The organism is Streptomyces sp. DH12, from assembly GCF_020873895.1.
In the GTDB taxonomy this organism is placed as follows: Bacteria; Actinomycetota; Actinomycetes; order Streptomycetales; family Streptomycetaceae; genus Streptomyces.
On the sequence record NZ_JAHWGT010000008.1, the window covers coordinates 1 to 56,951 of the forward strand.

The 56,951-nt window shown below is 75.3% G+C and carries 44 protein-coding genes, 1 pseudogene and 1 riboswitch; of the genes and pseudogenes, 25 read left to right on the top strand and 20 right to left on the bottom strand.

The features are described 5' to 3' along the window. Positions 1 to 180: 180 nt before the first annotated feature. A complete protein-coding gene (locus LPA54_RS09135) occupies positions 181 to 3,255 on the bottom strand; it encodes a glycoside hydrolase family 3 N-terminal domain-containing protein (RefSeq protein ID WP_228975621.1) in 3,075 nt (1,024 codons plus the stop codon). Between the two features lie 158 nt (positions 3,256 to 3,413). Beyond that, positions 3,414 to 3,770: a ricin-type beta-trefoil lectin domain protein gene (locus tag LPA54_RS09140; protein ID WP_306806484.1), complete on the bottom strand. Its 357-nt coding sequence runs from the start codon at positions 3,768 to 3,770 to the stop codon at positions 3,414 to 3,416. Positions 3,771 to 4,335: 565 nt separating this feature from the next. Between LPA54_RS09140 and LPA54_RS09145 the strand changes: the two genes are divergently transcribed. Then, a complete protein-coding gene (locus LPA54_RS09145; RefSeq protein ID WP_228975622.1) occupies positions 4,336 to 4,740 on the top strand; it encodes a hypothetical protein in 405 nt (134 codons plus the stop codon). A 153-nt stretch (positions 4,741 to 4,893) separates the two neighbouring features. Here the strand turns inward: LPA54_RS09145 and LPA54_RS09150 are convergent, their stop codons facing one another. Continuing rightward, the gene (locus tag LPA54_RS09150; RefSeq protein ID WP_228975623.1) at positions 4,894 to 5,679 is read right to left on the bottom strand and encodes a DUF72 domain-containing protein; all 786 of its coding nucleotides are present in this window, start codon (positions 5,677 to 5,679) and stop codon (positions 4,894 to 4,896) included. Positions 5,680 to 5,744: 65 nt separating this feature from the next. After that, positions 5,745 to 6,539 (bottom strand): LysR family transcriptional regulator substrate-binding protein, encoded by a 795-nt coding sequence (locus tag LPA54_RS09155; RefSeq protein ID WP_228975625.1) that lies wholly within the window; start codon positions 6,537 to 6,539, stop codon positions 5,745 to 5,747. A gap of 57 nt (positions 6,540 to 6,596) precedes the next feature. On the opposite strand from LPA54_RS09155, the gene LPA54_RS09160 reads away from it, so the two are divergent. Continuing rightward, a complete protein-coding gene (locus tag LPA54_RS09160) occupies positions 6,597 to 6,989 on the top strand; it encodes a DUF5997 family protein (RefSeq protein ID WP_228975627.1) in 393 nt (130 codons plus the stop codon). Between the two features lie 115 nt (positions 6,990 to 7,104). Here LPA54_RS09160 and LPA54_RS09165 read toward each other — a convergent pair whose 3' ends face one another. Then, positions 7,105 to 8,403, bottom strand: a complete 1,299-nt coding sequence (locus LPA54_RS09165; RefSeq protein WP_228975628.1) for an epoxide hydrolase family protein — start codon at positions 8,401 to 8,403, stop codon at positions 7,105 to 7,107. A gap of 158 nt (positions 8,404 to 8,561) precedes the next feature. Here LPA54_RS09165 and LPA54_RS09170 point away from each other — a divergent pair, with 158 nt between their 5' ends. Then, a complete protein-coding gene (locus tag LPA54_RS09170) occupies positions 8,562 to 9,590 on the top strand; it encodes a YafY family protein (RefSeq protein ID WP_228975629.1) in 1,029 nt (342 codons plus the stop codon). On the opposite strand, the gene LPA54_RS09175 is transcribed toward LPA54_RS09170, so the two are convergent. Next, positions 9,587 to 10,942: a helix-turn-helix transcriptional regulator gene (locus tag LPA54_RS09175; RefSeq protein WP_228975632.1), complete on the bottom strand. Its 1,356-nt coding sequence runs from the start codon at positions 10,940 to 10,942 to the stop codon at positions 9,587 to 9,589. The two genes, LPA54_RS09170 and LPA54_RS09175, sit on opposite strands and share 4 nt — an antisense overlap. 138 nt (positions 10,943 to 11,080) lie before the next feature. Here LPA54_RS09175 and LPA54_RS09180 point away from each other — a divergent pair, with 138 nt between their 5' ends. Continuing rightward, on the top strand, positions 11,081 to 12,481 hold the full coding sequence (locus tag LPA54_RS09180) for a M64 family metallopeptidase (RefSeq protein WP_228975633.1): 1,401 nt from the start codon (positions 11,081 to 11,083) through the stop codon (positions 12,479 to 12,481). Positions 12,482 to 12,543: 62 nt separating this feature from the next. Here LPA54_RS09180 and LPA54_RS09185 read toward each other — a convergent pair whose 3' ends face one another. Then, positions 12,544 to 13,158, bottom strand: a complete 615-nt coding sequence (locus LPA54_RS09185) for a hypothetical protein (protein ID WP_228975635.1) — start codon at positions 13,156 to 13,158, stop codon at positions 12,544 to 12,546. A gap of 203 nt (positions 13,159 to 13,361) precedes the next feature. Then, complete coding sequence (locus LPA54_RS09190; protein WP_228975637.1) at positions 13,362 to 17,429, bottom strand: DNA-binding protein; 4,068 nt, start codon at positions 17,427 to 17,429, stop codon at positions 13,362 to 13,364. Between the two features lie 252 nt (positions 17,430 to 17,681). Here LPA54_RS09190 and LPA54_RS09195 point away from each other — a divergent pair, with 252 nt between their 5' ends. The 3 genes from LPA54_RS09195 (at position 17,682) to LPA54_RS09205 (ending at position 21,970) form a co-directional block, all read left to right on the top strand. Further along, on the top strand, positions 17,682 to 18,320 hold the full coding sequence (locus LPA54_RS09195) for a L,D-transpeptidase family protein (RefSeq protein ID WP_228975640.1): 639 nt from the start codon (positions 17,682 to 17,684) through the stop codon (positions 18,318 to 18,320). 221 nt (positions 18,321 to 18,541) lie between these two features. Further along, positions 18,542 to 20,296: a serine/threonine-protein kinase gene (locus LPA54_RS09200; protein WP_228975641.1), complete on the top strand. Its 1,755-nt coding sequence runs from the start codon at positions 18,542 to 18,544 to the stop codon at positions 20,294 to 20,296. Positions 20,297 to 20,467: 171 nt separating this feature from the next. After that, positions 20,468 to 21,970, top strand: coding sequence for an alpha/beta fold hydrolase (locus LPA54_RS09205; RefSeq protein WP_228975643.1), 1,503 nt, complete (start codon positions 20,468 to 20,470; stop codon positions 21,968 to 21,970). 53 nt (positions 21,971 to 22,023) lie between these two features. Here LPA54_RS09205 and LPA54_RS09210 read toward each other — a convergent pair whose 3' ends face one another. After that, the gene (locus tag LPA54_RS09210) at positions 22,024 to 23,013 is read right to left on the bottom strand and encodes a GNAT family N-acetyltransferase (protein WP_228975645.1); all 990 of its coding nucleotides are present in this window, start codon (positions 23,011 to 23,013) and stop codon (positions 22,024 to 22,026) included. 100 nt (positions 23,014 to 23,113) lie between these two features. Between LPA54_RS09210 and LPA54_RS09215 the strand changes: the two genes are divergently transcribed. Next, positions 23,114 to 23,764 (top strand): TetR/AcrR family transcriptional regulator, encoded by a 651-nt coding sequence (locus tag LPA54_RS09215; RefSeq protein ID WP_228975647.1) that lies wholly within the window; start codon positions 23,114 to 23,116, stop codon positions 23,762 to 23,764. A 270-nt stretch (positions 23,765 to 24,034) separates the two neighbouring features. On the opposite strand, the gene LPA54_RS09220 is transcribed toward LPA54_RS09215, so the two are convergent. Then, positions 24,035 to 25,336 (bottom strand): hypothetical protein, encoded by a 1,302-nt coding sequence (locus tag LPA54_RS09220; protein ID WP_228975649.1) that lies wholly within the window; start codon positions 25,334 to 25,336, stop codon positions 24,035 to 24,037. A gap of 882 nt (positions 25,337 to 26,218) precedes the next feature. Between LPA54_RS09220 and LPA54_RS09225 the strand changes: the two genes are divergently transcribed. Both LPA54_RS09225 and LPA54_RS09230 read left to right on the top strand, forming a co-directional pair. Continuing rightward, on the top strand, positions 26,219 to 27,454 hold the full coding sequence (locus LPA54_RS09225; RefSeq protein WP_228975651.1) for a DNA/RNA non-specific endonuclease: 1,236 nt from the start codon (positions 26,219 to 26,221) through the stop codon (positions 27,452 to 27,454). A 31-nt stretch (positions 27,455 to 27,485) separates the two neighbouring features. After that, the gene (locus tag LPA54_RS09230) at positions 27,486 to 28,535 is read left to right on the top strand and encodes a hypothetical protein (protein ID WP_228975652.1); all 1,050 of its coding nucleotides are present in this window, start codon (positions 27,486 to 27,488) and stop codon (positions 28,533 to 28,535) included. Between the two features lie 208 nt (positions 28,536 to 28,743). Here the strand turns inward: LPA54_RS09230 and LPA54_RS09235 are convergent, their stop codons facing one another. Next, positions 28,744 to 29,358, bottom strand: a complete 615-nt coding sequence (locus LPA54_RS09235; protein WP_228975654.1) for a TetR/AcrR family transcriptional regulator — start codon at positions 29,356 to 29,358, stop codon at positions 28,744 to 28,746. 110 nt (positions 29,359 to 29,468) lie between these two features. On the opposite strand from LPA54_RS09235, the gene LPA54_RS09240 reads away from it, so the two are divergent. Both LPA54_RS09240 and LPA54_RS09245 read left to right on the top strand, forming a co-directional pair. Continuing rightward, positions 29,469 to 29,729 carry a hypothetical protein gene (locus tag LPA54_RS09240; protein ID WP_228975656.1) on the top strand — a complete coding sequence of 87 codons (261 nt, stop codon included), beginning with the start codon at positions 29,469 to 29,471 and terminating at the stop codon, positions 29,727 to 29,729. Positions 29,730 to 29,769: 40 nt separating this feature from the next. Further along, positions 29,770 to 29,942, top strand: a pseudogene (locus LPA54_RS09245) (IS5/IS1182 family transposase); the annotation flags it as partial. Between the two features lie 71 nt (positions 29,943 to 30,013). Here the strand turns inward: LPA54_RS09245 and LPA54_RS09250 are convergent. After that, on the bottom strand, positions 30,014 to 30,757 hold the full coding sequence (locus LPA54_RS09250) for a spermidine synthase (RefSeq protein WP_228975658.1): 744 nt from the start codon (positions 30,755 to 30,757) through the stop codon (positions 30,014 to 30,016). A 126-nt stretch (positions 30,758 to 30,883) separates the two neighbouring features. Between LPA54_RS09250 and LPA54_RS09255 the strand changes: the two genes are divergently transcribed. Next, on the top strand, positions 30,884 to 31,900 hold the full coding sequence (locus LPA54_RS09255; RefSeq protein WP_228975660.1) for a Gmad2 immunoglobulin-like domain-containing protein: 1,017 nt from the start codon (positions 30,884 to 30,886) through the stop codon (positions 31,898 to 31,900). A 219-nt stretch (positions 31,901 to 32,119) separates the two neighbouring features. On the opposite strand, the gene LPA54_RS09260 is transcribed toward LPA54_RS09255, so the two are convergent. Both LPA54_RS09260 and LPA54_RS09265 read right to left on the bottom strand, forming a co-directional pair. Continuing rightward, positions 32,120 to 33,337, bottom strand: coding sequence for a S8 family peptidase (locus tag LPA54_RS09260; protein ID WP_228975662.1), 1,218 nt, complete (start codon positions 33,335 to 33,337; stop codon positions 32,120 to 32,122). Positions 33,338 to 33,722: 385 nt separating this feature from the next. Continuing rightward, positions 33,723 to 34,403: a type III effector protein gene (locus tag LPA54_RS09265; RefSeq protein WP_228975665.1), complete on the bottom strand. Its 681-nt coding sequence runs from the start codon at positions 34,401 to 34,403 to the stop codon at positions 33,723 to 33,725. Positions 34,404 to 34,548: 145 nt separating this feature from the next. Between LPA54_RS09265 and LPA54_RS09270 the strand changes: the two genes are divergently transcribed. From LPA54_RS09270 to LPA54_RS09285, 4 genes are all read left to right on the top strand, one after another. Beyond that, positions 34,549 to 34,986, top strand: a complete 438-nt coding sequence (locus tag LPA54_RS09270; protein ID WP_228975667.1) for an Hsp20/alpha crystallin family protein — start codon at positions 34,549 to 34,551, stop codon at positions 34,984 to 34,986. Between the two features lie 68 nt (positions 34,987 to 35,054). Continuing rightward, positions 35,055 to 35,450 (top strand): DUF2267 domain-containing protein, encoded by a 396-nt coding sequence (locus LPA54_RS09275; RefSeq protein WP_228975669.1) that lies wholly within the window; start codon positions 35,055 to 35,057, stop codon positions 35,448 to 35,450. A gap of 172 nt (positions 35,451 to 35,622) precedes the next feature. After that, entirely contained in the window at positions 35,623 to 36,045 is a 423-nt protein-coding gene (locus LPA54_RS09280) for a DUF2267 domain-containing protein (protein ID WP_228975671.1), read from the top strand. Positions 36,046 to 36,179: 134 nt separating this feature from the next. Then, the gene (locus LPA54_RS09285; protein ID WP_228975672.1) at positions 36,180 to 36,914 is read left to right on the top strand and encodes a TOPRIM nucleotidyl transferase/hydrolase domain-containing protein; all 735 of its coding nucleotides are present in this window, start codon (positions 36,180 to 36,182) and stop codon (positions 36,912 to 36,914) included. Here LPA54_RS09285 and LPA54_RS09290 read toward each other — a convergent pair. Both LPA54_RS09290 and LPA54_RS09295 read right to left on the bottom strand, forming a co-directional pair. Next, on the bottom strand, positions 36,862 to 38,667 hold the full coding sequence (locus LPA54_RS09290; RefSeq protein WP_228975972.1) for a rhamnogalacturonan lyase: 1,806 nt from the start codon (positions 38,665 to 38,667) through the stop codon (positions 36,862 to 36,864). The genes LPA54_RS09285 and LPA54_RS09290 overlap by 53 nt on opposite strands. A gap of 371 nt (positions 38,668 to 39,038) precedes the next feature. Next, positions 39,039 to 40,310, bottom strand: a complete 1,272-nt coding sequence (locus tag LPA54_RS09295) for a vanadium-dependent haloperoxidase (RefSeq protein ID WP_228975674.1) — start codon at positions 40,308 to 40,310, stop codon at positions 39,039 to 39,041. A 439-nt stretch (positions 40,311 to 40,749) separates the two neighbouring features. Then, positions 40,750 to 40,907: riboswitch (cyclic di-AMP (ydaO/yuaA leader) on the top strand. Positions 40,908 to 40,910: 3 nt separating this feature from the next. On the opposite strand from LPA54_RS09295, the gene LPA54_RS09300 reads away from it, so the two are divergent. Then, a complete protein-coding gene (locus LPA54_RS09300; protein ID WP_228975676.1) occupies positions 40,911 to 41,672 on the top strand; it encodes a LysM peptidoglycan-binding domain-containing protein in 762 nt (253 codons plus the stop codon). Here the strand turns inward: LPA54_RS09300 and LPA54_RS09305 are convergent. The 3 genes from LPA54_RS09305 to LPA54_RS09315 all read right to left on the bottom strand — a co-directional run bounded on the left by LPA54_RS09305 (position 41,656) and on the right by LPA54_RS09315 (position 44,241). Continuing rightward, positions 41,656 to 41,994 (bottom strand): chaplin family protein, encoded by a 339-nt coding sequence (locus tag LPA54_RS09305; RefSeq protein ID WP_228975678.1) that lies wholly within the window; start codon positions 41,992 to 41,994, stop codon positions 41,656 to 41,658. The two genes, LPA54_RS09300 and LPA54_RS09305, sit on opposite strands and share 17 nt — an antisense overlap. 257 nt (positions 41,995 to 42,251) lie before the next feature. Further along, positions 42,252 to 43,271 (bottom strand): Gfo/Idh/MocA family protein, encoded by a 1,020-nt coding sequence (locus LPA54_RS09310; protein WP_228975680.1) that lies wholly within the window; start codon positions 43,269 to 43,271, stop codon positions 42,252 to 42,254. A gap of 34 nt (positions 43,272 to 43,305) precedes the next feature. After that, the gene (locus LPA54_RS09315; protein WP_228975682.1) at positions 43,306 to 44,241 is read right to left on the bottom strand and encodes a sugar phosphate isomerase/epimerase; all 936 of its coding nucleotides are present in this window, start codon (positions 44,239 to 44,241) and stop codon (positions 43,306 to 43,308) included. Between the two features lie 294 nt (positions 44,242 to 44,535). On the opposite strand from LPA54_RS09315, the gene iolC reads away from it, so the two are divergent. The 3 genes from iolC to iolD all read left to right on the top strand — a co-directional run bounded on the left by iolC (position 44,536) and on the right by iolD (position 48,442). Beyond that, positions 44,536 to 45,531, top strand: a complete 996-nt coding sequence (gene iolC, locus LPA54_RS09320; protein ID WP_228975684.1) for a 5-dehydro-2-deoxygluconokinase — start codon at positions 44,536 to 44,538, stop codon at positions 45,529 to 45,531. A gap of 141 nt (positions 45,532 to 45,672) precedes the next feature. Continuing rightward, on the top strand, positions 45,673 to 46,557 hold the full coding sequence (gene iolB / locus LPA54_RS09325) for a 5-deoxy-glucuronate isomerase (RefSeq protein ID WP_228975685.1): 885 nt from the start codon (positions 45,673 to 45,675) through the stop codon (positions 46,555 to 46,557). Between the two features lie 7 nt (positions 46,558 to 46,564). Further along, the gene (gene iolD / locus LPA54_RS09330) at positions 46,565 to 48,442 is read left to right on the top strand and encodes a 3D-(3,5/4)-trihydroxycyclohexane-1,2-dione acylhydrolase (decyclizing) (protein ID WP_228975686.1); all 1,878 of its coding nucleotides are present in this window, start codon (positions 46,565 to 46,567) and stop codon (positions 48,440 to 48,442) included. 67 nt (positions 48,443 to 48,509) lie between these two features. Here iolD and LPA54_RS09335 read toward each other — a convergent pair whose 3' ends face one another. Next, entirely contained in the window at positions 48,510 to 51,221 is a 2,712-nt protein-coding gene (locus LPA54_RS09335) for a SpoIIE family protein phosphatase/ATP-binding protein (RefSeq protein WP_228975687.1), read from the bottom strand. Between the two features lie 221 nt (positions 51,222 to 51,442). On the opposite strand from LPA54_RS09335, the gene LPA54_RS09340 reads away from it, so the two are divergent. From LPA54_RS09340 to LPA54_RS09360, 4 genes are all read left to right on the top strand, one after another. After that, complete coding sequence (locus tag LPA54_RS09340; RefSeq protein ID WP_228975688.1) at positions 51,443 to 53,167, top strand: serine/threonine-protein kinase; 1,725 nt, start codon at positions 51,443 to 51,445, stop codon at positions 53,165 to 53,167. Then, the gene (locus LPA54_RS09345; protein ID WP_228975689.1) at positions 53,164 to 53,910 is read left to right on the top strand and encodes a hypothetical protein; all 747 of its coding nucleotides are present in this window, start codon (positions 53,164 to 53,166) and stop codon (positions 53,908 to 53,910) included. Before LPA54_RS09340 ends, LPA54_RS09345 begins: the two co-directional genes overlap by 4 nt. A gap of 95 nt (positions 53,911 to 54,005) precedes the next feature. Continuing rightward, complete coding sequence (locus LPA54_RS09350; protein ID WP_228975691.1) at positions 54,006 to 55,562, top strand: MFS transporter; 1,557 nt, start codon at positions 54,006 to 54,008, stop codon at positions 55,560 to 55,562. 179 nt (positions 55,563 to 55,741) lie between these two features. Continuing rightward, positions 55,742 to 56,950, top strand: coding sequence for an ABC transporter substrate-binding protein (locus tag LPA54_RS09360; RefSeq protein ID WP_267486935.1), 1,209 nt, complete (start codon positions 55,742 to 55,744; stop codon positions 56,948 to 56,950). Position 56,951: the final 1 nt, after the last annotated feature.

Sequence of the window (56,951 nt, forward strand, 5' to 3'; positions counted from 1 at the left end):
GGAAACGTCCTCGCGGCCCTCCCCGACACCCCTGCCGCGCCCCTCCCGGCCCCCGGCACAGGAGCGCCGCACGCCCCCGCCGTGGAGGTGACAGAGGCCGCCCGTCCGGCGCCCGAGCAGCACCCCCGCCCCACCCCCCCCCCCCCCCCCGCCCCCGCCCCCCCCCCCCGCGGCCGCCGGTCAGGCGGCCCGGTACGCCGTCGTGAGCCGTGCCATCGCGGCCGACGGCTTCCCGCTCAGCAGCAGGTGCTCCGCCTCGGCGAAGGGCTTGGCGGACGCCGCCGACACCCCGGCGCCCATCTTCGCCTGGACGATCAGCCGTGCCCTGCCGACCAGCTCCTCGGCCGCCGGGGCGCGGCCCTTCCCGACCGCCTCCAGCGACCGGACGGCCGCCGACAGCGCCTTCAGCTCGCGCTCGCCGCCGGGTGACGGCTTCCCCAGGGTGGTCAGCCCCCAGCCGTACGGGAACTGCGGGTCGTACACCGCGTCGCCGACGTTCACCGGCAGCTGCTCCACGGACTTCGGCCACGTCACGGGGAGCCGCCCGGTGAAGGGACGCTCGCCGTAGAGCACGTCGGCGACACCGTCGCCCTCCGTCCCCGGCAGCCACGACGCGACCAGCGCGTCGACCGCGCCGAGCCGGTCACCGACGAGCTGCGGCCGCCCGGAGACCACCAGGACCGCGCAGCGCATCGCCGCGCACACCCGGTCGACGGCCGCCTTGTCGGCGTCGGACAACTCCAGGTCGTGGCCGTTGCCGACGTCGCCGACCCCTTCCGCGTACGGGGTCTCGCCGACGACCACGACACCGACGTCATGGCCCGCGGTGGGCGCCGAGGCGTCCTTCGAGTACGTGATCGCGGCGTCCGGGGCGGCCCTGCGCATACCCTCCAGGATGGTCGTGCCGGTGGTGGTCCGGCCCGAAGCGCCCTGCCAGCTGATCGTCCAACCGCCGGCCTGGTTGCCGAGGTCGTCGGCGTTGGAACCGGCGACGTAGACCTTCTGCGACCGCTTCAGCGGCAGCACGGAGCCGTCGTTCTTCAGCAGCACCTGCGACTTCGCCGCCGCTTCCCGCGCGACGGCGCGGTGGGCCGGCGAACCGACCCGGTCGAGGTGGGTGGTGTCGGCGTACGGCTGCTCGAACAGGCCGAGCCGGAACTTCTGCGTGAGGATCCGCTTCACCGCGTCGTCGACGCGGGCCGTGCTGATCCGGCCCGCCGCCACCTCCGCCTGGAGGACGCGGGTGAACTCCTGGTACGCCGTGGGCACCATGATCATGTCCAGGCCGGCGTTGACGGAGGTGCGGACGTCGCTCGGGTAGTCGCCGGGGATCTGGTCGATGGCCTGCCAGTCGCTGACGACGAAGCCCTCGAAGCCCATCCGGCCCTTGAGGACATTGTTGATCATCGCCGCGTCGGCGTGCATCTTCACCGGACCGGCGTCGTCCCCGATGATGTCCAGCGACGAGTAGGACGGCATCACCGTGCCCGTACCGCGCTTCACCGCCTCGGCGAACGGCGCCAGGTGCACCGCCTCCAGCTCCTCGCGGGTGACCCGCGTGACGCCCTGGTCGATGGTGTAGGAGCCGGTGGTGGACGAGCCGTACTCCGTGCCGCCGTCGCCCACGAAGTGCTTCGCGCTCGCGAGGACCTTGTCGTTGCGGTCCAGGTCCCGGCCGGACGGCGCGCCCTGCATCCCCTCGATGACGGTCGCCATGGCGGTGACCAGCGCCGGGTCCTCGCCGAACGCCTCGTAGGAGCGGCCCCACCGCTCGTCCCGGGTGACGCACAGGCACGGCGCGAAGTCCCACGGCACGCCCGTGGCGCGCACCTCCTTCGCCGTGACCGCCCCGGTCCTGCGGGCCAGCTCCGGGTCCCGGGCGGCGCCGATCCCGATGTTGTGCGGCATGATCGTCGCGCCGACGACGTTGTTGTGGCCGTGCACCGCGTCGACGCCGTAGATCAGCGGGATCTGCAGACGGGTCTCCTGGGCGCGCAGCTGGTAGGCGTCGACCATCCGCGCCCACGCCTCGGGCGTGTTGGGGGTGGGGACGGAGCCGCCGCCGGACAGCAGCGAGCCGAGGGCGTGGGTGGCGATGTCACCCGGGGAGCGCAGGGCGTTGCGTTCGGCCTGCGTCATCTGCCCGGCCTTCTCCGCCGGGGTCATGCGCGCGACCAGGTCGGCGACGCGTTCACGCACCGGGCGCCGGGCGTCGAGGTAGGGCAGCCCGTGCGCGTTCACCACCACCCGCGGGTCCTCGGCCGGCGGCCGGGCACCCGTGACGGTCAGCTTCAGCGGGACCGTCTCGGCCTCCTCGGCCCTGCCGTCGCGGCGGGTGGGGACGGCGACCGTGCGGGACGTCCCGGAAGGGACTCCCGCCGGGAAGGACACCGACCCCGACACGGGGGTGAAGTCCTCGCCGGGGCGGGCGGTACCGCCCTGCGTGGTGTAGGCGACCGTGACCGGCTCCGGGAGCGGGCCGGACCCGGTCGTGGCCACGGAGATCCGCACCCGGGCCGTGCCTCCCTCGTCGACGGGGTGGACGACCGCGTCGGTGACGACCCTGGCGGTGAGGGCGGGGTCGGCCTTCCCGTACAACTCGACCGCGTCGACGGCGAAGGAGCCGGGCGCCCCGGTGGGCAGCGTGAAGGCGTAGCCCCACATCTCCTTCAGGCCGAGGACCTGGTCGATGCCGCCGACGGGCTGGTAGTCCGTGCGGTACTGGAAGTCGGAGAACGGGATCTCGACCAGGTGCCACCCCTGCCAGTCGTCCGTGAAGGACGTCGTCCACAGCTCGGACGTCCCGCCGCTGGTGCCGCCGTCCTTGATCTCGAAGTTGACGCGGGGGCCGGAACCGGGAGGCAGGGGCGCCGTGTTCTGCCCGTACCACCAGAACCGCACGCCCTTGTGGGCGCTCCAGTCGTGGGCGGGCCGGTCGGTGGCGAACTCGTGGCTGAATCCGCCCCAGCCGCTGATGTCGTACCGCCCTTCGAGGACCTTCTCGCCCTCGGGCGCGTCGGCGCGCGCCGCCAGGGCCAGCGCCGGCCGGTCGTCGGCGTCGCTGCCCCAGGTGAAGATCCCGTCGGCGGGCGGGTCGGCGAACGGCACCTCCCCCTCGAACCGGTCCACGGGGACGGGTGGCGGCGGCTCGGCGGCGGCGGTGCTGGGGGGCGCGCCGGCGAGGAGGCCGGCGAGGACCGCGGTCGCCGCGAGCAGCGCCGTCCTCGCTCTCCCACGGTGGCGTCGTACGGGCATCCAGGGCTCCTTGTCGGGTGGTGGTGGGCGGTCCGCGGAAGCGGGACCGAGGTGGGTGGTGGGCGGTTCGTCCCGGATGAGCGGGCGAGTGGTCGGGGACGAGCGGGGGCGGGCGGGGGCGTGGGACGTGGGACGTGGGGTGGCCGGGGGTCAGGGGGTCATGGGCTGTGCGGGGTCCACTTCTGGCCGGCGTCTCCCGTGCGGCTCCGGATCTGCGTCGGCGCCCCGTCCGCCGACGAGCGGTCCTTCACGTCCGGGCACTTGTCGGCCGCCGTGTCGACCAGGTCGCGGGTGGAGGCGTCGTAGGACCAGCGTCGCGCTCCGGTCCCGTTGCAGGTGTACAGCCGGACCGGTGTGCCGTCCGCCGTCGACCCGCCGCTGACGTCCGGGCACTTGCCGAGCGCCCGTACTCCGCCGTCCGCCGCGACCGTCCGGCGTCGGACGGCCGTGCCGTTGCGGGTGTGCCGTCGGACGGGGGTGCCGTCGTCGGCGCCTCCGGCTGTCCTGCTGCGCATGGTGCTCCTTCCGGAGGGAGCCCCGGCCGCCGCGGCGGGGCCGGGGCGGTGCCTCCGCACGCGCCGGTGGCGCGCGGTGGCGGGCGGGGCGGTGGGGCGCGGTGGGGACGGGCGTGCGGTGCGAGGCCGATCGGTGTTGCGGAGTCGGGGGCATCCGGGGGCGGGGAGGCCCCGGACCGTTCAGGACGTGAAAGCGTGTCAACTCTTAACTTGAGCCGTGATTCAAGTGGCGTGACGGTAGGGCGTCAAGATGTCTCACACGAGTGACCCGGGCGCGTCCCCGCCGCGCGACCGCGCGGAGCGCACCGCCGACCGGGCTGAACTGGACTGATGGCAGAGCAGGAGGGGCGAGGCGACTCGCGTCCTGCCGGCTCCGGCCGGGCGGCGGCGTCCCGGGCGCCGCCCGGTGGGCGACCGGCCCGCCGGTGGCAGTGACCGGTACCGGCCGGTCGGCTGACTTCGACCTGTGGAAGCCGGCCCGCCCGGCCCGGTCGCGCGCTCGCCTTGAACGGGCCGCCGGCCGTACGCGTACCTACGGGGGAGCGCGTCGAGGACGGGAGCGGAGATGACGGAACGCATGGGACCCGTGGTACGAGGACTCCCCGACGGCGGGGCGGAACTGGCCGTCGTCCTCAGCCTGCGCTGGGAGGATGTGGCGGCCCTCGGACGCGAGGCGAGCCGGCTGGCCGAGCAGCGCGGCGGGCCCGTCACGCTCGACGAGGCGGCCAGCCACCGCCTGCGTACCTGGTCGTCCGTGGCCAACGGCCCGGAGCCCCGCGGCAAGGCGGCCCCCGCGGGTCCCGCGGCCCCCGCGCCCGCCGTCGCGGCCGTCACCGCCGCCCCCGACCGGCCGCGTCCCCATGTGGCGCCCCTCGGCGAGACGGCACCGATGACGGCTCTCGCGTCGTTTCCCGCCCCGGGACACGGCCACGCCCGACCGCCGGCCGCGACGGGCACCGGACCGGCCTGACGCGGACCGGCCTGACGCGGACCGGTCCGGGCACGCACCGGCGCGGACCGGACCGGGCACGCACCGGCGCGGACCGGACCGGGCCCGGACGGGACTCGGAGGGTGCCCGGACGGGGCCCGGCGCGTCCTTGCCGGCGGGGCGCCGCGCCCTCCCTACCGGTCGGCGGGGCCGGCCGGGGGCAGCCGGAGCGGGGTGCGGGTCACGGCCAGCCCGGCGGCCACGGCCGCGCGGGCGAACACCACGGAGTCCACGACGGCCGCGCCGTTCGGGTCGTTGTTGAAGTAGGCGTAGACCTCGCCCTCACCGGTCCACGTCTCCGCGACGCGCCGCGCCCACGTCTCCAGCGAGCGCCGGCCGTAGCGCGGCCACGACCGGGCCCGGCCCACGTGGAAGCGCACGTACCCCCAGTCCGCGGTCCGCCACAGCGGCGACACCGGCCGCGCCCGCACGTCCGCCCAGCACAGCGCGGCGCCCCGCGACTCCAGCACGCCGCGCACCCCGGGCGTCCACCACGACTCGTGCCGCGGCTCGACCGCGACCCGCACGCCCGGCGGGAAGCACCCCAGGCAGGCGTCGAGCAGCGCCGCGTCGGCCTTCAGGGTCGGCGGGAGCTGGAGGAGGACGGGCCCCAGCCGGTCACCGAGGCCGGCCGCGTGGGACAGCAGCCGCTCCACGGGCTCCTGCGGCTCCCGCAGCCGCTTGACGTGGGTGAGGAACCGGCTCGCCTTCACCGTCACCACGAAGTCCGGGGGAGTCCGCTCCCGCCACGCCTCGAACGTCGCGTACGACGGCAGCCGGTAGAAGGCGTTGTTGACCTCCACGGTGGCGAAGGCGGCAGCGTACTCCTCCAGCCAGAGCCGCTGGGGCGTCCCCTCCGCGTACAGCACGCCGCGCCAGTCCTTGTACTGCCACCCCGACGTGCCGACGAGAAGCCTCATGGCCCCATGAAACCAGGCATACCGGGTGTGACGCCCTCAAGCTCCGGCCGTCGCGGGTCCGCGCGTCAGGACCGTCGGCGGGGCTTGCCGCGGCGGCCGCCCTGCGGTGCGCCGGCGCCGCGCCGCGCGCCCTTGGCGGCGGGCTTGCCGCCCCCTCCTGCGCCCCCGCGCCGCTGCGCACCGCCGCTCCCGGCCGCCCCGCCGGAGCGCGGCGCGGCCTTCCCCGGGTCCTCCGCCGCGGTGGTCCGGCGGCCGCGCGTGCTGTTGACCGTCCGCCCCCGGACGATCCCGATGAAGTCCTCGACCCGGTCCGTCGTCCGCTCCTCCGGCCAGGACAGCGCGACCCGCGACTGCGGGACGTCGGTGAGCGGCCGGTACGTGAGGTCCTTGCGGTGGTGCAGCCGGGCCAGCGACTGCGGCACGACGAGCAGGCCCACCCCCGCCGCCACGAGCTCGACGGCGTCGCCCGTCGTGGCGGGGCGCTCGAAGGCGGGGAGCCCCGGGGGCCGCTCCCACTCCAGGGTGTCGTCGAGCGGGTGGAAGACGATCTCCTCGGCGAGGTCCCCGGCGGACACCTCGTCGACCGCCGCGAACAGGTGGTCCTTCGGGACGACGACGACCGTCGTCTCGGTGTAGAGCGGGATGGCGCTGAGGTCCGTCCGGTCCACCGGCAGTCGGACGAAGCCGGCGTCCGCGTCCCCGCGGCGCAGCGCCCCGGCCGCCTCGGCGGCGGGCACCGCCACGAGCTCCAGCGGCACGTCCGGCAGCCGCTCCCGCCAGATCCGCACCCACTTCGCGGGTGTCACACCCGGGACGTACGCGAGCCTGAACGGGGAGGGTGCTGCTTCCGAGCCTGTCACCGGTCCAGATTAACGGGCGTGGTCAGGGGCCGCGCACATGCTCGATATCCTGGACACATGACGTCGCACCGCACCGCCCAGACGATGAAGCCCGCCACGGCGGCCAAGAAGCTGGGTGTCTACCTCGAGGCCACCCCCGCAGAGTTCCAGGAGGGTTCCGTCTCGCGCGACGAGCTGAACGCCCTGCAGACCGACCCGCCGGAGTGGCTGCGCGAGCTGCGCCGCAACGGCCCGCACCCCCGCCCGGTCGTCGCCGCCCGGCTGGGCGTCTCCATCTCGGGCCTCGCCCGCGGGGGCGTCACCGAGGCGCTCACCACGGAGCAGATCGAGGCGCTCCGGGACGAGAACCCCGAGTGGCTCCGGAAGGAGCGCGCCACGCAGGCCGAGGTGCGCAAGGAGGCCGAGCGCCTCAAGGAGAAGCGCGCGGAGCAGGCCGCCTCGGACTCCTGACCCCGCCGCGGCAGGCCCCACCCACCGGTCGCGGGCCTGCCGACCCCCCCGCCGGCCCGGACCCGGTCGCCGCGCTGACCAGGGCCGAGGTGGCCGGCCCCCTGGAGCTTCGCTGTCAGCGCGCGTCCCTGAAGAACTCCCGTACGTCGTGGACGAGCAAGTCGGGCGCTTCCATGGCGAGGAAGTGGCCGCCGCGGTCGAGTTCGGTCCAGCGCACGATGGCGTGGTCGCGTTCGGCCCAGCGCCTGACGGTCACGTCGCGGGCGGAGAGCAGCACGGCGGTCGGGACCGTTCCCCGCTGACCGGCCGCCCAGTCGTCCTCGTTCCCTCCGTCGTGGCCCCATCCGGAGCCGTCGGGAGCGGTGGTGGCGGAGCCCGCGGCGTCGCCGACCCCCTCACCCCCGCCGGCCTCCCCACCGGCGCGGGCCTCCTCACTCCCGCCGGCCCCCTCACCGCCGCCCCAGGTGTTCGCGGTGATCTCCTCGTAGTAGATCTGGGCGGCCGAGGCGGCGGTGCCGGTCAGCCAGTAGAGCGAGACCTCCGTCAGGACGCGGTCCCGGTCGACGCTGTCCTCGGGCAGGCCGTCCACCGGATCGGTGAGCTCCTTGAACGTCTCGACCGTCCATGCCAGTTGGCCGACCGGGGAATCGGTGAGCGCGTACGCCACCGTCTGCGGGCGCTTGGAGTTGCACTGCAGGTAGCCGTCGTTGAAGTCCTGCATGGCCTGCCAGCGTCGTTGCTCGGCCTCGGTGAGGCCGTCCGTCTCGCCCTCCGCTCCGACCGGGAAAGCGATCATGGCGTTGACGTGGACGCCGATCACGCGCTCCGGGTCCTGCCTGCCCATCCGCGGCGCGACCCACGAGCCGGTGTCGTAGCCGTGGACGCCGTACCGCGGGTAGCCGAGGCGGGACATCAGGCGGGTCAGCACCGCTGCCATGCGCGCCGCGTCCATTCCCGGCCCCGCCAGCGGAGTGGAGAAGCCGAATCCCGGCAGTGAGGGGACGACCAGGTGGAAGGCGTCGGCGGGGTCACCGCCGTGCGCCCGCGGATCGGACAGCGGGCCGATGACGTCGAGGAAGTCGGCCACCGACCCGGGCCAGCCGTGCAGCAGCACCAGCGGCGTGGCGCCGGGCTCCGGGGACCGTACGTGCAGGAAGTGGACGTTCTGCCCGTCGACGGTGGCCAGGTACTGGGGATGCGCGTTGAGCGCCGCCTCGTGCGCCCGCCAGTCGTAGGTGGTGAGCCAGTACTCGGCCAGGCCCCGCAGATACGCCACCGGGACGCCCCGGCTCCAGCCGACGCCGGGGAGCTCGTCCGGCCAGCGGGTGGCGGCAATGCGGGTCCGGAGGTCGTCGAGCCGCTCCTGCGGGACTTCGATACGGAACGGGCGGAGGTCACAGGTCTCGTTCGTCATGGCTGGACGCTACGACGCGCTTAGGACAGGTCCGTGCCCAAGCCGGGCGGCCGGGGCACGGTGAGGCCGCCCGGCCCCCCCGGCCCCCCGGCCCACCCGGGCCCCCGGCCCCTCGGCCCCCCGGCCCCCCGGTCACGTGGTGCGGCATCCTTGGGCCCATGCTGGAGACCTCCGGGCGGCTGCTGAAGCTGCTGTCGCTGCTGCAGTCCCCCCGCGAGTGGTCCGGGGCCGAGCTCGCCGAGCGCCTCGGCGTCAGTCCGCGCACGCTGCGCCGCGACGTGCAGCGTCTGCGCGACCTCGGCTACCCGGTCGAGGCGGCCCAGGGCACCGCCGGCTACCGGCTGGGTGCCGGGGCCCGGTTGCCGCCGCTGCTGCTGGACGACGAGGAGGCGGTCGCCGTCGTCGTGGCCCTGCGCACCGGGGCTGACGGCTCGGTCGTCGGGATCGAGGAGTCGGCCCCGCGTGCCCTCGCCAAGTTGGAGCACGTGCTGCCTTCCCGGCTCCGCCACCGGGTCACCACCCTGCACACCGCCACCGTCCGGGCCGGAGCGGCACCGGCCCCCCAGGTGGCCCCCGACACCCTCATGGCGATCGCCGAGGCGTGCCGCCGACGCGAGCGGTTGCGTTTCGACTACACGAGCCCGCGCGTCGGTTCCGGCGTCCGCTCGACCGAGCCCCACAGCCTGGTCAGCTTCGACCGCCGCTGGTACCTGGTCGCCTGGGACACCGACCGCGAGGACTGGCGCACCTTCCGCGTCGACCGACTGGTCCCCCGCACCCCGACCGGCCCGCGGTTCGCGCCGCGCGAGCTCCCCGGCGGTGACGTGGCCGCCTACCTGGCCCGCCGCCTGTCGGCCCAGACGTGGCCGTTCCAGGCGACCATCCTCCTGCACGAACCCGCCACCGTGGTCGCCGACCGCCTCTGGCCCGGCATGGGGGTCGTCGAGCCGGTCGACGGCGGCAGCTGTCTGCTGCACCTCGGGGCCGACACCGCTCGCGACCTCGCATGGATGATCACTTCGGTGGACACCGACTTCACCCTCGTCGACGCCCCGACCGAACTCGCCGAGGCCCTTCGCGCGCAGGCCACCCGCTGCCTCGACGCCCTACGGCAGGGACCGGCGCCGGAGCCGGGGCGCGCACGCGCCGCCGGCGACGGGGCCGTGGTCCGAACCGCGCGCCCCTAACCGACCGCGCCGTCGGCCGTGCGGAAGGCGGGCGCGGTCGGGGCCGGGCCGAGCGTCGTCGTGCCGGGCGCCGCGCGGTGGCCGAGGCCGGTGCGGTACGCGTCGAGCGCCGCCTCGGTCCGGCCGGTACGCCGCAGCAGGTCGCCCAGGAGCCGGCACAGGTCCGCCAGGTCGCCCGTCGCGCCGCTGCGCTCCAGCAGGCCCAGCGCCAGGACGTAGTGCTCCTCGGCGGTCTCCGGCTCCCCGCGCTCCTCGGCGATCAGCCCGAGCAGCCGGTGCGCGCCGCCCGCGTGCACGGCGCCGCGGCCATCGTCCAGGTCCAGCAGCGCGGACAGCATTTCGGCGGCCTCGTCGTACCGGCCGAGCCGCCGCAGCACGTCCGCCAGCTCCACCTCCACCTGCGACGTGTACAGCGCCGCCCCGCGGGCCGCCAGCATGTCCCGTGCCGTGCGCAATTCCCTCTCCGCGTCCTCCAGTCCGCCGCTCTGGGCCTTGACGTACCCGCGCATCCAGTGGCAGTGCGCCAGGTCGGTGCGCAGCCGCAGCTGCCGGTACATCGACTGCGCCTTGGCGAGTGACGCGTCGGCGTCCGCGGTGCGCCCCTCCGCGAGGAACGTCCGCGCCACCTGCCGGTGCATGCCGGCCACCAGCGCCGGGTCGCCGACCTGCGGCGCCAGGGCGAGGGCCAGCTCCGCCGCGTGCGCGGCACGGGCGTGCGCCCCCATGTCGATGTACGGACCGATGACCGCCGCGTACAGCATCACCAGCGCCTCCGGGTCGGTGAGGCCGCTGCCCGTCAGCTCGTCGATGGCCGACTCCAGGAGGTAGCAGGCGTACCGCAGCTCGCCGGCGAGCAGATGGGTGACGGCGCGCCCCCGCACCGCCCGGGCGCGGCGGGGCGCCGGCTCGCCGGCCAGCAGCCGCTCGGCCTCGGTGAAGTGCCGGCCGGCGTCCGCGAGGTCGCCGGTCTCCAGCGCGCAGTCGCCCAGCCCGAGGAGCGCCTCCGTCCGCTCGGCCGCCAGGCCGTGCCGCTCGGCGTCGGCGAGCAGCGCCCGGTACCGGGCGGCGGCCTCACCGGCGGACCCGGTCGCCAGCATCCGCTGCGCGTCGGTGAGCCCGAGGCGCACCTCGGTGGCCAGGCGGGCCGGTCGTCCGGTCGCCAACTCCTCGTACGACGTGCCGAGCCGGTCGGCGAGGAACCGCAGGGCCGTCTCCGACGGCCGCACCCTGCCGGACTCCAGCGTCGACACGTACGCGGCGCTGTACGACGGCTCCGCCAGCTGCCGCTGCGTCAACCCGCGCTCGGCGCGCAGCCGTTGGACCCGGCGACCGATCTCGACCGGTTCGTCCATGACAACCCCCCTGGTAGCTGGAACTCCCCAGTATCCGGCGGCTCCCGGCCATTGCGCGGCCACCGTGGGCCCCCTACCTTAAGCGGCCTGTTCACCGGATTTAATCCCCTGCTCAACTCCGTATCGGAGGAGGCCCACGTGCGCACCACCCTGCGCAGAACCCTGACGGCGGCCGGCGTGGCCACGGCCGTCGCCGCGGCGCTGACCGCCGGACCCGGCACCGCGGCGGCCCGCCCGGCGCCGCCCACCGCGCCCGCCGCGCCGGGCGCCCCCGCGGGCGTCGGGGACCCGGCGGCCCTCGTGGAGGTCGAGATACCCGGTCCCGAGCACGGCGCGGTCGCCGGGTCGGGCCACGTCAGCGTCCCGGCCGCCGGCCGGGACCGGCCCACGGCGCGGCTCTCCGCGGCCGAGGACCGGGTGGACGGGACCGTCACCAAGCTGATCGACACCGGCCCCACCGCCGACCGGCTGGACGTCGTCGTCATCGGCGACGGCTACACGGCCGCCGACATGCCGCGGTTCCGCACGGACGCCCGCGAGAAGTGGGCGGAGGTCGCCGCCGTCGAGCCGTACACCACCTATCAGGGCCTGTTCAACGTCTGGACGGTCGACGCCGTCTCCCGCGACTCCGGCGTCAGCGGCGACCCCGACCGCGCAACGGTCCGCGACACCGCCCTCGGCGCGTACTTCTGGTGCGGCGACATCGAACGACTGCTCTGCGTCGACCAGGACAAGGTCGACGCCTACGCCGCGCTCGCCCCGGACGCCGACCTCGTCCTCGTCCTCGCCGACAGCGCCAAGTACGGCGGCGCCGGCTACAACGAGCCGAACGCCGACATCGGCTACGACGGCATCGCCACCGCCTCGGCCGGCAACGCCAAGTCCGGCCAGGTCGCCATCCACGAGACCGGCCACTCCCTCGGCCGGCTCGCCGACGAGTACTTCTACCCCGGCACACCGGGCTACGAGCGGTACACCGGCAAGGAGCCGGGCGACCCGAACACCTCCACCCTCGACGCCGCCCGCATGGCCGAGCGGCGCGCCAAGTGGTACCGCTGGCTGGGCGAGGAGTCGCCCGACGGCGGCACGGTCGGCGCCTACGAGGGCGGCGGCTACTACGTCTCCGGCCTGTACCGCCCGACCGACAACTCCCTCATGCGCGTCCTGGACCGGCCGTTCAACCTGCCGGGAGTGGAGGCGATGATCGCCGGGTTCTACCGGCACGCCGCACCGGCCACCGCCCTCACCCCGGCGGGCGGCACGCTCACGCTCCGCGCCGACGCTGCGGCGCGGATCGCCGTCCCCCGCCTGACCGGGGCGGACGGCCACCAGCTCACCGTGCGCTGGTTCCTCGACGGCCGCGAACTGCGGCACCTGGCCGGCCGCACCGAGGTGCGCGTCGCGCAACTGGGGCTGCGCCCGTACGACTTCCGGTCGCACAAGCTGTCGGTCACGGTGGTGGACCGTACGTCCTCCGTGCGGGACCCGGCCGTCGCCGAGACCCTGCGCACCGCCTTCGACTGGCGCGTACGCCGGTAGCGGGCGGTCGGGGAACGGCCCCGGCCCGTACGGGCCGGGACCGGCGGGCCCCGGCCAGTGGGTCACCCCGTCGACCGCCCGGTACGTGCGGCGGGGCCCGGTACCAGGCCGTGCAGCAGGTCGCCGAGCGCGTCGACCGGCCCCGCCGGCACCGGGGGCCGCGCCGCCGGGTCGCCCGAGGGCTCCGGACCGCCGCCGTCCGGTGTGGAGGGCGACGCGTCCGCCGACGGGCCCGGTACCCGCGGCCCGGGCCCCTGCGGCCGAGCGGCGGACGGAGCCGGCGCCGTGGAGGCGGCGCCCCCGCCGGCCCCGCCGCCCGTCAGGCCGCCCGTCCGGGGCGCCCGCGGCACCGGCGCCCGGTCGCCGTCGTCGACCGGCCGCCGCGGCTCGGCGCTGAGGGCGGGCAGCAGCGTGGGCCCCGCCGTACCGCCACCCGGCGCGACCCCGGCGCGGCCCGGCCCCGTCCGCGCCCCGTCCGGCCCTTCGGCGGGCACCACCGGGCCGCCCGCGCCGGGCAGCGGCCCCCGCGACGTCTCGGGGTGCGACCGGGACGCCGGGGTGTCGGGCGACGACTGGAGCACCAGGGCCAGCGCGCCGGCCACTCCCAGCGCGGTGGTGGTCCTCACCAGGGTGTGGCGGGTGCCGTCCGCCCCGCTCTCCTGCCTGTGCCTGCCCATGTGGTCCCTCCGGCGCCGTGGTCACTCGATCCGACGGTCGGACAAGGGACGCGGGGAGACGAAAGTGACGGCTGATCCGGCCACGGTCACCTTCTGTGACGAACTTGCGACACTCCCACCGCGCGCCGCACGCCCGCCCCCCGGTCCGGCGCATCCGCACGCGGGCCGCGGCATCCGGGCCCCGCGAAACGGGTCGCCCGCCCTCAGCACGACGGCCTGTGCGGGACCGTGGGCAGGTGCGCCCGCCACTCCGCGGGCGACGGGCCGGAGCCGACCCTGGCGCACAGCAGGGCCGCGACGCGGTCGGGGTCCAGGTCGTAGCCGTGGACCGGTACGTGCGCCCCCGCGACGCGCAGCGTCCTGCCGTCGGGGCCGAACGCCATCGACAGCACCCGGTCGCCCGGTGTGGGCAGTGCCGAGCCCAGCAGCCGCCGGGAGGCGGTGTCCCACAGCTGTACCGTGCCGGAGTCGCCGGCGACGGCCAGCGTCGTACCGTCCGGGGAGAACGCCAGTACCGCCACCTCCTCGTCCTCGGTACGGCGGGTCCCCGTGTGCGTCCCCGGCAACACGCCCAGGTGCCGGCGCACGTCACCGTCCCAGAGGCTGACCCGGCCCCGGGTGTCGCCCACCGCGAGCCGGGTACCGTCCGGGCTGAAGGCCAGGGCGACCGGATCGTCCCAGCCCAGAGCGCGCCGCACGGCCCGCCCGGAGCGCAGGTCGACCGAGCCGGCCTCGGACACGGCCACGCCCCCGTTGCGGCGCAGGGCGAGCTCCGATCCGGACAGTCCCGGGACGGAGCGCAGCCGCCTCCCGGTCGGCACGTCCCACGCTTCGAGCACCTCCCGCTCGCCGAGCCGGGACACCACCAGCGTGCGACCGTCGTCACCGAGGGCCACCGCGACCACGCCCAGGGGGAGTTCACCCTCCTTCAGGGGAGTGCTGCCCCGGTCGAGATCGACCGTGTGCAGGAGCCGGCCGGCCCGGATGTCCCACACCCTGACCGACTGCCGCGTACGCGCCCCCGGGTCCGGGTCGACGTCCTGCCGGACCGCCCCGTACGCCAGGTGACGCCCGTCCGGGCTGAACGCCAAGGCGTCCTGGCAGCCCGTGTCCGCCGCCTGCGCTCCCTCCGCCTCTTCAGCCGTCAGTTCGACCGTGCCCTCTCCTGCCCCGGTGGCGTCACCGGCGTCGCCCTCCACGGGCGGCTCCTCCTCGGCCGGGTCATCGGGGCAGGGCGCGCCCGGCAGGCGCGTCAGCAGCCGGCCGGCGGCGTCCAGGATCTCGTACCCCGCCCCTTCGGCTCGTCCCACCGCGGCCAGGAACCGCCCGTCGGGGCTCCACGCGGCGCCGCCCACCGGCGTGGTGCGCCACTGCCCGCTCACGGCACCGCCCAGCGCCACCGACCGGACGGTCGCGCCGCCCCTGGCGCCGTACCGTACGACGCCCTCGTCCAGGTCGAGCCGCAACCCGAACGTGCTCTCGCTCACCAGCGCGTGCCGGAAGACCGGGGCGCCGGGCGCCGCCAGCCGCCACAGCAGGATCTCGTCGGTGAGCGTCGAGGCGACGAGGAACCGGCCGTCGGCGCTGAACCGCATCTCCTGCACCTTCGTGCCCGCGAGTGCGGGCAGTTCGCGGCCGGAGGGCAGCTCCCACCGGCGGACGCCGGACCCGGTGACGAGGGCGATGCCCCGGCTGTCCGGGGAGAAGGCGAAGCCGCCCGCGAAGCAGTGCCCCCCTCCCGCCGCGGCGAGCCACGGCAGCGGCAGCTTCCGGCCTCCGCGTCGCAGGTCGCGTATCTCCAGCGGCCGCTTGTCGGTGCACACGGCCAGCCACCGGCCGTCCGCGCTGACGTCGCTGCCCTGCACCGCCTCCGTGTCGCCGAGCGGGACGTCCAGCAGCCGGCGCCGCCGCGGTACGTCCCACACCTGGAACGACGAGGCGAATCCGTCCCCGCTCTCGCCCATGCTGTCCACGAGCAGGGTGCGCCCGTCCCCGCCGAACGTCCCGCTCATCGCGGACGCGCCCGGGAGCCGGCCGGTGACCCGGCCGGTCCGCACGTCCCACAGCCGGACGTCCTCGCCGTCGAGCAGCGCAAGCGTGCGGCCGTCCGGGGCGGGTACCGTCCAGCCCGTGCGGTCCTCTCCGCCGGGCCCGGTGCCGATGCCGGGATGGGTGCCGGTGCGGCGGTGGGAGCGCACGTCCCAGGTCTCGACCCGGTCCGCGGCGATCACCGTCAACGTCCGCCCGTCCTCGGCCAGATGGTGCGCGGTCTCCGCCCTCCCGGCCCCCGGGACGGTGAAGACGTCCCGCTCCTGCTGCGTCAGGGAGCCCAGCAGCGCGGAGCGGGTCTCCAGGGTCGGCGCGAGCCGCCACGCGGCGAGGCTCAGGCGCACCGCCGCCGCCGGGTCGGTCAGCCGCAGGCCCGTGGCGACGGCGGCGAGCCGGCCCGCCTCCGCCGCCACGCGGCGCCGTTCGCTGACGCGGCTCTGCTGCCAGGCGACGAGACCGGCGACGAGGGACAGCGCCAGCAGACCCGACAGGAGGCCGGTCAGGACCCGGCGGCGGCGGCGCTCCCTCGCCCGGCCGGCCAGGGAGTCGGCGAGGAAGGCACCCTCCAGCGGAGTGAGGGCGGCGGCCCGGTCGGGGTCCGCGCCGAAGAGTTCCTCTGCGGTGGCCAGTCGGGCACCCCGGTACAGCGTCCCCGGCTCACGTCCCAGGTCGTCCCAGGACCGGGCCGCCTCCGACAGACGGCGATGGGCGCGCAGCCGCTCCCGGTCCTCCTCGATCCACGCGACCAGCCGCGGCCACGCGGTGAGCAGGGCCTCGTGGGCGAGGCACACCGTGTCGTCGTCGAGGGTCAGCAGCCGGGCGCGGACGAACCGGTCCACCACGACCGCGACGTCGTCGGCCGCCGCGAACTCCAGCTCCGCCCGCTCCGCGCGCCGCCCCGTGTCCTGCGAGCCCTCCCCGGGGGCGACCAGCCGCAGCAGCACGAGCCGGGCCGGCACCGCCTGCTCGGGGGACAGCCCGGCGAACACGTCCTCGGCGGACTGGGCGATGGCGCCCTCCAGGCCGCCGGCGGCACGGTACGCCTCCTCCGTCAGGGCACGGCCCCGGCGCCTGAGCCAGGTCTCGCGCAGGACGTGCGACAGCAGCGGCAACCCGCCGGGCCTGCCCTCCACCTCACGCACGAGCCGCGCCGTGAGGGACCGCTCGACTATGAGCCCCGCCGCCTGCGCGGGTCTGACGACGACCTCCCGCAGCTCCTCACGGGTCATCGGGCCGACGGGCAGGCTGGAGTCCCGCATCGCCTCGGCCAGCCGGCGGTGCTCCGCGCACCGGCCGTAGAAGTCGGCGCGCACGGCGACCACGACCCGCAGCCCGCTGTCCGGGCGGCGGGCCGCGAGCAGCAGGTCGATGAAGGCGGCTCGCTCGGCCGGGTCCGGGCAGAGCGTGAACACCTCCTCGAACTGGTCGACCACGACCAGGGTGTCCCCGGGCCCCGACCCGTTCCCGGCCCCGCCCCCTCGCCCCGCCGGATCCCGACGTACCGCCCCGGCCCCGGTCCCCGCCCCGGCCCCGGTCTCCGGCCCGGAGCCGGTCCCCGCCCCGGAGCCGGTCTCCGGCCCGGTCCCGCTCCCCGTTCCGGTGCCGCCCTCCGGGGCGTCCCGCCGGGCCCGGTCCGTACGCGGTCGCAGCACGTCGGCGTGGGCGGTCATCGGGTGCGCGCCCGGGGTGAGGACACGGATCGCCGCCAGCCGCACCCCCGCCCCGCCGTCGGCGCCCCAGCCCTGCCGCAGCGCGGGGATCAACCCGGCCCGCAGCAGCGACGACTTGCCGCTGCCGGACGCTCCGAAGAGGGCCGTGAAGCGGTGCTCGGCCACCGCACGGCACAGCACCGAGGTGAGCTCGCCGCGCCCGAAGAACCGTTCGCGGTCGCCCGGTTCGAACCGGGCGAGGCCCTGGTAGGGCGGCGCCGCCTCGTCGTCCTCGCGGATCCGGACCGCCGCCTCCTCGCGCGTCCGGTGCCACCGCCCCTCCCACTCGGCCAGGTCCCCGCCGCAGGCCCCGACGTACGCCAGCGTCACCGCCAGCGACGGCAGGACCTCCCCGGCGGCGGCCTGGGACAGCGACGTCACCGAGTAGTGCGCCCGGCGCGCCATCTCCCGGTACGTCGGCCCGCCCGCCTCCCGCCGCAGCCCGCGCAGCTCGTGCGCGAAGCGCTGCACCGGCCCCGCGGCAGGATCGACCGGCGTCTCACGGCGTCCCATGTGTGTCCCCCACCCCCCGTGCCGGGGCTCGGCCCCCGGCCTGCTGTTCCCCCACGGCCGTCACGTTAGGAAGCGGGCATCCCAGCGCGCAAGGCGCCGCTCCGGGCCGGTGACCGGGCCGTTCGTCTTTGTTCGGTCCGGCGGAAGGGGCCTGCCGAACAAACCCCGGGGCTGGTGGACTCGGCATCGCCGGCCCGGTCCTGGGCCGCACACCCCCCTTCGGCGGGGCACACTCAACGGGAGGAACCGATCATGAACATGTACGCGGGAAGCAGCGTGCGACGGAGCCTGAGGACCATCTCCGCGGCGGGCGCGGCGGTCGTCGCGGTGGGTCTGCTGCCGGCCTCGGCGACGGCCCAGGCCGCCGCTCCGGCCGCCGCGCCGACCACCGCGGCGGCGAAGAGCTACACGTACCTGTCCTTCAAGAAGAACGCGCACGACCCGTCCAACTCCCGCCTGCACCTGGTCTACGTGCAGCAGGTGAACGCGGACAAGACCCGCTCCTACGTCGTCGACAGCTGGCGGGCAGGGTCCGGCATCGGCGACGCGAAGAACAAGGCCGGTCGCAACGCGTGCAAGAGGAACCAGGGCTGGCTGCCCAACGGCACCTACCAGATCAAGGCGTTCCACAACAACTACGCGGGCAGGATCAACGGCATCGTGTGGCACCTGAGCAACAAGAAGTGCAGCAACGGCACACCGCGCACGGAGCTGTTCATCCACAGCGAGATGAAGTCGAACGGCAAGCAGGGCAGCACCGAGCCGACCCGCTGGGACGGCAACGGCGACTACAAGTCGGAGGGCTGCATCAAGCTCAAGCCGTCCGACGTCCGCGAACTGAAGGGCTACCGCTCCAACTACCCGAAGCCGACCAAGCTGTACGTCTCCTGACCGGACCCGCAGGAGCGAGGAACGACCCAGCCGCCCCCCGTCCGGCCCGAGCCGGACGGGGGGCGGCCCCGTGCCGGGACCCGGAGGGCGAGGTGCGGCCGGTGCCCGCCCGGTCGAGCACCCGATCGAGGACGTACCGGCAGGGCACACGGAAGCCCCGGCGCCGGATTCCCGGTGCCTGCCGCACGGGCGTGCGCACGCCCCGCCTACGATGACCGGCCATGAGCATGAGTGAGGGCGGCAGACCCCTGGTCGACGCACGGTTCGAACTGGTCTCCCGCCTGGGCAGCGGGGGCATGGGCACGGTCTGGCGGGCGCGGGACGTCGCCCTGGACCGTGAGGTCGCCCTCAAGGAGGTCCGTGCGCCCGACCCCGCCGTCGAGGAGGCCGACCCCGGCCTCGCCGCGCAGCTGCGCGGGCGTGCCGTCCGCGAGGCCAGGGCGCTCGCCCGACTGTCGAACCCGCACGTGGTGACCATCCACCACATCGTCGAGCCCGCCGACGGCTCCCACCCGTGGATCGTCATGGAGCTCGTCGAGGGCCGATCCGTCCACGACCGGCTCACCGAGGGCCCCATGCCCGTGCCCGAGGTGATCCGGCTCGGACTGGAGGTCCTGTCCGCGCTGCGCGCCGCGCACTCCGCCGGCATCCACCACCGCGACGTGAAGCCCGCGAACGTCCTGCTGCGCCCGGACGGCACCGCCGTCCTGACCGACTTCGGCATCGCCGACTTCTCGGAGGCGACGTCCCGGCTCACCTCGACCGGCGACCTGATCGGATCCCCTGAGTTCATCGCGCCCGAACGCGTCCGCGGCGAGGAGGGCAACCCGGCCTCCGACCTGTGGTCGCTGGGCATGCTGCTGTACGTGGCGGCGGAGGGGCACCACCCGTTCCGCCGGGCGACCAGCCTCGCGACCGTCGTGGCGGTGCTGGACGACCCGATCCCGCCGCCCGTCAGGTCGGGCTCGCTCAAGCCCGTCCTGGACCGGCTCCTGGTCCGCGACCCCGCCCGGCGCCCGGACGGCCCGGAGACGGAGCGGCTGCTGCGGGAAGCGGCGGCGCACGATCCGGGCCGGGGACACGCTTCCCCGTCCGGCGGCCACCCCCGGTACGCCCCGGCCGGGCAGCGGCCCGACGCCCCCGGCCCCACCCCGCACGCCGCGACCGCGCCGCCCCACGGACCGGGCGCGGCCCCGTACGGGCAGCACCCCGCATACGGGGCGCCGCAGGCCCACCACCGGACCTGGACCCCGCACGCCACCGTGCCCAACGGCACGTTCGGCCCGCCCGTGCCGCCCGCCCGCCGGTCGACGGGCCGCCGCGCCGCCGCCGTCTCCCTGGCCTCGGCCGCGACCGTCGCCCTCGTGGTCGTCGCCGCGCTGAACTGGCCGCCCGGCGCGGGCACGACCGACGACGGCAGGGGCACCACCCCCTCGTCGTCCGGGTCCGCCCCGCGCGGCACCATGCCCGGCAGCGGTACGGCCCCCTCGGCGGACGGCGTGCCCGCCTCCACCAGGGGCTCGCTCCTGACGACGGGGAACGTCCGCACCGTCCTCGGCGCGTTCCGCGAGGCGAGCGGAAACCCGCAGGTCAAGCAGGTGACGATCTACGAGGACTACGCGCTGGCCGACATCCCGACCAGACCGGGCGCGAAGACCTACGACCGGTACCAGTACCGCGACGGCGTCGCGGCGAAGACCGGCCCGGGCGGCACCATCGACCCGGACTCCGCCGACGAGCAGCCCTTCGACGCGGCCGCGCTCGCCTGGGACACCCTGCCGGCGCTGATGCGGCGCGGGGAGAGGGACCTGAAGGTGGACGACCCCAACCTGCGGTACGTGATCGTCGACCGGTGGACGTTCAACGCCGACCAGCCGACCCTGCGCTTCCACCTCACCAACGAGTACCGGGCGTCCGGCTACCTCGCCGCCGACGGCCGCGGCAAGGTCGTGGCCTCCCACCCGGCGTCCTCCTGACCCGGCGGACCCCGCCGAGCGCCGGTGACGAGCGGGCTCACCGGCGACCACCCGGCGACGGGGGCGGGCGCTTGAACCTCCCCCGAGGGGAGTTCCTAACCTGCGCCGAACAGGCGGCCGACCACCCGACGGACACGGGTCGGCCGGCGACGGCGAGGACGAGGAGGGGCCATGACGGCGTTCGTACTGGTGGGGGAGGTCTTCACCGGGGGATGGGTCTGGGACGGCGTGGTCGAGCGGCTGCGGTCCGCCGGGGCGGAGGTCCACGCGGCGACGCCCCCGGCGGACCCCGGCGCCGACCTGGGCACGCACGTCGGCGAGGTGGTGCGGCTGATCGACGGGGCCGCCGCCGGGCAGGTGGTGCTGGTCGGGCACGGGTACGGCATCCACCCGGCACTGGGCGCGGCCGACCTGCGCGCCGGCCGGGTCGCGCGGGTCGTCCACCTGGACGCGGGCCTGCCGCAGGACGGCGACCAGCCCCTGAAGCTGCTGCCCGACGAGGAGGTCCGCGACCGCCTCGCCCGCGCCGCCACCGCCGGTGCCGGCGGGGAGGCCACCCCCCTGCCGCCGCCGGCCTCCCCCGGCGAGTGGGGCCGCTGGGGCAGCACCGACGGCGTCCCCGCCGGGGAGCTGGAACGGCTCACCCGGCTCGCCGTACCGCAGCCGCCCGGCACGCTCACCGCGCCGCTGCGGCTGACCGGGGCCGCGGCGGGCGTGCCGACGAGCGGGGTGCTGTGCACCGGAAACGGCGCGGGCATCGCCACGGTCCAGGCCCTCGTCGGACTGGGCGACCCGCGCCTGCGGGCGCTCACCGACCCCGGCGTCACCTTCTTCGAACTGGACACCGGCCACTGGCCGATGCTCTCCGTACCCGACGAGCTGGCGGACGTGCTGCTGCGGGCGGCCGCGGGGGAGGGGCACCGGCTCACCCCGCCGGGTGACGAACCCCCGCCCCACCTGCGGCCGTTCCTCCTCGACGTCCCCGAGCTGCCCCGCGAGCGGATCGGCCGGGTGGACCTGTACCCGTCCGCCGGAGAGGCCGCCGACCGGCCCGCCCCGGCCGTGGTCCTCGTCCACGGAGGGCCGGTACCGGCCGGGGCGGTGCCCACGCCACGCGACTGGCCGACGTACGCCGGGTACGCGCGGTACCTGGCCGGACTCGGCGCGGTCGGCGTCACCGTGGACCACCGGTTGCACGAGATCACCGACTACGGTCGGGCCGCCGAGGACGTCGCCGGGGCCGTTGAGCTGGTCCGGGCCGACCCCCGCGTCGACGCCGACCGGGTGGCGCTGTGGTTCTTCTCCGCCGGGGGGCTGCTGTCGGCGGACTGGCTGGCCGCCCCGCCGCCCTGGCTGCGGTGCGTGGCCCTGACGTACCCGGTCCTCGCGCCGCTCCCCAACTGGGGCCTGTCCGGGACGCGGTTCCGCCCGGCCGGCGCGCTGGGCGGGGCGGGGCGCCCGCCGGTCGTCCTGACCCGGGTGGAGCGGGAGCGGCCCGAGATCGCGCGGACGGTCGGGGAGTTCCTCGCCGCCGCGGGGGAGGCCGGCGCGGCCGTGGAGGTGGTCGACGTACCGCTCGGCCACCACGGGTTCGAGACGGTCGACCGCACGCCGCAGGCGCGGCGGGCCGTCGAGCGGGCGGCGCGGTCCGTCCTGGACCACCTGCGCGCCTGACCGTCCGCACCGCGGCCCCCGCCGCCCCGCCGCACGTGCCCGCGGGCGTGCGGTCAGGCGGTGGCGGCGGGGCCGGTGGTGGCGGGTGCGTCGTCCCAGCACAGGTTGGCCATCCTCCACCCGGCCGGGGTCCGGAGGAACTGGGTGGTCTTGTGACCGGAGCCCTCGAACCACGTGCCGCCGTGGAAGCCGGACTTGCGGTACTCGCTGAACCGGTGCGCGACCGACCCGAAGACCTCGGTCCGCCCGGAGATCTCCCACTCGGAGAACTCCGTCAGCGTCCCGTCGGTCAGCATCCTCTGGCGGGGTTCGATGAACGCGTCGAGGTCGTGGATCACCGGCACCCCTCCGACGTTCGAGACGAGCCTCCCCTCGGGGATGAAGAGGTCGCGTAGGACACCGAGGTCCGCTCGTCGGCCGCCCGTGTTGTCGAAGGCGCCGAGGAACGCGCGCACCAGGCCGTCGAGTTCGGCCCGGACGTCGGGGACGGCCGTCTCCTCGGCCGGCGGCCACTCGTCGGCCAGGACCGACCAGACCTCGATGTCGAGGCGCTCGCCCCGGTAGGAGGAGTGCTGCCGCAGCACGCCGTCGCGGGTCATGCCCAGTCGGCGCGCGACCTCGATGCTGCGGGTGTTGCCCGAGGCGACCCACCACTCGACGCGGCTCATCCCGCGCTCCCGGAAGGCCCAGTCGACCAGCGCCCGGCAGGCCCGGGTCACCAGGCCCCGCCCCTCGCCGGCCCGCTCCAGCCAGCAGCCGACCTCGCACACCCCCGAGTCGCTGTCGAAGCGGGTGAACATGACGCCACCGACCAGGGTGCCGCCCGACCGGATGCCGTGGATCCGGCCTGTGTCGCCGGCCAGCCGGTCGGCGTAGCGCTGGAGGACGGCCTTGGCCGACTCCAGGTCGGTGCTGTACGTCGCCCAGGGTATCCACGGGTCCACGGAGGGCCGGGCGCGGTCGATGTGCTCGAGGAACTCCTGTGCCTGCCAGGGTTCCAGGGGGCCGAGCCAGGCGTCGTCGCCGAGCGGCAGGGTCAACATGGGGCCTCACTCTCCGGGTGCGCCGGGTGCGCCGCGCGTAGGGGAGCCGGGCGCACGGGGGCTGGGTGCGTAACAAGCGTTCGGTACGTAAGCTAGCAGCATGCCGCCCGCACGAGGAGACCGCGAAGCCCGCCGCAAGGACGTGTCCGAGGCGGTGTGGCGGGTGCTCGCCGACAAGGGGTTCGGCGGGCTGACCCTGCGCGCCGTCGCCGCCGCGATGGGGGTGTCGACGGGAATGCTCATGCACTACTTCCCGACCAAACGGGCCCTGCTGACCCACGCCCTGGACCTGCTGGAGAAGCACACCGCCGAGAGGCCCCGCCGCGCGCGTCCCACCGCCGGACTGGCCGCCGTGCGCGCGATGCTCCTGGACATCCTGCCGCTCACCCCGGGCGACACCGCCCGCAACCGCGTCTGGGTCGGCTCCTGGGACCTCTCCCTCGCGGACGACGGGCTGACCGCGGACCAGGCCGACCGCTACACGCGGCTGCGTGCGACGCTCCGCCCCCACCTCGAAGCCGCACGCGATCTCGGCGAGCTCCCCGCGTCCGCCGACCCCGACCGCCTCGCCGCCACCGCCGTCGCCTTCACCCACGGGCTCGTCGTCCAGGCCCTCTTCGACCCCGGCCGGTTCCCCGAGGACGAGCAGGTCGCCCTGCTCGACGACTTCCTCGCCGCGATGGCGGCGCCCTCCCGGCCCACCGGCGACCGGGGCCAGGGAGCCCGGCATGACCGGCGAGGCGCCCCCTGAGGCCGCCTGTCCGACGGGCCGGTGACGAACCGGGACGAGAACTCGACGGCCACCGCCAACCGGCCTCGCGTACGCGCGCGCTGACCTCGGTCCTGTCGTCGGGTCGAAGCGCGCACCACTCCGGCGGGGGCTCGCCGTATGCAGCGGGGGACGTCCGGCCGCGGGCGCCGGTCCGGCGAGGCTGGGCTCGGGGTGGAGACGCGGGGGGCCCCGCACGGAACCGGGAGGCCGGGGTTCACGTGCGGGGCCGCGCTCACGGGGTGGGGGCCGTCAGACTCCCGTCAGGTGGTACGTACCCGTCCCGTCCTGCCTGCCGCTGGAGTATTGGCGGATGAGCTCACCGTCCGCGTACCGGTCGTGGCCCATCATGGAGCCGGTGTACTTGTTCTGTACGCCGACCTTCGGGCTGCCGGGTACGTCGCGGTAGATGTAGAACCGCTGGAGGTCGTCCTCCCCGCAGGCGGCCGTCGTCAGGTAGGCCCGCTCCTGGTTGGCGATGTCTGCCGGGATGGTCGCGCAACGGCCGCTGCCCCAGTTCCACAGGGACGCCTCGATGACTCCGTTCTTCTCCGTCACATCGCACAGCCGCCAGTTGTCCAGGTGGGCGCTGGTCCAATTGGATTGGCGCAGGCGGACGCCGTCGTTGGCCAGGGCCGGTGCGCTCCAGTTCAGGGGCTTGCCGGGGACGTCGATCCGGTAGACGGCGGGTTGGCAGTTCAGGGCGGCGCGCGGGGCGGGCTTGGCGGCCTGGGGGGTCTTCACCCTCTGCGCGGCCCGGGCGGCCTTGGCGGCTGTGGCGGCGTCGTGCCTGGCCTGGTCGGCCTTGGCCGAGGGGACCGGTCCGGCCGGGTGCTTGGCGGCTGCGGCGGGGGAGCCGCAGTCGAGGAGGTCCTGTGCCTTGCGCATGATGCTGCCGGCCGGGACGGTGTCCTCGCAGCGGACCGCGCCTTCTTCGAGGGTGGTGTAGGTGGTGTAACCGCCGCTCTCGGGCCCGTCGACCCACTTGGTGGCGTAGGTGCCGTCGCCGGTGCCGACGCGATTGCAGTTCAGACTGCCGTACTGGCCGGTGACCTTGCGGGTCCCCTCGTACAGGGCGTAGTAGCCGGGTCTGCGGAAGTCCCAGGAGATCGATTTGGACTCGCTGCTGGTGGTACTGGAGGACACCTGCACGTTCAGGCCCAGGGTCCCGCCCACCTGGCCGAGCAGCTCGACCTGGAAGCTGCCCTGGATGTCGGCGGAGAGGCCGACCTGGACCGTGACCACGGTCTGTGTGCTGGTCTCGATCGTCTGGGAGCCCGTCGACCCCTCGGTGACGTACCAGCCCTTGAAATGCGTGATCGTCGGAACGACCTGCGTGGACTTGATGTACGGGTAGCGCTTGCCGAGGTCGGCTGACGTACAGGAATCGCCGAGCTTGGGTTGACCGGCCGCCGGAGTGGCCGGCTTGACCGCAGTCGGAGCTGCCGCGGCGGGAGCGGCCGTCACCGTTGTGGCGGCGAGCGCGGAGGCGGCGAGCGCGGTGAGGACCGTCAGCCCTCTTCTCCGGAGGTCGGATGATCGTGAATGACGCATCGTGCTCATCCCCCTTGGACCAGGCTCCGCGTCGGGGCACGTGGGAGTCCCGGCCGATGGTGTGGTCGGTGTGATGGTGGGTGGTTCTTGATCAGGACGAACCTAACGTCGGCCGAGGCCGAGTGGCGATGACGGAACCGGTCGGTTTCGGGGCCCAACCCGTGGCCTTTCAGGGGCGGTTCGCAGGTTTTCCCTGAACGGTTTCATCAGGATTTCATGTGCGGGGATACAGTCCGCCGCAAACAGTGCGGAGACGGCTGCTCGGCCGTGAATCCGCTGCCAAGCCCCCGGCAATCCGTGAGTTTCGGACCGGTTCCTCATGATCTGCCGGTGCGGCTGACCGCCGTCGCATGGTCACGGCATCCAGCCAATTCGTGTACTCCGAAATCGAGCGCCTTCGGCGGCCGGGGCGGTCTCGCTGTTTGTGCGCTTGCCCAAACAGCTCTAAGAACGACGGAAGCAGGAAGTCGCCGGGAGATGAGGACTGCCGGCCAAGGTTGCGCTCCTGCCCTCCGGGGGGTCCGTCCGGGCAAGAGGCGGACATCTCGATCGAGGAGACCATGCCAGGGCAAGCCGGCCGGGCCGACTGCGGGTGCGAGCACCGGAGTCGGCCGGTGCCTGGCGAGGCCATGGCGTGGCGGCACCGTACGACAAGCTCGCCTGCCGCCGAGCCGAGCGACCCGTAGCCGATGGCCGACTGCGCCCCACGGCCGGCCCGGCAGCGTCCGCATGACGCCCGAACATCCGGTGCGCGCACCCAGACCGTATCGACCGGAAGTCACGGAGAAGAGGATGAACATGTCCATACCAGGTTTACGTCGCCACCGCGGAGGGCGGGACCGAAAGCCGAACAGGCTGCGCCGCGCCCTGACAGGGGCGACGGTGGTCGCGACGGCCGCCGCTGTCGCGTCCAGTGGTGGCACGGCGACGGCCGCCTCCGCGCCCACGTATCTGGCCGACCGCGGGAGCGCCGTCACGGAAGGCCCGACGGAACACACCATCACGTCCGAGATGACCACGGTGCGGGTGACGGAGCTGGTCACCACGACACCGGACCGCGCGGGCGACGTCACTGTGCGGCTGGCCGACGGGAAGACCATTCCCATCCCGGCGGCCCACAAGGACCTTGTGATGAGCCGCGCCGCCCGGCAGGCCAAGAGCCGGCTCAAGGCCGCCGAGCCCAGACCATGCGGCATCACCTGGGTCAGGCTCAAGGAGAAGTCCAACCGCCACCCGTTCGCCATGGAGACCGGGTTCGAGGTCCTGGGCGGGTCAGCCATCGGCTACAAGTGGCGCGTCACCATCAAGGGGCCGAACGACTACGCCCACGAGTACACCAGTCAAGGCAACCTTGCCTTGCGCGGCAGCTGGCAGGGCGGCTACACGAGCGATGAGAACCAGGACGAGGGACTCTACACAGCCGAGCTCGATCCCGGCGTATCCCACTTCCAGTTCCTGAACGGCGACATCTGCGTTGCGGAGCCGGCGCGCAGAACCGAGCGCCTCACCAAGCCGAAGGCCGCATGCCTGAAGATGATGCAGGCCAATTCCCGCGACGGGTGGATCCTCAACAGCACCCAACCGGTCCCGCACCGCAACCGGACCGACCCGACCAGCCCGGCCGGTACCCGGGCAGCCGGCGCGCAAGCCTGCCTGCGGAAGAAACTCGGCGACGGCAGCCTGGCTGCCGGGGACATCACCGGCTGGCAGGACGCGCAGGTGTTCGCCCGCCCGCACGCCGCGCCCGGCACTCCAGCACCTTACGGACTCGCCCGGTGCCACCTGATCGCCTACATCCTCGGCGGGAAGGGGCAGGTACGGGACGGCGGACAGGACAACCTCGTCCCCTGCTGGCAGGTGGGGATGAACACCGGAACACCCAGCATGCGGACCTACGAGAAGGCTGTGAAGGACGCGGTTGACGCGACCACCATGGGGCCGGACGATGCGGTCTACTACCAGGTGACACCTCTCTACAAGAACGATGCCAGCACGATCCCCACGGGCGTCACCATGAGCGCCGCGATTCAGCGGGCGGACGGAACGCAGAGTCTGCTGCCCATCACCGGCGTCACCAACACCAAGGGGAACACCGGGCTGCTCAACCTCGGAAACTGATCCGGACCAGTCAGTGCCCACGGGAGCCGGCATGAGTCGCACCAGCCCGCCGCGGCCGCTCGACGTCACCGCGCTCTTCCCTCAGCTGGCCCCGCTGGCACGCACGGCGACCCGGTTGCACCCCCGCCCGGGGTCGCCGTCGGTGCACGACAGTTCCGTCGGCGGGCCGCTGCTGTGGCCCGCCGACGAGCCGTGGCCGCACTGCGACGAGCCGCACGAAGGACACGGGACGAGCACCGGCCCCTCACCAGCGGACGTGCGGCTGCTGCGTCGCCACCGGGAGGCAACGGACGAACGGCGGCGCCGCGAACCCCAGGGCCCCTGGGCCACGCTCGAGGAACTGGCGACCGACAACCGGCTCCGGGCCGGCCGCCCGTGGCCCGAGGGCCCGGTCGCCATGCTGCCCGTGGCCCAGCTGTACATGCGTGACATCCCTCGACTCCGCACGCTCGGGCCGTCCGAGGCCGATCTTCTCCAGGTCCTCTGGTGTCCCTTCGACCACCCGGCGAACCCCAGGCCCGTACTGCTCTGGCGGTCCGTCGCCGAGGTCGCCGATGTCCTCGGCACCCCTCCCGAGCCCTCCGCGATCCAGTTCTCCGACTACCTGCCCGATCCCTGCCTGTTCGCACCGGAGCAGGTCACCGAGTACCCGAACTTCCTGGAGCTGAGCAAGGAGCTGCAGGAGCAACTGGGCGACTGGAGCAGGTGGCAGGCGGCCGGATCAGCGGTGGACAGCTCCTACGAGCCCGCCCCGGAGGAGTTCTACCTGAACCACCTCTCGGTCTCCCCCGGTTGGAAGGTCGGCGGCTGGAGCAACTGGGGCCTCACCGACCCCGTGCCCCGGCGCTGCCCCGGGTGCGACATCGAGATGGACCCGCTGCTGACGATCGCCTCGACCGAATGGGACGGTGGCAGCGAGAGCTGGGCCCCCATCGAGGACCCGGCCGGCGACACACCACCCCCGCCGCGGGGAAATCCCCCGGCGAACTTCACCAGGATCGTCCTCGCCGGGGGCTATGGCATGCAATTCCACATCTGCCCGGCATCCCCGGACCATCCGTGCATCGAACTGATTCAGTGATTTTTTCCCAGATCCCACCCGCTTCGAGCGTGATCGTTCGGTTCGGGGCGAGTGGGCGTGGACTCCGGCCCGGTGGCGGGAGAGATGGGCGCGATCCGACGGGTCAGGCGCGACACAGTCCCTGACGGCTGTCCCGTGACTGCTGATCTGCTCTCATCGCGCTGCCTGCCTGGGGCTGGTGCGATGCCGATGTGGTGGGCTGGCGGCGTCAGCCGCGGGCGGATGCGTTTTCCAGCAGGTGGTCGATGTGGCGTTGGAGGGTGGCCAGCGCCGTGGCCGGGGAGTGATGGCCTGCCAGGACGTGGACCGTGAGGCCGTCGGCCAGGGCGAGGAGCGTGTGTGCTTCGCGATCGGGGTCAAGGTGCTGGAGGATTTCCTGGGTGTCCTGGCCGTAGCGGATGAGCCACGCGATGAGGCCATGGAGCTTGGCATAGGTGTCATGCAGGACGGCGGCCAGTCTCTCGCTGGCAGGGGCATGCGCGACGAAAGCCAGCCAGACGTGAGCCTGTGTCCTCGATTCCTCATCCAGCAGGGCGAGTTCGGCCAGGGTGTGGGACAGCAGGGTCGACGCGGCCTGAGGGGTGGATGTGGCGGCGATGCGCTGGTTGGCGCGTTCGCTGACGTGTTGGGAGATGTGCTCCAGCGCGAAGAGCAGCATGTCCTGCTTGGTACGGAAGCACCGCTGGACAGCGCCCATGGACACATTGGCCTGGGCGGCGACGTCGCGGAGGCTGACGGCCTCCATGCCGGAGCGCGCGATCAGGGTGCAGACCGCCTCGGCGATCCGTCGGCGTCGGTCCTCGTAGTCGACCTGTCTGGGCACGGTTTGATCCCTCCCATGTTCTGATGCACTTGCATCGTATCCGGTTCCGCTGCACGATGTGATGCGATCGCATCGGAAAGGTGCGTGGACATCGGGAGGGAAGGCTCGTCATGGCGAAACAGTTCCGGAGGACGGACAGCAGCTCAGGTCAGGGGCTGCTGTGGCTGTTCGGTGCCATCCTGGCCATCCAGGGCTTCGGCTCCGCCATCACGGAGGCGGCGTGGGACACAAGCTTCGGCGTCGCTGGCCTCCTGCGGGCAGCCCATATGCCTGAGTGGGCGACGCTCCTGGTCGGCTTCGCGGGTTTGGCCCTGCTGGGAACGGCGGCGCGCCGTCACTACGCGAGGAGGCGGGCGGACCGCCACCCGTGAGAAGTCCGCAGGCCAACCGGCGAGCTGGGATGGTCCGGGTGTGGCTGGTGTGATCACGGCGTCGGAGCCGTCTGGGATGGTCCCGTTCGCCGGGCTGAGCTCGTGGCTGTTCAGCAGGTCGGTGACCTCGCTGCGCCGCGAGGGCGCTGACGCCGTGCGGCGGGGCCGGCCGTGGAGCCTGCGCTGGAGGACCGGGTGCTGCCAACGGCGGCCGGTCAACCCGGCACACCACGAGGTCACCATGAGCGAAGCACCGTGACCCGAGATGAATTGCGGGACGCTCCTCAGGCCGCCGTCCCGGAAGTGCGCGCCACGTACACCGTGTTGGCCGCCGCGCCGTCCTCGTCGCTGCCCGCCGCGCGGGGGAACGTCACCACGTGCGAGGCGTGCGAGGCGAAGACCTCGGCGAGCGCGGCGGTGAACACCTCGTCCGGCGGGTCGTTCGACCACAGCGCGAAGACGCCGCCCGGCTTCAGATGGCGGGCGAGGGCGCGCAGCCCGTCGGGCAGGTACAGCGCCGCGTGCCGCGGATGCAGCACGTGCGCGGGTGAGTGGTCGACGTCCAGCAGTACCGCGTCGAAGCGCCGCCCCGGGTGGTCGGGGTCCGGGCCGCCCGGGGCGGCGACCGACGCGAAGAAGTCACCGCGCGCGAACCGGCAGCGCGGATCGGCGGTCAGGGCCGCGCCGAGCGGTACGAGGTGACGCTGGTGCCAGCCGATGACCTCGCCGAGCGCCTCCACCACCAGCAGGGAACCCACCCGCGGGTCCGCCAGCGCGGCGTGCGCCGTGTGGCCGAGGCCCAGCCCGCCGACGACGACGTCCAGCGGCGGGGCGGCGTCGGGCAGCGCGGCGAGCCCGAGCCGGGCCAGCGCCACCTCGCCCTCCGTGAAGAGACTGGACATCAGATACGCGTCGTCGAGCTTCACCTCGTACACGTCGGCGCCCGACGCGGGGTCACGCCGGCGCCGCAGGCTGATGTCGCCGATCGGGGTCGGCCGCCAGTCGAGCTCCTGGAAACGTGAGGTCACGATCCGGACGCTACCGGAGGATCACCACCGAACGGGGCTACAACGCACGAAAGACGGGGTACCCGACCCTTCCCCGGCGAGACGCGACGGTGTCCCCTCGACCGGAGGGGCCGCGAGGAGGCTGCCATGGCATTCCGTACCCGTACGACACCCGCACCGGCCACGCGTCCCCGGGCCGCGCCGCTCGCCTCCGCCCTGGTCCTGGCGTTGGCGCTGACCGCGTGCGGGGCGGGAGCCGGCGGGACGACCCCGCCCGGCGAGGTGCCGGGCACCGCGGCCGGGTCGCCCGTGCCGGCGGACCCGGCCGGCACGACCGCCCCGCCGTCGGCCTCCGGCCCGGCGTCCTCCGACCGCACCGTTCCGCCCGCGTCGACGACCCCGCCGACGGCCCCCGCCACGACGCAGCCCACCGCACCGCCCCCGGGGGGCAAGCACGTACGGGTCGCCGTCTACTTCCTGCACGGCGAACGGGTGTCGCCCGCCCCCCGTTCGGTGACCGCCCCGGCCACCGCGGCCGGCGCCCTGCGGGCCCTGCTGGCGGGGCCCAACCGCTTCGAACGAGGCCACGACCGGACGACGGCCATTCCGGCGGGGACGGAACTGAGGTCCCTCGCCGTGCGCGACGGCGTCGCCACCGTGGACCTGTCCGGCCGGTACGACGACGGGGGCGGCACCCTGTCGATGCGCGCCCGGCTCGCGCAGGTCGTCCACACGGTCACGCGCTTCCCGGCGGTGACGTCGGTGCGCTTCTCCCTCGACGGCGAACCGGTCCGCCACTTCGGCGGCGAGGGCGTCGACCTGTCCCGGCCGGTCGGCCGGGCCGACTTCGAGGACGTGACGCCGGCCGTGCTCGTGGAGTCGCCGATGATCGGCGACACGGTCAGCAGCCCGGTCCGGGTGTGGGGCACCGCGAACACCTTCGAGGCTTCCTTCGGCCTCCGGATCGTCGACGCGGCCGACCGCACCGCGGCACAAGTGCACGGCATGGCGTCGTCGGGCAGCGGCACGCGCGGCACGTTCGACCTGACGGTCCCCTTCGAGGCCGCGCGGGAGGGGCCCGGGGCGCTGAGCGCCACCTGGGACTCGGCGGAGGACGGCCGCCTCGTGGACGCCGCGAGCGTCCCCGTGACCCTGCGGCGCTGACAGCCGTGCCGAAAGGGCGGGCCGGCCCGGCACGCCGGCCCGAGCGGCGGACCGTCGGCCGGGGCGGCGCCGTCCGGACGGGTTCCGACGCCGCGCGGACCGTCGGCCGGGCGCGGGCACGGGTGACCGGGACGGGAGCGGGGACGGGGACGCGTGGACGTGCGGCGCCCCGCGGACGGCGGGTGGGGCCGCCGTCCGCGGGACGCCGGGCGCGGAGGGTCAGAGACCGCCGGTCTGCACCAGGCGGTTGGGGGAGCCCTTCGACACCGTGAGGGCGCCGCTCACCGACTGCTGGAGGAGCCAGTCGGTGACCTCGGCGGGGGAGGCGCCGGGGTTCCGTGCCTTGTAGAGCGTCGCGACACCGGCGACGTGCGGACTGGCCATGGACGTGCCGTCCAGCGTGGTGCTGCCGCCGCCGAGCCGGGCGGACCTGATCTGCGTACCGGGCGCGTACAGGTCGAGGCAGGGGCCGAAGTTGGAGAAGGAGGCCTCCCGGTCCTGGTGGTCGGAGGCGCCGACGGTGACGGCGCGCGGCGTGCTCGCCGGCGACACCTTGCAGGCGTCCTCGGCGCTGTTGCCGGCGGCGAGGACGGGCAGGACCCCCTTGGCGAACAGGTTGTCGGCTGCCGCGTTGACCGCGTCGGAGCGGGGGCCACCGAGGGAGCCGTTGAGGACGGCGGGCCGGGCGTTGCTCGCCGCGGCCCGGTCGAACCCGGCGATCATGCCCGAGTAGGCGCCCTTGCCCTCGCAGTCGAGGACGCGGAAGCTGACGACCTTCGCCTGCCGGGCCACCCCGAAGGTCGCTCCGGCGACGGTGCCCGCGACGTGGGTGCCGTGGCCGTTGCAGTCCTGGCCGTTGCGGCCGTCGCCGATCGCGTCGAAGCCGAAGTAGGCCCGGTTGGCGAACTCGGGGTGGGAGTAGTCGATCCCCGTGTCGAGGATGAGCGCCCACACTCCCGCGCCCGTCCCCTGGACGTTGAACTGGTTGTCCAGCGGCAGATACGGCTGGTCGATCCGGTCCAGCCCCCAGCTGGAGGCGGGCGCCCGCGGCGCCGGCCGCTCGGCCGCGACGGGGGTGGCGGTGACGACCGCGTCCTGCTCGACGGCCTCGACCTCCGGCATGGCCCGTACCGCTGACAGCTGGTCGGGCGTGAGACGGGCGGCGAACCCGTGCAGCACGCTCTCGTACGAGAAGAGCGGGGTGACGCCGGCCACCCCGGCGACCTTCGCCGCCGGCGCCGCGCCCTCCCGGAGGGTGACGATGTACTGGCCCTCGATCCCGCCCGCCGCGTGCGTGAGGAGGGGCGCGGGCTCGGCCCGGGAGGCGGTCGGGCGGGGTTCGGCGCCGCCGGTGGCGGCGGTGGCGGACACGGGCGCGGCGGCGAGTGGCAGGAGCAGCAGGAACGCTGCGGAGGCGCGGCGTGCGGACAGTCTCATACGGGTCTCCGGGTCGGTCGGCGCGGGGCGGGCGAGGGCCGCGGTCCGTGACCGCGGGCGCCCGCGTGGCCCGCCGGGGCGGGCCACGCGGTCACCAGGTTTCTCGGCCGCGGGGGGCCGACCCAGGCTGCTTTGTCAGGGGCACGCCATTAGTCGGATGAGCCGACCGGCTATCCGGAGGTGGGTGGGGTGGCGCGAGGCGGTGCCGGCGCGTGGGCGGGACGACCGGCCGAGTCCCGCCCGAAGGGCCGGTGTCGCCCCTGATGCGCCGTCGGAGGCGGGTGTGGGCGGACGGCGGCGGGGCGTGGCACGAGAGGGGCCCGGGGCGGCTGAGGGCCCCGCGGCGGGGGTGGGCGGGCGCCGCGGGGGCGGTGACCCGTGGAGGTCAGCCCGTGGTGCGGCGGTCCTCGTCGCTCGCGCGGCGCAGCTCGTCCGCCCGGCGCGTCACGTCCGCCACGCGGGCAGCGAGGTCCGGGTGCCGGCGCAGGTGCGGCCCCGCGTCGGCGAGGGGGGTGATGAGCCCGGCCGCGTCGTCCCCGGCCAGCGCCTCGGTGAGCCGCCCGATCGGCGACCGCGCCTGGCGGGTCAGATCGTCGAGCGCCGTGATCTGCCCGGCGAGCTGCCGCAGGTCCGCGGCGTGGCGCCGGGCCCACGCGCTGACCGTGCGGTCGGCGGCGCGCCGGTCGCGGGTGGCCTTCACCCGCTCGTCCCCGGTGGTCCCGTGCCGGTCGCCGGGCCGCAGGCGCAGGTACCGCCGCTCGGCCGCCTGGCGGCTGGCCACCCCCAGCGGCCCGGCGAGCTCGGCCCAGCTGGCCCCGGCCGCCCGGGCCGCCTCGATCAGCCCCGGCTCCCAGTCGGCGAGCCGCCGGCGCACCTCGCGCAACGTCAGCAGCGCGGCCAGCGCCTCCTCGGCGGCGGACGGGGCCTGGGGGCCGGGGCGGCCGTCGGCCGCCGCCGTGTCCTGCGCCGCCCGGATCGCGTCGTCGATGGCGCTCAGCGCCTCCGCGGCTGCCAGGAAGGACCCGGGGGCCGGGGGGCGGGGCGTCGACTGCTCGGCTTCGCTCACAGGACCTCCTCCATGTGCGGGCGGCGATGTCCCGGCGTCGTCTTGGTGATGACATCCGGTCTTGTCATCGTTACGACGACATGCTACAACGGGAGTCAGGTGAACGCATTGGCATGAAGCGATCGAGCCGATGGAGGTGTTCAGGATGTTGATGCGCACCGACCCGTTCCAGGAGTTCGACCGGATCGCCCAGCGCCTCGTCGGCGCGTCCGGCACGTGGTCGAGGCCCGCCGCGATGGCCATGGACGCGTACCGCGACGGCGACGAGTACGTGATCGCCTTCGACCTGCCGGGCGTGGACCCCGACGCGATCGACGTCGACGTCGAGCGGAACATGCTGACGGTGAAGGCGGAGCGCCGGCCCCAGCCGAGGGCGGAGGCCGTGCAGATGGAGCTGTCCGAGCGTCCCCTCGGTGTCTTCTCCCGTCAGGTCATGCTGGCCGACACGCTTGACGTGGAGAACATCCGGGGCGACTACGACGCGGGCGTCCTGACCCTGCGCATCCCGATCGCCGAGCGCGCCAAGCCGCGCAAGGTCGCCATCAGCGCCGGCGAGGGCACGCGCAAGGAGATCAGGGGCTGACCCGCCCCGCCCACAGGGCGACCGGAGGGCGGGCACCCCCGCCCTCCGCCGGTCGGAAGGGGTGTGCGATGCGGATGAGATGGGAGCCCTTCCTGGACGCCGTCCGGGAACGCGGCGAGTACCCCGCACGGCAGGAAGCGGAGCGCGCGGCCAGAGTGGTCCTGGCACTGCTCGGCGCGCACCTCGTCGGGGACGTGCGGACCGGGCTCGCGGCCCGGTTGCCGGAGACCTTCGAGCTGATCCTGCTCAACCCCCTCCAGGCGGCGGAGCCCCTCGACCCCCAGCGGTTCGTCCGCGCCACCGCGGCGTGGATCGAGGGAGCCACCGAGGAGACCGCCCTGTGGGACGTCGGCGCCGTGCTGAGCGTCGTCGCCGACGCCGCCGGCGAGGACCTCATGCGGCGCGTGCTCCTGCAACTCCCGCCCGGGTACGACCTCCTGTTCGGCCGTCCCCGCGCGGACTGACCCACCCACGACGGACGGTCGCCGCGGCGCGACCGAGAAGACCCGAAGACCCCCGAGACCCGAAGACCCCCGAGACCAGAAGACCCCGAGACCGAGGGGCCGGCACGACCCGCCAGGACCGCGGACCGTGTCGCCCGGAGACCGGGAAGAGCGGAAGGAAGGCACTCCGACCATGACGTGGCACGCACTCGTGCAGCAGATCCGCACCGCCGGCCGCTACGACACCGACGCGGAGGCGGAACGCGTCCTGCGGGCCGTCCTGACCGCCCTCGGCGGCCACGTCGTCGGTGACGAACGGTGCGGACTGGTGCGGCTCCTGCCCGCCGAGGCCGGGGCGCTGCTCGCCGCGCAGATCCCCGTCACCGAACCCGTCACGGCCCCCGCCTTCGTCGCACGTGTCGCCACCGCCCTCGACCTCACCCCCGCCGAAGCCCGATGGGCCACGTCCACCGTCCTCACCGCCGTCGCCGACCACGCGGGGGAGGCCCTCACGCGGCGGATCCTCGCCGGGCTGCCCCGTGGCTACGCGCTGCTCTTCGGCCGCGTGGAACTGGCCCCCGCCGCACCCCGTCGACTGACGCAGGCCGCCGCCTGACGCACCCCGCCGTCCGGCGGCGCCCTCCCCCGCGGACCAGGGCACCGTCGAGCAGTCGAAGGCTTGCCCCATCGGAAACGCGTGTGCGAACGGGATCACGGCCGTGCCAGGATGGCGGCGGGAGGCGAGGTCTCGTGGACGAGGTGACGCGGTTCCGGGCCGCGCTGGTCGCCTGGGCGGCCGGTGGGGCCGCGGCGGAGACGGCCGCCGCGCAGGCGCGGCGGCTCGCCCGCGGCGTGCGGACGATCGTGCTGGTCGAGGGCCCCAGCGACCGAGCCGCCCTCGAAGCGCTCGCCGCGCGTCACGGCCGGGACCTCGGCGCCGAAGGCGTCGCGGTCGTACCCCTCGGCGGGGCGACGAACATCGGACGCTTCCTCGACCTGTGCGGCCCGCCCGGACTCGGCCTCCCGCTCGCCGGACTCTGCGACATCGGCGAGGAACGGCACTTCCGGCGCCACCTGGAGCGGGTCGGACTCGGCACCGCACTCACCCGCGCCGGCCTGGAGGCGCTCGGGTTCCACGTGTGCGTCGCCGACCTGGAGGACGAACTGATCCGCGCCCTCGGCCCCGAAGGCGTCCGGCAGGTGATCGAAGACCAGGGCGAGACACGCCCCTTCCACACCTTCCAAGGCCAACCCGCCCAACGGCAGCGGCCCGTCGAACACCAACTGCGGCGCTTCATGGGCACCCACAGCGGCCGCAAGGCGCTCTACGCGGGCGCACTCGTCGCGCACCTGGCCGCCGACCGGGTCCCCCGTCCCCTGGACCGTCTCCTCACCCACGTGACCCACCGTCACCACCGCCCCGCACGGGAACTCAGGGGGTGCGGACCGTGGGGCGGGGCGGTGTCGGCATGCCGGCGCCGATGAAGAAGCCGGGGTGCGGGGGCTGGTTGTAGGCGGTGTTCTGCCACGCCAGCGCGGTGCGGTACTGGGTGTCGTGCAGCAGCGTGGTGATGCGCGTGGCCGTGCGGTGCGGCGTGCTGTGGACGCGCAGCGCCCGGTTGTCGGCCGTGCGCCAGATCACCTCCTCCCGCCAGTCGCCGAGGATGTCCCCCGACAGCGCGGGCGTCGACTTGGTGCCGTTGTTGGAGGAGACGCCCGAACCGGTCAGCAGGCGGGTGTCGCCGGAGGTGCCGTACTTGTCGATACGGGTGCCGTCGAGGAGTTCGCGGACGGTGTCGCCGTCCCACCAGGACAGGAAGTTCGCGCTGGACGGTTTCCGGCCGACGGAGGCGCCGGCCGCCGAGCGCAGGGCCGAGTCGGCGGCGGACCACGCCTCCGCGCCCGGGCTGCCGGCGTGGACGTCGGCGGCGACGCCGCGCCCGTTGTCCGCCCCGGAGGCCGTCTGCCACAGGACCCGCCCGGTGCGCGCCTCGGCCATCCACGAACCGGGCTTGCTCCTGTCCTCGGACACCTTGAAGTACTCCAGGCCCGGCCGGGCCGGGTCGAGGTCCCCGACGTGGCCCGCGTCACCGTGGCCCAGCCTGGTGGTCCACAGGCCGCTGCCGTCGTCGTCGACGGTCATGGCGCCGTAGACGATCTCGTCCCTGCCGTCGCCGTCGACGTCGGCGACGGACAGGCTGTGGTTGCCCTGGCCGTCGTATCCCCGGCCGCTGTTGGTGGAGGAGGCCGTGTCGAAGGTCCAGCGGCGTGTGAACCGGCCGTCCCGCCAGTCCCAGGCGGCGATGACGGTCCGCGTGTAGTAGCCGCGAGCCATGACCAGGGAGGGCCGGGAGCCGTCGAGGTACGCGGTGCCGGCGAGGAAGCGGTCGACGCGGTTGCCGTAGTCGTCACCCCAGGAGGAGACGTTCCCACGGGCCGGGACGTAGTCCACGCTCTGCAGGGCCCGCCCGCTCCGCCCGTCGAACATGGTCAGGTACTCGGGGCCGGACAGGACGTAGCCGCGGGAGTCGCGGTGGTCGGCGGAGGAACCGCCGATCACCGCCCCCGTGCCGTCCCGGGTGCCGTCGGCGGTCTTCACGGCGACCTCCGCCCGGCCGTCGCCGTCGAAGTCGTAGACCTGGAACTGCGTGTAGTGGGCGCCGGAGCGGATGTTGCGGCCCAGGTCGACGCGCCACAGGCGGGTGCCGTCGAGCCTGACGCCGTCGATGACGGTGCTGCCGGTGTGGCCGGCCTGGGAGTTGTCCTTGGCGTTGGTGGGCTGCCACTTCAGGACCAGGTCGAGCCGTCCGTCGCCGTCGAGGTCGCCGGTGGCGGCGTCGTTGGCCTCGTACGTGTACGCCACCCCGTCGGGGGTCGTGCCGCCCGACGGCGGGGAGATCGGCACGTCCAGGTACCCCGACCGGAACTGGAGCGCGTGCTCGGAGGGCGCCTGCTCGACGCCGTTCACCACGGCGCGCACCGTGTAGTCGGCCGACGCGGGGGCGCCCGCGTCGAAGTGGTTGGTCGAGGTGGTGAGGGGGGTGGAGGTGAGCCGGGTGGTGCCGCGGTAGACGTGGAACGCCACGTTGTCCGGGTCCGTGGCCAGCCACCGCCACGACACCAGGTTGCCGCTGCCGGTGTGGGTGCTGGTCAGCCCGCGGTCGAGGCGTTCCACCTGGCGGGCGGTCGCGGCGGCGTGCGCGGTCGGGGGCGCCGCGCCGAGGGCGGAGACGGCCAGCGCGGCGACGGCCGCCACGCCGACGGCCGGCAGGGCCCGGTGCGGCCTCGGTATCCACGCGGATCGGTTCGCGGCGCGGCGGCGCCTGGGTGCGTCGGTCACGGTGACCTCCGGGGTGGGGGGAGGAGAGCGCCCGGGGATCACGGCCCGCGAGCGGGGCGTGGGAACGCTCCCATGGGGCGGGAGCGTAGGAAGCCGTTGATGGAACGTCAAGGATTCTGTCCGTACCGGATGTTCGGGCTTGTGCGGTGATGAGGGGAAGGGGTGGGGGCGCGCGGGGCGGCGCGGGGTGCCGCCCGGTCCGTCGCCCGATGACCCCCTCCCGGGGCGTCACGGCCGACGGCGCCATCAGGGCCGTCGGCGTCCCGGGCTCAGCCGCGCACCGGGCGGAAGTACCGGGTCAGCGCCCAGGCGGCCACCCGCTGACCCGTGGCGTTGCCCACGGTGTCGGCCGTGCGGGTGTGGATGCCCGCCCACACCCGGGCGTCGACGGCGTCGCGGTCGTAGTCGCGGGCGTGGGTGTACGTGCGGGTGGCGCGCGCGACGACCGACGTGATGCGCAGGTCCAGCCGCGGGGTGCCGGACAGCAGGGTCAGCGTCCGGGTCAGCGCGCCCGCCGTGGTGGCGTGGCCGCTGAGGTAGTCGGGGTGCGCGGGCGTCTCCAGCAGCGGCTGCCAGGCGGGGTCGGGCTGGGTGTGCGGGTTGCCGTCGGTCGCCGCCTCGTGGATGGCGGTCACCGGGCGCCAGGAGCCGTAGCGCAGCTTCGCGTCCCAGGCGGCGATGACGGCGTCGGCCTGGACGGTGTTGACGGCGGCGTACAGGCGGGCGGTGTCCACCAGGTCGAGGCGCTGCCGCGTGGCGCGGTCGGCCAGGGCGCCCTGGAGGTCGAGCTTGGTGAAGAACAGCGCGGTGGCGGTCTGGGCGGGGGTGCGCCGTGAGCCGGACTTGGCGCCGACCTTCTTCACCTCGTCGAAGTCGGCGGCGTAGCGGGCCGAGGACAGCGCGGGCGGCGGCCCCGGGCGGAACTGGTCGGGCCGGTCCAGCAGCAGCGGGCGGAGCCGGCCCAGCCAGGCGCTGGCGAAGGGCTCCTGCCGGGGCGGCGTGGGCCGCCAGACGCCGGTGCCGGGCGTGTGCGGGAAGGCCACCTGGACGCCGAAGCCGTCACCGGCCCGCAGGTCGACGACGTGGCGGGCCGCGCGCCGGCCGAAGGCCACCCCCGCGTCCTCGGCGGGCCCGTCGGGCACGCGCGCCAGGGAGGCCGCGTGGGCGGCCGCCAGTTCGGCCGCCGCCTGCGGGAAGGTGTGGCGCAGGATGTCGTGGGCGGCGGTCGCCGCCGCGGCCTCGGCCGAGGCGGGGCGGGGCGCCCGCTCCCGCCACCGGTAGGGCTCGTAGCGGCCCTCGATGCCGACGACCGCGTTGTACACGCCGACCGAGACCAGGGCGTGCCACAGCACCTCCTCGGAGGCGCTGCCCTCCCGGTCGACGATCTGCGCCGTGGTCCGCGCCCAGTCGGCGACGACGGATCCGGCCGCGGCCGGCGCGGTGGCGGATCCCGGTACCGCCGCCGAGGGGGCGCTCGCGGCCGCGAGCGCCGTGAGGCCGAGGAGCAGCGCCGAGGCCGCCCGCACCCGACGCGGGACCATGAGAAATGCCGTTCTTCGCAATGTACGTCCCCTTTTCCACCGTTTCCCGACGCCTCCACCCTGACGGCCCGTCGGGAAACCGCAAGCGCTCGGGTCGCCCCCCGGAGCCGTCCGGGCATCGCGCTCACCCGAACGGCTCCCGCTCGGGTGCATGTCCGTTTCGTTGGGTTGGAGGGCTGTTGGGGGCTTTGTGGCGAGGGGTGCTCATTGCGCGTCGTTCGCGGCGCATTGCCCCGCCCGGCCGCGCCGGGCGCATTCCGTGACGTCGGTCACGCGACGAGGCCGCCGAATTCCCGGACTCCCCGTGGCGCCACGGAATTCGCGCGCAATGGCCTTTCCCATTGATCACGGGCGGGAAATTCGGGCCTTGTTCCCGCCGACCGCCGTCGTCTACGGTCACCGCATTCCGGAGGGAACGCCGAATCCTGCCGCCTTCCGGACTCCGCACCCACCTACGCCCGGCAGGAGCGGGGGAACCAGGCAAGACGCCGTTCCGGTCCCCGGAGCGGCTCGGGGTGAAGCGGTGGCCGCGGCCGCCGCCGGACAGCTCCCGTCCGAACCCGACAGCTCACCTCGCAGGCGCCGGAGAGGAACGTCCCCATGCCCGCACAGGGTAAGCACCGCCGTCCCAGGAACAACCGCGTCACCCGCACCCTCGCCGCCGCGAGCACCGGCGGCGCCGCTCTCGCCCTGCCCCTGACCGCCGCCGCGACCGCGTCGGCCGCGCCCGCCGCCGCGCAGCCCGCCACGGCGGTGCAGGTCACCGCCGCGCCGGCCGCCGCCGCGACCGCGGCCAAGCCCGCGACGTACTCCGTGGTCGCCGGCGACACCCTCTTCCGCATCGCCGTCGACCACGCGGTCACCGGCGGCTGGGAGAAGCTCTTCCGCGACAACCGCGCGGCCATCGGTGACGACCCCTCACTCATCCGGCCCGGCACGAAGCTCACGCTCGGCGCGAAGGCCGCCGAGCGCCCGGCTCCGGTCCGGGCCGACCGCTCCCAGGCCCGTACCGCCGCGGCCCCCGCGCAGGCGAAGACCTACACCGACGACCTCGACGGCTGGATCAAGGAATCCCTGGACGTCCTGGCCCGGAACGGAATTCCCGGCACCTACGAGGGAATTCACCGGAACATCATGCGCGAGTCCTCGGGCAATCCGCTCGCGATCAACAACTGGGACTCCAACGCCGCCGCGGGAACGCCTTCCAAGGGTCTTCTCCAGGTGATCGACCCGACGTTCAGCGCGTACCACGTGCCCGGCACGCCGTTCGACCCGTACCACCCGGTCGCCAACATCACGGCCGCGTGCAACTACGCGGCCGACCGGTACGGCTCCATCGACAACGTCAACGGCCCGTACTGACCGTCCCTCCGGGGCAGGGCCCCGAGCCCTGCCCCGGAGCCGGCGACGCGGTGGCGCCCGGCCGGTCCCCGTGCCCGTCCCGGTCGACCCGGTTGCCGCAGTGGTTCACCGGCCGGTGCTCCGGCCGCTGCACGAGGTTGTCCGCGCCGAACAGGAGACCGTTCGAGCCGGGGAGGTGCGAGCCCGGACCGTCCCAGGCGGCGGTGTCCGCGCGGGGGACGTCCGTGCCGGGGCCGACCGAGGCGGCGGCCGTCGCGGTACCCGCGGCCATCGCCAGCGCGCAGGCCAGGGCCGGGCCGGCGAGCAGTGAGCGTACGCGCATGGGTGTCCCTCCGGGGAGACGGGCGGTCGGTGTCCCGGCCACTGTGCGCGCCACCGCCCCGGGCGCCCCGCATTGCTCCGTCCGGCGGCGCGGCGCCGCCCCCGCCCCACCGCCGCCGCCCCCGGCCGCGCACCGGCGCGGACCGACGGACGCACCGCGCGGACCGACGGCGTACCGGTACGGACCGACGGGCGCACCGCGCGGACCGACGGGCGCACCGCGCGGACCGACGGGCGTACCGGCGCGCGACCGCCCGATCAGCCGTACAGCGCCGGGCGGTCGGCGAGCGCCACTTCCACCCGCCCCCCACCGGCCTGGGCGCGCACCCCCGCCTCGCACACGGCGGCCGCCGCGTACCCGTCCCAGCAGCTCGGCCCGGTGGCCTCACCGCGCCGCGCCGCGTCGACCCAGGCCCGCACCTGGCGGTCGTACGCGTCCTCGAACCGCTCCTCGAACCCCGGCGCGACCCGACCGCCCCAGCGGCCCGCCGCGTTCAGGAGCAGGCCGTGCGCGTCGCCGATCCGCGCCGTACCGCTCTCGCACACCGCCTCGGCCTGGACCTGGTACCCGAAGCGGCAGTTGAGGTAGACCTCCACGTCGGCCAGGGCTCCCCCGTCCGTCTCCAGCACCACGAACTGCGGGTCGTCGAGCCCCTCCGGGGCGTTGCCCGACGCCCTCGGGCGCAGCACCGTGACCGCCGCCACCTCCTGGCCCAGCAGCCAGCGCGTCACGTCCACCTCGTGCACCACCGAGTCGTTGACGAGCATCGCGCCGGTGAACCCGGGCGGCGATGCGGCGTTGCGGTGCCGGTGGTGCAGCATCAGCGGACGCCCCAGCTCCCCGCCGTCCAGCAGCGCCTTCAGCGCCACGTACTCCGGGTCGTACCGCCGCATGAACCCCACCTGGACCAGCCGCCGCCCGAGCTTCTCCTCGGCGCGCACCACCCGCAGCGCCGACGCCGCGTCCGGGGTCAGGGGCTTCTCGCACAGCACCGGAAGCCCCCGTTCCAGGGCGGTGAGCAGCGCCGCCTCGTGCGCCGGCCCGGGGGAGGCGACGACGACGGCGTCCACGCCCGGAGCGGCCATCGCGGCGGCCGGGTCGGTGTGGACCGTGCAGCCCGCCACCTGAGCGGCGACCGCCGCGGCGCGCCCGGCGTCCACGTCCGCGACGGCGGCCACCCGGGCCCCGGCGATCACCCGGTCGATGCGGCGGACGTGGTCGGCGCCCATCCGGCCGGTGCCGACGACGGCGACGCCGAGCGTCCCGCGCTGGGTCATGGTGCAGGTCCCTTCCGGGTCGGCGGCGGCGCGGTCAGGCGCCGCAGGAGCGCAGGTACCGCCGGGTCCGCGCGGCGATGGGCAGCGGCCGGTCCGGCGGGCAGGGGTACATGTCCTGCTCGACGATGGCGAACAGGTCCACGCCCAGGCACTGTGCGGCCGCCAGCACCGGCGGGAGGGCGGGCACGCCCGCCGGCGGCTCGCACATCACGCCGCGCCGCACCGCCGGCCCGAACGCCACGCCGTGGGCCACGACTTCGGCGAGGACGGCCGGGTCCACCTGCTTGAGGTGCAGGTAGCCGATGCGCTCGCCGTATGTCTCGATCAGCTTGACGCTGTCGCCGCCGCAGTACGCGTAGTGCCCGGTGTCCAGACACAGGTCGACCAGCCCGGGGTCGGTGGCGTCGAGGAACCGCTCGACGTGCTCCTCCGTGTCGAGGTGCGTGTCGGCGTGCGGGTGGACGACGATCCGCAGGCCGTACCGGTCGCGCACCTCGCGGGCGAGCCGCTCCGTGCCGCGCGCCAGATGCGTCCACTGCTCGGCGGTCAGCTCGGGCGGCTCGACGAGCGCCGCCGTGCGGTCGTCCCGCCAGAACGACGGGATGACCACCAAGTGCCCGGCCCCCACGGCCCGCGCGAGCGCCGCCACCTGCCGGACGTGCGCCCAGGTGGCGTCCCAGACGGCCGGCCCGCGGTGCAGCGAGGTGAACACCGTGCCCGCCGAGACCCGCAGGCCGCGCCGGGCGGTCTCGTCGGCGAGGCGGGCGGGGTCGGTGGGCAGGTAGCCGTACGGGCCCAGCTCGATCCACTCGTAGCCGGCCGCGGAGACCTCGTCGAGGAACCGCTCCCAGGGCACCTGGCGCGGGTCGTCCGCGAACCACACCCCCCAGGAGTCGGGGGCGGAGCCGACCCTGATGCGGTCCAGGAGCGGGGTACCGGCGGTGCCCGGCACGGGGCCGGCGGCGTCCATACGGCGGTCCTTTCACCCAGCGGTCCCGGTGCGGGGCGCCGGGAGGGACGGCGGGGCGACAGGGGTACGGGGAGGCACCCGTGTGCGAGCCCGGTCCCGGGCCGGCAGCCCCGGTCGCACGGTTCGGATACAAGTGGGTGGGCGGCCCCGTGTCAACACCTTGTCAGGACATCCGCTCAGGACGAGGTCAGGATGTCCGTACATGGCGTTGACACCGCTCCGGGCTGCCCGTAGACCTGGGGACAGCGGTCACCGCCCCCTGTCCACCGCCCGCCGGCACCAGGAGCGACGCGCATGCCCCACTCCGCCGAGACCTTCGACCTGATCACCATGGGCCGCATCGGCGTCGACCTCTACCCGCTCCAGACCGGCGTGCCCCTGGCCGAGGTCGAGACGTTCGGGAAGTTCCTCGGCGGTTCCCCCACCAACGTCGCCGTGGCCGCCGCCCGGCTGGGCCGCTCCGCCGCCGTCGTGACCCGCACCGGGGACGACCCCTTCGGCGCGTACGCGCACCGGGCGCTGCGGGAGTTCGGCGTCGACGACCGCTGGGTCACCCCGGTCGACGGCCTCCCCACCCCGATCGCCTTCTGCGAGCTCTTCCCGCCGGACCACTTCCCGCTGTACTTCTACCGCCGCCCCAAGGCGCCCGACCTGGAGATCCACCCCGGCGAGCTGGACCTCGACGCGCTCCGCGCGGCCCGGATCCTGTGGACGACGGGCACGGGGCTGAGCGCCGAACCCAGCCGCACCGCGACGTTCACCGCCCTGGAGGCCCGCGACCGGGCCGGCACCACCGTCTTCGACCTCGACTGGCGCCCGATGTTCTGGGACGACGCGCCCGAGGCCCGCCGCCACTACGCGCGCGCCCTGCGCCACGCCACCGTCGCCGTCGGGAACGTCGACGAGTGCGAGATCGCCACCGGCGTGCGCGACCCTCTGGCCTGCGCCCGCGCCCTGCTCGACGCGGGGCCCGACCTCGCCGTCGTCAAACGGGGCCCCGAGGGCGTCCTCGCCCTCCACCGCGACGGCTCCGCCGCCGAGGTGCCACCCGTACCGGTCGACGTGGTCAACGGCCTCGGCGCCGGCGACGCGTTCGGCGGGGCCCTGTGCCACGGGCTGCTGGCCGGCTGGGAGCTGGAGCGGACCCTGCGGTACGCCAACGCCGCCGGCGCCCTCGTCGCCTCGCGCCTCGCCTGCTCCTCGGCGATGCCCACGGCGGCGGAGCTGGACGACCTCCTCGCCGGCGAGCCGACCGCCGCCGCACGCGCCGCCCCCACCGCCCGCGGCTGACGGTGCGGGCGCGCCGCCGAGCGGGGCGCCCCCGTACCGGCACCGACGGGCTCCCGTACCGGCACCGACACCGCCCCACCCGACACCGGCACCGACGCACCCGACACCGCCCCACCCGACACCGGCTCCGAGGGAGCAGCCATGACCGCCTCCGACCACCTGCCCGCCGGGACGGCGGCGCGCGGCCCGTACGCCGTCGACGTCGACCCCGGCTCGGCCGGGTGGGACCACTGCTCCCTGCGCGTCCTCGCACTGCCCCCCGGCGGCCGGCACGCCTTCGACACCGGCGGCAGCGAGTGGATCGTGCTCCCGCTCGCCGGCGCCTGCACCGTCGAGGTCGACGGGCGCGCCTTCCCGCTCTCCGGCCGGGCCGACGTCTTCACCGCCGTCACCGACTTCGCCTACGCCCCGCGCGACGCGCGCGTGGAGCTGGCCTCGCGAGCCGGCGGCCGCTTCGCCCTCGCGGGCGCGCGCTGCGAGCGGCGCCTGCCCGCCCGCCACGGCCCCGCGTCCGGCGTCCCCGTCGAACTGCGCGGCACCGGCACGTGCAGCCGCCAGGTCAACAACTTCGCCGCGGCCGACGTCTTCGCGTGCGACCGGCTCATCGCCGTCGAGGTGCTCACCCCCGGCGGCAACTGGTCCTCGCACCCGCCGCACAAGCACGACGAGCACCGCCCCGGCCTGGAGGCCGTCCTGGAGGAGATCTACTACTTCGAGGTCGCCCCCGGCCCCCGCGGCGCCCCCGGCCTCGGCTACCACCGCGTCTCCCCGTCGGGGCACGGCCGCGGCACCGACCTCCTCGTCGAGGTCCGCGACGGCGACACCGTCCTCGTCCCCGACGGCTGGCACGGCCCGTCCGTCGCCGCGCCCGGTCACGACATGTACTACCTCAACGTCATGGCCGGGCCGGGCGCCGAACGGGCCTGGCTGATCAGCGACCACCCCGACCACGCCTGGGTCCGCGCCACGTGGCGGGACCAGCCGGTCGACCCGCGCCTGCCCCTGTACGCCCCGCCGACCCCGTGAGGTGCCGATGAGCCCGTCGACCCGCCGCCTGACCGTCGCCCAGGCACTGGTGCGCTTCCTGACGGTCCAGTACACCGAACGCGACGGGGTCCGGCACCGGCTGGTCGCCGGCACCTGGGGGATCCTCGGTCACGGCAACGTCGCCGGGGTCGGCCAGGCGCTGCTGGAGGCGGGCGAGGCGGCCATGCCGTTCCACCAGGGCCGCAACGAGCAGGCCATGGTGCACGCCGCGGTCGGCTACGCCCGGCAGCGCAACCGGCTCTCCGCCCAGGCGGTCACCACCTCCATCGGCCCGGGCGCCACCAACCTCGTCACCGGCGCCGCCCTCGCCACGATCAACCGACTCCCCGTCCTGCTGCTGCCCGGCGACTACTTCGCCACCCGCACCGCCGAGCCGCTGCTCCAGCAGCTGGAGCACCCGGTGCACGCCGACGTCTCCGTCAACGACGCGCTCCGCCCCGTCTCCCGCTCCTTCGACCGCGTCACCCGGCCCGAGGCGCTGGTGCCGTCGGCGCTGCGCGCCATGCGCGTCCTCGCCGACCCCGCGGCGACCGGCGCCGTCACGATCGCCCTGCCGCAGGACGTCCAGACCGAGGCGTACGACTGGCCGGAGGAGTTCTTCGCCGAACGGGTCTGGCCCGTGCGCCGGCCCGCCCCCGACCCGGCCGAGCTCGACGCCGCGGTCCGCGCGGTGCGGGCCGCCCGCCGCCCGTTGATCGTCGCGGGGGGCGGCGTCCACCACAGCGAGGCGGAGGACGCCCTGCGGGCGCTCGTCGACGCGACGGGCATCCCCGTCGCCTCCACGCAGGCCGGCAAGGGCTCCCTCCGCCACGACCACCCCGCCGACCTCGGCGGCATCGGCCACACCGGCACGGCCGCCGCCGCCGACACCGCCCGCACCGCCGACCTCGTCCTCGGCGTGGGGACCCGCCACACCGACTTCACCACCGCGTCCGGCACCCTCTTCGCCCACCCGGACGTCCGGTTCGTCAACCTCGACGTCAGCCCCGCCGACGCGCACAAGATGGCGGCCCGCACCCTCGTCGCCGACGCCCGCTGTGGCCTGGAGGCGCTCACCGCGGCCCTGGCCGGGTACCGCGTCGACGCGGCGTACGAGGCCGAGTACCGCGCCGGCCGCGAGCGCTGGGAAGACGCCGTGGCCGCCGCGTTCCGCGCGGACGACGACGGCGCCGTCCCGACCCAGAGCCAGGTGCTCGGCGCCCTGGACTCCGTCGTCGGCGACGAGGACGTCGTCGTCAACGCCGCCGGCTCCCTCCCCGGCGACCTGCACAAGCTGTGGCGGGCCCGCTCCCCGCGCCAGTACCACCTGGAGTACGGCTACTCGTGCATGGGCTACGAGATCCCCGGCGCCATCGGCGTGCAACTCGCCGCGCCCGGCACGCCGGTGTGGGCGCTCGTCGGCGACGGCACGTACCTGATGATGCCCACCGAGCTGGTGACGGCCGTCCAGGAGGGGCTGCCGATCAACGTCGTGCTCGTCCAGAACCACGGCTACGCCTCCATCGGCGGCCTCTCCGAGCAGACCGGCGGCGAGCGCTTCGCCACCGCCTACCGCCACCGGGCGGCGGACGGCACGTACACGGGCGCCCCGCTCCCCGTCGACCTCGCCGCCAACGCCGCGAGCCTCGGCATGCACGTCCTGCGGGCGGCGACCGTCGGAGAACTGCGCGCCGCGCTCTCCGAGGCCCGCGCCTGCCCCCGGCCCACCTGCGTGTACGTCGAGACGGGCACCGAGGGGCCGGCGGCACCCGGCGCCGCCGCCTGGTGGGACGTACCGGTCGCCGAGGTGGCCACGCGGGAGTCGGCCGTCGCGGCCCGCACGGCGTACGAGCGGCACAAGGCCCGGGTCCGCCGGTACCTGTGACGGTCCGGCGGCCCGGCGGAGCGCCCACGGGCGCCCCGGGTCCCGGGCGCGGCCCGCGGGGGAGTCCTCACCACGCGGCGTCGTCGAAGAACGCGGACGCGTCCGGCAGCGGGGCCCCGCCCGTGAGCGACTGCTCGGTCCACATGACCTTGCCGCTCGGTGTGTACCGCGTCCCCCACCGGCCCGCGAACCGCGAGACCAGGTACAGGCCCCGCCCGCCCTCGTCCGTGGTGGCGGCCCGCCTCAGGTGCGGCGACGTGCTGCTGCCGTCCGACACCTCGCAGATCAGGTTCCGGTCGCGCAGCATGCGCACGTGGATCGGGTCGGAGCCGTGCCGGATGGCGTTGGTGATCAGCTCGCTGAGCATCAGCTCCGTGCTGAACCCGATCTCCTCCAACCCCCAGCGCTCCAACTGCCGCACGCACGCGGCCCGTACGGGCGCCACCGCCGACGGGTCCCGCGGTACGTCCCAGTCGGCCACGCGGTCCTCCGGCAGCAGCCGGGTACGGGCCACCAGCAGGGCCACGTCGTCGTCGCGGCTGGGCGGCAGCAGCGCCTCGAACACCGCCCGGCACGTCTCCTCCGGCGTCCGCCCCGACCCGCCGGCCAGCGTGCCGCGCAGCAGCCGCAGCCCCGCGTCGAGGTCCCGCTGCCGGTGCTCGATCAGCCCGTCCGTGTACAGCACCAGGCCGCTCCCCTCCGGCAGCCGCACCTCATGCGTCTCGAACGGTCCGCCCCCCAGCCCCAGCGGCGGGAACACCGGGACGTCCGGCAGCTCCACCGAACCGTCGGGCAGCGTCACCGCCGGTGGGAAGTGCCCCGCCGACGCCATCGAGCAGCGCCCCGCCACCGGGTCGTAGATGGCGTACAGGCAGGTCGCGCCGGAGATCCCCGCCCCGCCGTCGCCCGTCTCCTCCTCGTCGATCCGCGACACCAGCTCGTCGAGGTGGCCGAGCAGCTCGTCAGGCGGGAGGTCGAGCGTGGAGAAGTTGTGCACCGCCGTGCGCAGGCGGCCCATCGTGGCGGCCGCGTGCAGCCCGTGCCCGACCACGTCGCCGACGACCAGCGCCACCCGGGCGCCGGGCAGCGGGATCACGTCGAACCAGTCGCCGCCCACCCCCGCCTGCGCGGGCAGGTACCGGTAGGCGATCTCCAGGGCGTCCTGCTCCGGCAGCACCCGCGGCAGCAGGCTGCGCTGCAGGGTCACCGCCATGGCGTGCTCCCGGGTGAAGCGGCGGGCGTTGTCGATGGCCACCGCCGCGCGGGCCGCCAGCTCCTCCGCGAAGGCGAGGTCCTCCTCCTCGAACCGCCCCGAGCGCGTGACGCGCCAAAAGTTGGCCATGCCCACGACGACCCCGCGCGCCTGGAGCGGTACGGTCACCAGCGAGCGGATCCCGTACGCCACCGCCACGTCGGCGCCGGCCGGATCCTGCGCCCGCCAGCCGTGCGCCACCGTCAGGTCCGCCTCCAGCACCGCCCGGCCGCTCTCCAGGGCCGCCGCCATCGGGGTCATCGGCACGTCGAAGCGGATCAGGTCGCCGGCCGGCTGGAGCGGGTGGTCCGCGCGCACGCCGCTGACCGCGGCCCGGCGCATCACCGAGTGGGCCCCGGTCGGCTCCTCGCCGCGCAGCACCGGGTCCAGCAGCTCCACCGTCACGAAGTCGGCGAACCGCGGGACCGCCACCTCCGTCAGCTCCTCCGCCGTCCGGACGACGTCCAGGGTCGTGCCGATCCGCACCCCCGCCTCGTACAGCAGCGTCAGCCGCTCCCGCGCGACCTCCGCCGCCCCCGTCACGGCCCGCAGCTCCGTCGTGTCCCGCAGGGTGACGACGGTGCCGGACGGCCCGCCGTACGGATGGGTGGGGCGGGTGTTGACGGCGAGCAGCCGGTCGCCCGTCAGGTGGACCTCGTCGGTCACCGCCCGTTCGGAGGCCAGCAGCTCCGCGGTGTCGTCGGCCAGCCCCAGGTCGGTGACGCGGCGGCCCTCCGCGTCGGTCGGCAGGGCGAGCAGCCGCCGCGCCTCGTCGTTGACGAGGGTCAGCCGCCCGTCCTCCCCGACGATGAGCACGCCCTCGCGGACGGCGTGGAGCACCGCGTCGTGGTGCTCGTACATCCGCGTCATCTCGGCCGGGCCCAGGCCGTGCGTCTGGCGCCGCAGCCGCCTGCTCACCAGCGCGGAGCTGACCGTCGCGAGGGCGAGGGCGGCCCCGCCCGCGCCCAGGAACACCGGCAGCTGCCGGTCGACGGCGTCGCCCACGCTCTCGATGCTGACACCGGCGGAGACCAGGCCCACCACCGTCCCGTCGGCGTCCTGGACGGGGACGACGGCCCGCGCGGCGTCGTTGGGGTCGCCCGAGAAGATCTCGGTGAACGCCGTGCCCGCCGCCGCCCGCCCCACGTCCTCGGCGCGGGTCCCGACGAGCGAGGGGTCGCTGTCGGCCACGCGGGTGCCGTCCGGCGCCATCACCGCCACGAAGTCGACGCCGGCCCCCTCGCGGGCCGCCTCGGAGTGGCGCTGGAGGGTGGCCCGGTCGCCGGCGCGCAGTGCCGTGAGGGTCCCGGGGGCTTCCGCGAAAGACTCGGCCGAGGCGAGGGAGCGGTGGCGCGCGTCGCCCTCGCCGTCGTGGCGCGCCTGGAAGGCCAGCGCGACGACGGCGGCGGCGATGAGCACCACGGCGACGACTATCTGGAGGAAGAGCACCTGTCCGGCGGCGCTGCGCACCCCGAGGAACCTCTCCCGGCGCCCGGGCCGCCCGAGACGTCCACTCTTGCCCCTCATGACCTATTTCTAGCACCGTGCGTGTCGCCGTCGCGACCGCGCGCACAGCGTCCGCGGGCGGGCCGGCCCCGCCCCTCCGCCTCGCCGGGGAGGCGCGCGGGCGGGGCGGCGCGCCCGGCCGGGAAGGGGCGGGAACCGGCCGTAGCCGAAAGGTGTCCCTGTGGGGGAGCGGTCGTGAAGGCCGCGTGAGGACCACCGCGCGAGGACCTGGGGGAGGCCGTATGGACGGCTGGTCGGTACCCGGCTACACCGACGTCCGCGAGCTCGGTTCGGGGGCCGGCGGGCGCGTCGTCCTCGCCGTCCACGACGCCACCGGGCTGCCGGTGGCCGTGAAGTACCTCGGCGAGGCCCTGCGCGGCGACCCGTCGTTCGTCCACGGCTTCCGCGACGAGGCCCGGCTGCTCGGCACGCTCGCGTCGCCGCACGTCGTCGGCCTGTACGAGTACGTGGAGGCCCCGGAGGGCGCCGCCATCGTCATGGAGCTGGTCGACGGCCTCGCCCTGCGCGCCCTGCTCCGCGAGTACGGCGCGGTCGGCCCCGAGGCGGCGCTCACCGTCCTGAAGGGCTCCCTGCTGGGACTCGCCGCCGCCCACGCGCGCGGCGTCGTCCACCGCGACTACAAGCCGGAGAACGTCCTCGTCACCGCCGACGGCGCCTCCCGCCTCGTCGACTTCGGCATCGCCGCCGGCCGCGGCGCCGTCGCCCCCGTCGCCGGCACCCCCGCCTACATGGCCCCCGAACAGTGGACCGGCGCGCCCGCCTCGCCCGCCTCCGACGTGTACGCCGCCACCGCCGTCTTCTACGAGTGCCTCACCGGCCGCAAGCCCTTCACCGGCGAGCACATCGCCGAACTCGCCCTGATGCACGTCGAGGCCCCCGTACCGGTCGAGGACGTCCCCGAGCCGCTGCGGCCGCTGCTCCGGCGCGGCCTGGCGAAGACGCCGCGGGAGCGGCCCGGGGACGCCGCCGCGTTCGTCGCGGAGCTGGAGGCGGCCGCCGCCGCGGCCTGCGGACCCGGCTGGGAGGGGCGCGGGCGGGGCCGCCTGGCGTCCCTCGCGGCGCTGCTGCCCCTGCTCTTCCCCTCCGCCGGGGACCAGGCGGGCGGCACGACCGACCTCGCGACCACCTCCCTCGGCGAGCCCGGCGGCGGCGCCGGCTGGTGGCGCGCCTGGCTGCCCGGACCGCTCGGCTGGGCGGCGGTCGCGGGGGCGCTGCTCCTCGGCCTGCTCCCCCTCCTGGCCGGCGCCTCGCAGGCGTCCCCCGGACGCGGCGGCACGGGCGCGCGGGCCCTGGCCACGACCGGGGTGCACCCGGGCGGCGCGGCGACCCCCGCCCCGTCACCCACCGGCGGTACGCCGCCCTCCCCGACGGCCTCCGCCCCGGCGGCGCCCTCGACCCCGGCGCCCTCCGCTCCGCCGCCCGCCGGGGCGGTGACGCCCCCGGCCACGGACGCCCCGACCGACGCACCGGGCGCACCCGGGACGGCCGAGCCGTCCACCGCGGGGCCGGGCACCACCGCGCCCGCACCGCCCGGGGAGCCCGCCGCCACCGCGCCTCCCGACCCGGGCGGACCGCGACCGGGCAGCTCCGCCCCGCCGTCGCCCGCGGCGCCGCCGCCCACCGGCGTCCGGTCGGCCACGGTCCGGGACTTCCGGCAGACCGGCCCCGCCACCGCGACCGCCTCCTTCGAGGTCACCACGGACGGGCCCGGCCCCGTCACCCTGTACGTCACCTGGTACGCCGGGGACTCCCCGGGCGCCCCCGGCACCCAGGACGGGGCGACGGAGACGTACCGCCGCGACGGCGCCGAGGCCCGCACCCTCACGCTCACGCACACCTTCGGGACCCGCGGCTGCCACTGGACCGCCGCGGTGACGACCGAACCGGCGCCCGCCGGCGGCGCCTCGTCCCGGCAACTGCTCACCCGGGGGTGCGAGATCCGGTGAGCGCTCCCCGCGTCCCCGACCCGGGGCGCCCCGCCGACGACCCCGAGTACAGCGCCACCGCCCTCGCCGCCCACTGGTCCGACCACGCCGACCATCCCGACCACCCGGGCCGCGCTGTCGACCCGGGCCGTGCCGACCGCCCCGAGCGGCCCGCCCGCAGCGCCGTGGCGGGCCTCGCGTCCGGCCCGGTGGGCCCTGCCCGGCCGGACCGCGTCGAGGGCACCGTGCTGCGCTTCGGCCCCGGCGTCACGGCGACGGCGGTGGCGCGGCCGGGCGGCGGCGCCGACCCGGCGGCGGGCCCGCCGCCCGCGCCGTCCGCGCCCCGGCGCCGGGCGCGCGGTCGCCGGTACGCCCTGCCCGTGCTGGTGCTCCTGTGTGTCCTGGCCCTGCTCGGCCGGGAGCGGTACGGGCCCGCCGTCGCCGTCCACGGCGTGGCCGTCCGCACGGACGGGGTCGCCCCGGCGGGCGGCGCGACGTGCGGCGGCACCGCCGACGTCGTCGGCGTCGTCCGCACCGACGGCCGTCCCGGCACGCTCACCTACCGCTGGCTGCGCGGCGACGGCACCACGTCCGGCGTGCTCACCGAGCGGGTCCCGGGCGGCCGGCGCGAGGTCCGGCTGCACCTTCTGTGGACGTTCGACGGCGAGGGCGCCTACCGGGCCCGCGCCGACCTGGAGGTCCTCTCGCCGGGCCGGCACGCCGCCGGCACCGTCTTCACCTACGCCTGCGGCGAAGGCCGCTGACCCGTTCACCCGAGTGGTGGACTCCCGCACCGGGACTTAGCGTTGAACGGTGGACGACCCCCGGTCCACGGCCCCGAGCGAGGGCGGTGAACGCCATGTCCACTCCCCGGCCCGCCCCCACCCCGCGGACCGACGCCCCGGAGCGGGGCCGCGGCAGCGGGATCGCCCTGCTGGTCATCGCCAGTTGCCAGCTCATGGTGGTGCTCGACATCACCATCGTGAACATCGCCCTGCCGCAGATCCAGCGGTCCCTCGACTTCTCCACCACGGGACTGTCCTGGGTCGTCAACGCCTACACCCTCGCCTTCGGCGGGCTGCTGCTCCTCGGCGGCCGCGCGGGCGACATCCTGGGACGGCGGCGCGTGTTCATGGTGGGCGTCGCCCTGTTCGTCCTGGCGTCGCTGCTCGGCGGACTCGCCCAGGAGTCCTGGCAACTGCTGGCGGCCCGCGCCCTCCAGGGCCTCGGCGGCGCCATCGCCTCGCCGACCGCCCTCGCCCTGATCAGCACCACGTTCTCGGAGGGCCCCGAACGCAACCGCGCCTTCGGCGTCTTCGCCGCGGTATCGGCGGGCGGCGGCGCGATCGGCCTCCTCGCCGGCGGCATGCTCGTCGAGTGGCTCGACTGGCGCTGGGTGCTGTTCGTCAACGTGCCGATCGGCCTGCTCATCCTGACGGCCGCGCCCCGCTGGATCAGGGAGTCGGAGAAGCTCCCCGGCCGCTTCGACCTCGCCGGGGCCCTCACCTCGACGCTCGGCATGGTGCTGCTGGTCTACGGCTTCATCCGCGCCGCGCAGGAGGGCTGGAGCGACCCGCTGACCCTGGCGTCGTTCGGGGCGGCGCTGGTCATCCTCACCGCCTTCGTCCTGCTGGAGCGCCGCTCCCGGCAGCCCATCACCCCGCTGCACATGTTCACCGACCGCAACCGTGCCGGGACGTACGGGATGATGCTCAGCCTGGCGGCGGCCATCTTCGGCATGTTCTTCTTCCTGACCCTCTTCGTGCAGAACGTGCTGGGCTTCGGACCGCTGAAGGCGGGGCTGGCCTTCCTGCCCGTCAGCGCGGTCATCGCGGTCGGCGCGGGCATCGCCTCGCAACTGCTGCCGCGGTACGGGCCCAAGCCGTTCATGGTGACCGGCGCGCTGCTCGCCGCGGTCGGCCTGGGCTGGCTCACGCTCACCGACGTCGACTCGACGTACGCGGGCAGCATCCTCGGACCGATGCTGGTCCTGAGCCTCGGCATGGGCATGCAGTTCGTGTCGCTGACCCTGATGGCGCTCTCCGGCGTGGCGCAACGCGAGACGGGGGCGGCGTCCGGACTGCTCAACGCCACCCAGCAGGTGGGCGGTTCGCTGGGCCTGTCCATCCTGGTCACCGCCTTCGGCACGGCCAGCGCCGACGAGGGGGAGCGGCAGGTCGCCGACTTCCTCGCCCGGGCGAGCGCCCCGGAGCGGCTGCGGTTCCAGCGCACCGGTGAACTGCCGCCGCCCTGGGCGCAGGAGGTACTGGCGGCGGGCGTCTCGGTCGCGTTCGTCCTGGCCGCGGTCTTCGCCGTGGTCGGCGCGCTGATCGCGCTCTTCGTCATCCAGGTGCGCCCCGGCGACCTGGATCGCCTCCAGGGCGGGCCGGACCAGGGCGGCCCCGGGCACGGCTGACCCGCCCGGACGGCCCGCCGCCCCGGCGGCGGCCGACGCGTGACCTCCCACCCGCCCCGGCGTTGTCACCGGCGGACACCACTTGACGAGGCGGACGCGACGGACACCGCGGAGACCACGGGCACCCACGGGTGTGCGGCCGCGCGGACGGCACCACGGCACCACGGATCGGAGCGGGCATGGCGGAACAGGGACGGGAACTGACGGTGGGGGTGGTGGTGGCCCGTTCGGGGCGCCTCGCGCGGCTGGGGGACCCGCTGGCGTTCGCCCTGGACCTGCTGCGGCCGATGCTGGAGCGGGAAGGGGTGCGCAACGGCGGTCGCCGGCACCCGGTGCGGCTGGTCGCGCGGGACAGCCGCTCCACGGCCGAGGGGGCCAGGCAGGCGGTGCGGGAGCTGGTCGTCGAGGAGGACGCGCGGATCGTCCTGACCCTCGCCGGCACGGAGGTCCTGCCCGCCGTCGCCGACGCCTGCGAGCGCGCCGGCGTGCCGTGCCTGTCGTCCACCTTCCCCTGGCAGGTGTACTACTACGGCCGGGACGCCCACGGGCGGCGGCCGTTCCGGTGGACGTACCACTTCTGCTGGGGCCTCGACGACATCGCCGAGACCTTCGCCGACCTGTGGGAGCACGCCGCGGGACCGGGCCGGACGGTCGGGTGCCTGTGGAACGACGGCCCGCAGGGGACCTGGTCGCGCGACGCCGAGCGGGGCTTCGCCCCGGCGGCCCGGGCCCGCGGCCACCGGCTGGTCGACCCCGGCGGCTACCGCGAACCGGCGGACGGCCTCGACGGGCTGGTCGACGCCTTCCGCGCGGCGGACGCCGACATCGTGACCAGCGCCGCCACCGCCCGCGACCTGGCCGTCTTCCGCGCGGCGGTGGCGCGGCGGGGCCCGCAGCCGCGGATGATCACCTGTTCGCGCTGGCTGGCCTACCCGCCCACGACCACGGGCGGCGGCGACCGGCCGGCCCAGGACCGGGTGGCGACCCTCGTGTACTGGACGCCCGCCCACCCCTACCGGTCGTCGCTCGACGGCACGACGGCGGCGGAGCTGGCCGAGGCGTACGAGCAGGCGACCGGGGGCCAGTGGCTCCAGCCCCTGGGGCTGGCGTACGCGCTGTTCGAGGTGGCCCGCCACGCGCTCGCCACCGCCGACGACCCGGGTGATCCGGCGGCCGTCGCGGCGGCCGTCGGCCGGACCCGGCTGGAGACGGTCGCGGGCCCCCTCGACTGGACGGCCGGGCCGGTGCCCAACGTCGCCACGATCCGCCTCGCGGGCGGCCAGTGGCAGCCCGGCACCCGCCACCCCTACGAGCTGGCCGTGGTGACGAACCGCCGGGTCGAGGGCCTGCCGGCCACCGCCGACCTGCTCCCGCTGACGGCCGGCTGAC

Bases quoted from the DNA above. Each gene is read 5' to 3' on its own strand.
- LPA54_RS09135 (WP_228975621.1), bottom strand. From the start codon at position 3,255: ATGCCCGTACGACGCCACCGTGGGAGAGCGAGGACGGCGCTGCTCGCG.
- LPA54_RS09140 (WP_306806484.1), bottom strand. From the start codon at position 3,770: ATGCGCAGCAGGACAGCCGGAGGCGCCGACGACGGCACCCCCGTCCGA.
- LPA54_RS09145 (WP_228975622.1), top strand. From the start codon at position 4,336: ATGACGGAACGCATGGGACCCGTGGTACGAGGACTCCCCGACGGCGGG.
- LPA54_RS09150 (WP_228975623.1), bottom strand. From the start codon at position 5,679: ATGAGGCTTCTCGTCGGCACGTCGGGGTGGCAGTACAAGGACTGGCGC.
- LPA54_RS09160 (WP_228975627.1), top strand. From the start codon at position 6,597: ATGACGTCGCACCGCACCGCCCAGACGATGAAGCCCGCCACGGCGGCC.
- LPA54_RS09165 (WP_228975628.1), bottom strand. From the start codon at position 8,403: ATGACGAACGAGACCTGTGACCTCCGCCCGTTCCGTATCGAAGTCCCG.
- LPA54_RS09170 (WP_228975629.1), top strand. From the start codon at position 8,562: ATGCTGGAGACCTCCGGGCGGCTGCTGAAGCTGCTGTCGCTGCTGCAG.
- LPA54_RS09175 (WP_228975632.1), bottom strand. From the start codon at position 10,942: ATGGACGAACCGGTCGAGATCGGTCGCCGGGTCCAACGGCTGCGCGCC.
- LPA54_RS09185 (WP_228975635.1), bottom strand. From the start codon at position 13,158: ATGGGCAGGCACAGGCAGGAGAGCGGGGCGGACGGCACCCGCCACACC.
- LPA54_RS09190 (WP_228975637.1), bottom strand. From the start codon at position 17,429: ATGGGACGCCGTGAGACGCCGGTCGATCCTGCCGCGGGGCCGGTGCAG.
- LPA54_RS09195 (WP_228975640.1), top strand. From the start codon at position 17,682: ATGAACATGTACGCGGGAAGCAGCGTGCGACGGAGCCTGAGGACCATC.
- LPA54_RS09200 (WP_228975641.1), top strand. From the start codon at position 18,542: ATGAGCATGAGTGAGGGCGGCAGACCCCTGGTCGACGCACGGTTCGAA.
- LPA54_RS09205 (WP_228975643.1), top strand. From the start codon at position 20,468: ATGACGGCGTTCGTACTGGTGGGGGAGGTCTTCACCGGGGGATGGGTC.
- LPA54_RS09210 (WP_228975645.1), bottom strand. From the start codon at position 23,013: ATGTTGACCCTGCCGCTCGGCGACGACGCCTGGCTCGGCCCCCTGGAA.
- LPA54_RS09215 (WP_228975647.1), top strand. From the start codon at position 23,114: ATGCCGCCCGCACGAGGAGACCGCGAAGCCCGCCGCAAGGACGTGTCC.
- LPA54_RS09220 (WP_228975649.1), bottom strand. From the start codon at position 25,336: ATGCGTCATTCACGATCATCCGACCTCCGGAGAAGAGGGCTGACGGTC.
- LPA54_RS09230 (WP_228975652.1), top strand. From the start codon at position 27,486: ATGAGTCGCACCAGCCCGCCGCGGCCGCTCGACGTCACCGCGCTCTTC.
- LPA54_RS09240 (WP_228975656.1), top strand. From the start codon at position 29,469: ATGGCGAAACAGTTCCGGAGGACGGACAGCAGCTCAGGTCAGGGGCTG.
- LPA54_RS09255 (WP_228975660.1), top strand. From the start codon at position 30,884: ATGGCATTCCGTACCCGTACGACACCCGCACCGGCCACGCGTCCCCGG.
- LPA54_RS09260 (WP_228975662.1), bottom strand. From the start codon at position 33,337: ATGAGACTGTCCGCACGCCGCGCCTCCGCAGCGTTCCTGCTGCTCCTG.
- LPA54_RS09270 (WP_228975667.1), top strand. From the start codon at position 34,549: ATGTTGATGCGCACCGACCCGTTCCAGGAGTTCGACCGGATCGCCCAG.
- LPA54_RS09275 (WP_228975669.1), top strand. From the start codon at position 35,055: ATGCGGATGAGATGGGAGCCCTTCCTGGACGCCGTCCGGGAACGCGGC.
- LPA54_RS09280 (WP_228975671.1), top strand. From the start codon at position 35,623: ATGACGTGGCACGCACTCGTGCAGCAGATCCGCACCGCCGGCCGCTAC.
- LPA54_RS09295 (WP_228975674.1), bottom strand. From the start codon at position 40,310: ATGGTCCCGCGTCGGGTGCGGGCGGCCTCGGCGCTGCTCCTCGGCCTC.
- LPA54_RS09300 (WP_228975676.1), top strand. From the start codon at position 40,911: ATGCCCGCACAGGGTAAGCACCGCCGTCCCAGGAACAACCGCGTCACC.
- LPA54_RS09305 (WP_228975678.1), bottom strand. From the start codon at position 41,994: ATGCGCGTACGCTCACTGCTCGCCGGCCCGGCCCTGGCCTGCGCGCTG.
- LPA54_RS09310 (WP_228975680.1), bottom strand. From the start codon at position 43,271: ATGACCCAGCGCGGGACGCTCGGCGTCGCCGTCGTCGGCACCGGCCGG.
- LPA54_RS09315 (WP_228975682.1), bottom strand. From the start codon at position 44,241: ATGGACGCCGCCGGCCCCGTGCCGGGCACCGCCGGTACCCCGCTCCTG.
- iolC (WP_228975684.1), top strand. From the start codon at position 44,536: ATGCCCCACTCCGCCGAGACCTTCGACCTGATCACCATGGGCCGCATC.
- iolB (WP_228975685.1), top strand. From the start codon at position 45,673: ATGACCGCCTCCGACCACCTGCCCGCCGGGACGGCGGCGCGCGGCCCG.
- iolD (WP_228975686.1), top strand. From the start codon at position 46,565: ATGAGCCCGTCGACCCGCCGCCTGACCGTCGCCCAGGCACTGGTGCGC.
- LPA54_RS09335 (WP_228975687.1), bottom strand. From the start codon at position 51,221: ATGAGGGGCAAGAGTGGACGTCTCGGGCGGCCCGGGCGCCGGGAGAGG.
- LPA54_RS09340 (WP_228975688.1), top strand. From the start codon at position 51,443: ATGGACGGCTGGTCGGTACCCGGCTACACCGACGTCCGCGAGCTCGGT.
- LPA54_RS09350 (WP_228975691.1), top strand. From the start codon at position 54,006: ATGTCCACTCCCCGGCCCGCCCCCACCCCGCGGACCGACGCCCCGGAG.
- LPA54_RS09360 (WP_267486935.1), top strand. From the start codon at position 55,742: ATGGCGGAACAGGGACGGGAACTGACGGTGGGGGTGGTGGTGGCCCGT.